This window comes from Verrucomicrobiia bacterium (assembly GCA_036405135.1).
Taxonomy (GTDB): domain Bacteria; phylum Verrucomicrobiota; class Verrucomicrobiia; order Limisphaerales; family JAEYXS01; genus JAEYXS01.
This window is the reverse complement of sequence record DASWYF010000047.1, coordinates 1-57,671: the sequence shown is the minus strand read 5'-3', so window position 1 is coordinate 57,671 and position 57,671 is coordinate 1. Positions and strand designations below refer to the sequence as shown.

The following is a 57,671-nucleotide window of genomic DNA, read 5'->3' as shown; positions in this document are numbered from 1 at the left end:
TATTTTCTGTTCACCTACCACGGACGCGGAAATTCACCTGGAGAAACAGCCGCAGACCACGACAACATGCGCGCATAAGTCCATCCCGAAAGCAGCAGCTCAAACCGCAGACAACGCGGTTCCTGTTCCTACTGCCACGCCATCTCGCTCAGATCCAGATGCCAGTTCGCGCCATCCGTCACGCGCGTCACCTTGTTCTCCACCTTATAGTGGACCTTGGCGATGTCCACCTCTGCTGGAATGACGTTCACCAGCAGATCCCCGCTCATCAAAGAGATGATCCGGGTGCGCGTCTCCGGACGCCGCACAAAAGCATACTTGGACCGGTCCACCGCAAAAACATTACCCGTCACCCTCGCCACGCCATTCTCGTATGCCTCCACGATACCCACAAAATGACGCCTCGCTTCGCTCTCAAAATTCCGCCGGTGAATGACGTGAATTTTTTCGCCTTTTTTGAGAATCATAATGCTAAACTAACAACCGCCACCCACACTGAGAAGGGGAAATTGATGGCCGAAACAGACTGTCCAGAACCCATTTCCCAGATGGCCGCTCCCTAGCCATTTTTGCCTATTCCACCTTCCCTTGACGCACTCGTTTAAGCAAGGCTACCCTCTACATAATACATAACCCGCTATTGAAGCAGGAAAACTTATCCAATGGCGCGGTTGTGTTATTCGTACTTATGAAGAAAGCAGTGTTTGCAGCGACCTTGATTGCTATTTCATCCGGCCTCGTCGGCTGCGGTGGAGATTCCGATTCCGGTACCCCGGCGCCTTCCGCTCCCCCCACCGCCGCCGATGTGCAAGTGAATCAACCGCAAAACACTGCGGCCGTCACCCCGCCACCTGCTGGTGCTACAGCTCCTGAAGCACCCGTGGCACCTCCCCCCGGCACTCCGGCTACATCGGCTCCTACCGGCCCCGGCCTGCTGAACAATGTGGAAGCCGAGTTTTTGCCCCACTTGGTCAACCTGAATAACGCCTACCAGTCCTTCCGCAGCATCGAGATGCGCAGCCCCAAAGATTTGAACGAACTGGTCACCGCCAAACGCCTCGATCAGCTTCCACCCACGCCTCCGGGAAAAAAGTATAAGATTGATGAGCCGAACTTGCGCATCATCATCGTCAACGAATGATTCACCAGCCCCTTACTCACAATCCAATCGTATGAAAACTCCGATCTCACGCTTGCGTGCGTTTACTTTGATCGAATTGTTGGTGGTCATCGCCATCATCGCCATCCTTGCCGGCATGCTCCTGCCCGCCTTGTCCAAGGCCAAAGCCCGTGCCCAAGGCGCTGGTTGCATGAACAATCTCAAGCAGGTGGCTACCGCTGCCTCCATGTATCTCGGCGATAACAAAGACAAGATCACCTACGGCCTGGTCCGCATGGATTCCGGCCACGACATCTCGTGGGATGATTTGCTCAGCAACTACGCCAATGGAAGTTTGGTCTTGTCCGGTGATTTCGCCGCCTCTCAAGATTACTGGCGCCTGACCCTGCCCGCTGAGAAAGCCTCCAAGGTTTTCAAATGCCCGGCAGACAAGCTCGTTGTCACCGCCTCTTGGGCGAATACCGCCTGGTATAACGCCACCTACACAGATGTCGCCAAAACCTCCCGGCGCAGCTACGCCATCTCCCGTCACAGCATGGTGGCCACCAATACCGTCTGGCCTCCGAGTCCTACGGCGGAATCTGGCGTTGGTCTCTGGTGGGATTGGTTCTCCCCTGCCGGTGGCGCTGCCAATTTGCTCCAGACTTGGAATACTAAGGATCCGAACACCTATGTCAGCACCCGTTGGGCATATCGTCAGGCGGCTTTTTTCAGCACCTCGATCCAAGCGCCCGTCGAAACGCTCTATATCACCGAGCATATCGATGACAATAACATCTTGGGCGCTGTCACCGGTGGTGACATCAGCAACCCCAACAGTCATTTCACCGGCTCTGCGTCTGGCCAGGGTCCTCAATACCACAATGGTAACGTGAACTACCTCTTCCTCGATGGTCACGTGGAAACCCTCGCTCCGAACGCCACGGTCAGCCGCGCCACCTTGACGCCTGCGACCAGCATGACCAACCCGCGTGGTGTCTGGACGGTCTCTCCTCGCGACTGATCAACTCGTCCTTTCTCAAAAACCCGGAAACATCATTGTTTCCGGGTTTTTTATTTCCGGTTGAACTCCGCCACCCGCCGCATCGCCTCCGCTTGCTCAGTGGCGCTCAAACTGCTCCGCATCTGGTCACGCGTTGTCGCTGCGGCTGCCTGCCCATTATTCACCGCCAGTTCCACCCACTTCAATGCTTCCACCATGTCTTTACTTACCCCGTCACCATTTGCATAAGCCACACCCAGATTGAACTGCGCCGGCCCATAACGCTGGTCTGCTGCCTGGCGGTACCAGCCCGCTGCTGCCGCCATATCTTTGCTTGCACCCTCGCCTGTGGCATGCAGCACACCCATATTGAACTGCGCTTGCGCATGCCCTTTCTCCGCCGCTTGGCGATATAGCTTCAAGGCGGCGGCGGCATCCTGCCGCACCCCATCACCCTTGGTATAGAGAAGCCCTAAATTATAAGCCGCCCCCGCATGCCCTTGGGCTGCCGCGAGCTGATAATACTTAGCCGCTAGTTTGAAATCCTGTGAACCGGCGTAAGTCTGCGCCAGATTATATTGCGCACCCAGATTCCCCTGGTCCGCCGCCTTCAGCCAAAGATCTTTCGCCTTCACGTCACTCTTCGCCACACCTTTTCCTTCGGCGTAGAGCGTGCCCAAGGCTGCTTGCGCTGCCGCATGATTTTGTGCCGCCGCCTTCTCATACCACTTCACCGCTTCTTTAGTATCTTGGAAAACGCCTTCACCCGTCGCATAGCGTACGCCCAGATTGTATTGTGCCGCCGCATACCCCTTCTCCGCAGCTTCTTTCCAATAGCGAACGGCCTCGCGCGGATTCCTTGGCACACCTGCACCTTCATTATGCAGACTTCCGAGATTGTAAAGTGCCGGTCCGTAACCTTGCTCTGCCGCGCGTTTCATCCATTTCGCCGCTTCCGCTGGGTCGCGTTTCACGCCCTCACCATTCGTGTAGAGCAGTCCCAGATTGAAAAGCGCAGAAGCATCCTCCTGTTCCGCCGCCTTGCGCCACCACTTCGCCGCCTCCACCGCATCCCGCGTCGCGCCTTCACCAGAATAATAGAAATAACCCATGCTCGATTGCGCGCTCGCCAATCCCGCCTCTGCCGCCCGGCGATACCACTTCACCGCTTCCGTCAAACTCTTGGCTACGCCTTCACCCTGAAAATACAGATACGCGATCGCTGCCATCGCCGGAGCATACTTCTGCTCGGCCGCCTTCTGATACCACTTCAGCGCCTCAGCTGGACTTTTCTTCACCCCTTCCCCCTGCTGGTAGCAATGCCCCAAAGCATGCTGTGCCGCGAGCAGGTTCAAATCCGCCGCTTGCCGGTAATGTTCCGCCGCCTTGGCCGCATCCGCTTTCACGCCTTCCCCATTCGCGTAAAGAATCCCCAGATTATACAACGCCTCCGGGTGCTTCTGTTGCGCCGCCTTTTGATACCACTCAAGTGCCCGCTCGATGTTCGGGGAAACCCCGAGTCCCATCGCATAAATCGCTCCGAGCTGATATTGTGCCCCGGCGTGGCCAAGCTCCGCAGCCAGCCGGTAATACTTCACCGATTCCGCTACATCCTTCTCCACGATGCCGCCACTCGCATATAATACCGCGAGATTGTAATAGGCCGCCACCACGCCCTTTTCACCAGCGCGTTCATACCATGTAACCGCTTCTGTTTTGTCCTTGGCCTCTGCTTCGCCATTTGCGATCAGCACCGCGTAATTGAACTGCGCCGCCTCCAGCCCTTGCTCCGCCGCCTTGCGCCACCAATCCGCCGCCAGCTTCGCATTCTTCGTCACACCCCTGCCCGAATAATACGCCAGCGCCAGCGAATGTTGCGCCGGTGCATACCCCTGCACTGCCGCCTTCTCCAGCCACCGCGCTCCCTCGCCCGCATCCACGCTCACGCCATCCCCATTCTGATACGCCATGCCCAAGGCATACTGTGCCAGAGCCACATTCTGGTTCGCCGCCTCCCGATACCACTTAGCCGCCTCCGCCAGATCACGCTTCACACCCTGGCCGCTCGCATAAAGATAAGCTGTGTATTGCTGCGCATCCGCATTCCCTTGCTTCGCCGCCAGCAGATACCACTTCGCCGCCTCCGTCAGATCCTTCGTAACACCTTCACCATTTGCATAGATGTAGCCGAGATAATGCTGTGATTGCAGATCCCCTTGCTCCGCCGCCCGCTTCCAACCTGCTACCTGCTCCGATGTCGCCCCCATGACAGCGACCGGCGCCACCGCCAACGAAAACGCCAGCACACCCACCGTTCGGACCACTTCCGCTCGTCGCAAAATCACAGGCAAACGCATCCCAAAATTTTCGCGCAGCTTCGCCAGTGCCGCAAGGCCAATCCCTTAAAAGTAACCATTTCATCATCTGTATTTCTCGGCTCTTGGCGATCTGTGATCGGCCGCCTTCCCCGCTCGTGTATTTCGCACAGTTCGCGGTTGATCTCCCCACCCAAGATTTCCCTCAACCGTGTTTCTTCTGTGTTCCATCAGTGGCTTAAAAACTTTTCCCGCTGTTCATTCTTAGTTGTCGCTTCTAAACTCCCACCCATGATCCATCGCCTCATCGCCCTGTTTGCCGTCGGCGTCTTCGCCCTCGCCACCACAAACCTTTCCTCCGCCCAACAATCCCCCGATGTCAAAGGCAAGAAACCGCTCCGCGCCCTCCTTGTCACCGGCGGCTGCTGCCACAACTACACCTTCCAAAGCGCCCAGCTAACCAATGCGCTGAACAAAATGGTCAAGGTCGATTGGACCGTCGTGATGGAAGGCGGCACCGGCACCAAAGCCCAGATCCCGCTCTACGACGATCCCAAGTGGTCCAAGAAATTCGACGTCGTCATCCACAACGAATGCTTCGCCGACACCACGGATACCAATTACATCCATAAGATCACCAAAGCCCATCACGCCGGCACACCGGCTGTCGTCATCCACTGCGCCATGCACACCTATCGTGCGGCGACCGTCGATGACTGGCGCGAATTGCTGGGCGTCACCAGCCGCCGCCACGATCACCAGAGCAATTACCCTGTGAAGCTCGTCGAAGCCAACCACCCCGCGCTCAAGGGCATGCCCGCCAACTGGGTCACTCCGAAAGACGAACTCTACATCATCGAAAAACTCTGGCCGAACGCCAAAGCCCTTGCCACCTCCAAGAGCGAGAAAGACGGCAAAGACCACCCCGTCATCTGGACGAACCAATACGGCAAAGCCCGCGTCTTCGGCACCACCTACGGCCACTCCGACGACACCTTCCGCGACGAAGTCTTCCTGAACTACGTCTCCCGCGGCATCCTCTGGTCCGCCGGCCGCTTGAAGGAGTAACGAATATCGATCACCTCGGCTTTAGCCCAAAGGGCTAAAAGATTTCAGCCCAAGGCAGCTAAGCTGCCTTGGGCATTTTTGTGGTTAGATGACGCGGCCTGAAGGCCGCCAGAGACTTATTGGCCCGCCGGTGCAACCGGCCTCGGATTCCTCAGATAATACAACCGCCCATCCTCCGCCCCGATCAATAGATCCGGCACCCCATCCTTGTTCCAATCAACCGCCGTCGGATGCGTGTCGTGCCCTTCGATGTTGCGCGTATCCACATTGCCCTTGTTCTCGAAAAGATACTTGCCGTCTTTCTGCGCGACCTGCCGCAGCCATTGAGCATTCTGGCTGTTCACCAGCACATCCAATTTCTCATCTCCATCCCAATCGAGAACCGTCAGCTTGCGACGTCCACTTCCGCCCGCAATCTTCGCGTTCAACTGCAACGGCGCGCCCTTGTCATCACACAAGATGCGTTGCGGCGGCAGCAACACCAGTTTGCTGCCCTCCTTCTTCCGCCCGAAGAATGAGAGGTAACCCTCATGATCCAACATCACGAGGTCCACCAGCCCATCCTTGTTGAAATCCACCGTCACCGGCGTCGTGCGCCATTGCGTGAGCAAGCCTTTGCCTTCCGGGCGGAGCCAGCCGTAGGAGAGCGTCGGTTGCGCGCCTTTCCATTCCACCTCGATCGGTTTCGCCGCTGCCAGCTTCGGCTTCGTGCGCGTACCAACATTTTTATACCACACCACTTTACCGAGAATGGAATTCACGATGAGATCGGGCAAACCATCGCCATCCCAGTCCGAAACCGATTGCGTCGTGTAACCCCATTTCGCTTCTGCCGGTCCTTGGATGGAACCGTTCGGTCCCGCCATGATACGCAGCGTTTTCCCATCTGCCTCAAGCCGCTTCGGTGCCGCCCACTTCGGTTGCTCCACACCCGGCCCGCTGAGGTTTTCAAAGAACGCCACATATCCCGCCGTATCGCCGCATATGATGTCCGTATCGCCATCGCCATCCCAATCAAAGCCGACGGGTGTAGCGAGCGCGCCGAACTTCACCTCATCCGCCTCCTGCTGAAAATATTTCGGCTGGAGGAATTGCGGCGTGCGATCTTTGCTCAGCTTACCCGTGTTCTCGATGAACGCTACGCGCCCATCCTCATCACCCACGATCAAGTCGTAGTCGCCATCCTTATCCCAATCAAACGCCACCGGAACAATCATCTCCAGATCCATCACCAACGGCTTGCCATCCGCCGCCTTCAGCTTGATGCCCGCCGCATACTTCGGAGCCGTGCGCGAGCCGATGTTCTCGAAATACGTGAACCCATCCAAAAACTCACCGCACAAGATGTCCAGATCACCGTCGTTATCGAAATCAACGAAGTTCGGCGAAGGGCAACCAAAGGTATCCAATCGCTTGCCACCTGCTTCGATTAGAAACGGCTTAGCATACTTCGGTTCCTTTGTGCTGCCCTCATTCTTCAGCACATACACAATCCCGTGCAACGGCCCATTCGTCCACTTACCCTGCATATCCCATGCGTTATCCCAGCCGTAATGCGCCCAATCCTCGATACCCACCGTGAGATCCAGCTTCCCATCACCATCATAATCTACATAACGCCATTGATTGTGGCGGATCTTGTAGAAGTCCGGCTTGCTGCCCACTGCGACCGTATGCACGCCCTTCGTCGTCACTTGCAGCTTCACCGCGTTATCTAAACCGGTCTTGAGAAAATCCGGATACTCTTTCTCCGGCGTCAGCACGCGCAATCTACCATCAACATATGAAGGTGTCACATAATGCACCGTCTTGCTGATGCGGCGCGGTGCTTTGAACACCGGCATCTTGTTCTTCGCCGTATCTCCAGTGACATTCTCGAAGATATACACGCCGTTATACGGCTTGTCCGGACAGGATACGACGAGATCGAAATCCCCATCCCCATCTACATCACATGGCACCGGCCATGCCCAGAGGCCGACACCCAAATCTACCGCCAGCCCGGGATTGTTGTATTTGATGCGATCCAGATTCTGCCCAAAGGCAGGAGATGCAACTGCGATCAGAGTTGTCGCAGCGGCCAGTAACGAAAACGCTTTCATGGTCATCGAGTTTGGTTCCGCGAAGGCGTTGAACACATCGCGAATTGACATTGGATATTCCACTGGTATACCAGCAGCACATCTCAAGTAAAGCGAAACCGAACATGCGCGCTCCGTCTCTTCGCAAACAGGCCTACGACCATCTGCAACGGAAGATCCTTGCCGGTGAACTGACCTCCGGCACCGTTGTCTCCGAGCAGTCCATCGCCAGCGAGATCGGCATGAGCCGCACTCCCGTGCGCGAAGCCATCCGCGATCTGGAGCAGGAAGGCGTGCTGGAACAGGTGCCCCGTTACGGCACCATTGTGAAAGAGTTGCAACGCCGCGACCTCAGCGAACTCTACGAACTGCGCGAAGCCCTTGAGCCCTTCGCTGTCGCGCAAGCTGCTGGCAAGTTACCCGTTGAAGAACTCGCGAAACTAAAACGCTTTTGCGATGAAATCGCTGTCCTCATCAAAGAGCTGGCAGATACAAAGCGCCCCGCGCTAGACGCCGCTCAGATGCGCCGCCTGCTTTCCGCCGATCTAGGCTTTCACTTGGTTCTCTTGCGCGCAGCAGGCAATCGCCGCCTCATGAAGATTGTCACCGATTCACGCCTCCTCACTGGCGTCTTCGGCACCCCCCGTCAGGAACACACGGCCGCCGTATTGAAAGAAACCCTCGATTACCACACACAGATTTTGAAAGCCGTGGAGTCTGGTAACCAAGATCGCGCCCGCAAGCTGATGGCTGAGCACATCCGCGTGAGCCGCCAGCAAACACTGGAACATTACGACCAGCTTCACAACGCCAGTGACACCCGCACCATTTCACTCGGCCTGCCCGGTGATTTGCTCGATGAACTCAACCGCATCGAAAGCGGCGAGCCTGAAAAATCAACCACTCGCAAACCCCGCCGCCGCGCCGCTTAATCTTCAAACCCGTAGCCGCCGTCGTCAGACGAAGCTAACCAATTTAATGCCTCCCAATTTCATGACAGCTCCCTTACGCGGCATCGTCCCGCCTATGGTCACGCCATTGCTTGACCGCGATACATTGGACATTCCCGGCCTCGAACGCTTGGTCGAACACCTCATCACCGGTGGTGTTGCGGGCTTGTTCGTCCTCGGCACCACGGGTGAAGCTCCCAGCCTGAGTTACCGTCTACGCCGTGAACTCGTTGAGCGCACTATCAAGCTCGTGAATGGTCGTGTGCCGGTTCTAGTCGGTATCACAGATACTGCATTCGTGGAATCCCTTGCCCTCGCCAAGTTCTCCGCCAGTTGCGGTGCGCAAGCCGTCGTGACCTCCGCGCCGTTCTACTTCGCCGCCGGTCAACCGGAGCTTTCCGAATACATCGAGCATCTCGTCACGGAACTCCCCTTGCCACTCTTTCTCTACAACATGCCTGCGCTCACAAAGGTGAGCTTCGAACTGGATACCGTTAAACGCGCGATGGATCACCAGCGTATCATCGGCATGAAAGACAGCTCTGGTGACATGATTTATTTCCACCGCTTGCTGGAGCTTTCCAAGCAACGCTCCGACTGGACTGTTCTCATCGGCCCTGAAGAACTCACGCCTGAAGCCGTCTTGCTTGGTGGTCACGGCGGAGTGAATGGTGGAGCGAATCTCCACCCGCGTCTCTACGTGGATCTCTATCAAGCCGCTGCCGCACAAGATCTGCCTTGCGTGCGCAAACTTCACGCGGAAGTCATGGCGCTCTCTGGAAGTATTTACACCGTGGGCAGACATCGCTCCGCACTGATCAAAGGTTTGAAATGTGCGCTGTCGCTTATGGGCATCTGCAATGACGCTGTGGCCGAGCCGTTTCAAAGCTTTCGTGAACCCGAACGCGAGCGCATCCGTGCACGCATGATTGCCCTGGGCCTGAAACCCGTGAGATGATCCATCCATTCGCACCCATGAAAACCTCGTTTACCTTGGTGGCTATGCTGTCCCTGGCCACCCAGCTTATCGCCGCCGATCTGTCGCAACAACCCGGCTATCTGAAAGGCGAACTTATCTACGAAACCGCACCGTTCCCTTCGTGCCATGCCTCGACGATCGTGGAATCGAAAGGCGGCTTGGTCGCCGCATGGTTCGGTGGCACAGCGGAGAAAGATCCCGATGTGGGCATCTGGCTCTCCCGTCAAGAAGGCGGCAAATGGACGACGCCCGTGGAAGTGGTGAACGGCGTGCAGAAGAATCCCGAAGAAGGCAAACCGAAGCGCTACGCCTGCTGGAATCCGGTGTTATTCCAGCCGAAGACCGGCCCGCTCATGCTCTTCTACAAAGTCGGTCCCACACCCAGCACATGGTGGGGCATGCTGACGACTAGCGAGGATGGCGGAAAGACTTGGGCTGAGCCGTGGTATCTCCCGAATGGTTTGCTCGGCCCCATCAAGAACAAACCGGAACAACTCGCGAATGGTGACATCCTGTGTCCGACCAGTAGCGAGCACGATGGTTGGCGTGTCCACTTCGAGCGCAGCAGTGATCTCGGTAAGACATGGACGAAGTCTTGGCCTGTGAATGACGGCAAAGCCATTGGTGCGATCCAGCCAAGCCTGCTGTTCCTTGGTGGCGACAAGCTAATGGCGATTGGTCGCACGAAGCAAAAGCACGTTTTTCAAATCTCTTCTGATGATAACGGCAAGACATGGGGTGAGATGACTTTGACCTCTTTGCCCAATCCCAATTCCGGCACCGATGCGGTGACTTTGAAAGATGGCCGCCATCTCCTCGTTTACAATCATACCGAGCGCGGTCGCTCTCCTTTGAATCTCGCTGTCTCCAAAAATGGCAAGACCTGGCAAGCAGCGCTGACGTTGGAAGACGAACCGAAAGCGGAGTTCAGTTACCCCTCCATCATCCAGACCAGCGACGGGCTGGTGCACATCACTTACACCTGGAAACGCCTGCGCGTAAAGCACGTGGTGATTGATCCAAAGAAGCTGGAAGCGCAAGAGATGGTAAATGGCGAGTGGCCGAAATAGTCGAGTATCGTAAGCGCTATGTTTCGACTCACCCCTTACCCCAGCCCTCTCCCCGTTGAGGGGGGAGGGAGAAGAGAGCCGCAATGTCTTTTAGATGCTCTGTTTTTATTATGGCCATCAAAGGCTACCTCTCCTCTCAATGAGGAGAGGTCGATTCCGTCTCTGCGGAACCGGGTGAGGAGTGAGACGAAGCCCATGGTATTCAGAGCTCTCACGAAACGCGATCAGCAGAAATGAACACCCCCCTGCCATTCCTCGACATCGGCGTCATCATCGCCTATCTGGCGCTGGTCGTTGGCATGGGGTTATGGCTCGCGCGGGATACGACGCAGAGTGAGGACTATATGGCCGCGCAGCGCTCGCTGCCCGGTTGGGCCGTCGGTCTCTCCATCTTCGGCTCTTACATCAGCAGCATCAGTTTTCTCGCGAATCCCGGCAGCAGTTTCAAAAGTGATTGGGGTCCGTTCGTCTTTTCTTTGACCACACCCATCGCGGCATGGATCGCGGTCAAATGGTTTGTGCCGTTCTATCGGAACAGCGGCCACGTCTCTGCTTATGAGCATCTGGAAGAACGTTTCGGAGCGTGGGCCCGCACTTATGCCGTCGTGTGCTTCCTGCTCACGCAGATGGCGCGCATGGGCACGATCGTGTATCTGCTGGCGCTGGCGTTATCTCCGGTGGCCGGTGTGAAGGTGGAATATATCATCCTCATCGTTGGTGGGGTGATGACGATTTATACCGTGTTCGGTGGAATCAAAGCGGCGATCTGGACAGGCGTGCTGCAAGCGCTCGTGCTTCTGCTGGGCCCGATCATATGCGTGGTTCTCATCGCGGATAAAACGCCAGATGGTTTTGCCGGCATCGTGAAAACCGGAGCGGAAGCGGGAAAGTTCAGCTTGGGCGGATTCGATCTGAGCTGGAGCAAACCCACATTCTGGGTGGTGCTCTTCTACGGCTTCGTGGTGAATCTGCAAAACTTCGCTGTCGATCAAAGTTATGTGCAGCGTTACGTGACGGCGAAGAGCGATGCCGATGCGCGCCGCAGTGTGTGGATCGGTGCGTGGCTGTATGTGCCCGTGGCCGCGCTGTTCTTCTTCATTGGCACCGCTTTGTTCGCGCTGAAAACCGGTGATCCAACATTCTTTCCCGAAGGCTTGAAAGCAGATGCCGTCTTCCCATGGTTCATCAACAACGCCTTGCCCGCAGGTATTCGCGGTCTCGTGATCGCCGCGTTGCTGGCGGCAGCGATGGATCCGAACCTCAGTAGCATGGCCACGCTCACATACGGCGATATCTACAAGCGCTACATCAACCCCAAGGCTGGTGAAAAAGAATCCATGCTGGTGCTGCGCCTCGCAACGCTCGGTTGGGGCATCATTGGCACCGCCATGGCGCTCTTCATGATCCAGTCGGCGAGCGTGCTGGACCTATGGTGGAAGTTAGCGGGTGTTTTTGGCGGAGGGATGCTGGGATTGTTTCTGCTGGGTTTCATATCGAAGAAAGCGACCAAGGTGGCTGCCCTCGCTGGTACGGTGGTAGGAGTATTGGTCATCATGTGGATGACATTTACTCCTTTATTTCCAGAGAGATTCGGCAAGATGACCAGCCTTTATCATAACTATCTTGTGATTGTGTTTGGCACGTTCGCGATTTTGTACGTCGGCCTGCTGACTGCTTCGTTTCGAGATAATCCTTTTGAAGAAAAGCAAAAACCGTGATGTCATAGTGCCATGGCCATGGCTTTCGCTGTTCTACGAGTTTTCACATTTGCCGCTGTTTTTCTCATCAATTTAAGTGTGGTCGCCACTGATCTGGACGAACGGTTGTCACGGGAAAACCTCCTGCAGTATCGAGATGCCCAGGGTGAAGTGAAACCCGTGAAATCCACACGCGATTGGCAGAAGCGTCGCGCTGAGATCGTGCGTGGTATGGAAACCGTGATGGGCAAGCTGCCGGGCAAAGAGAAGCGCTGCCCGCTGGATGCCAAGGTGGAGGAAGAAACTGATTGCGGGAGCTACGTGCGGCAATTGATCACTTACACATCGGAGCCCGGTTCACGGGCGCCTGCGTATCTGCTCATTCCGAAAACGGCTCTCTACGAAAAGAAGAAAACTGCTGCCGTCCTGTGCCTGCATCCCACGGATAATGTGAACGGCCACAAAGTCGTTGCAGCACTTGGTGGGAAAGCGAATCGTCAATATGCAGCCGAGCTTGCGGAACGCGGTTTCATCACGATTGCACCTGCGTACCCGCAACTCGCCAATTATCAGCCTGACCTGAAAGCGCTTGGCTGGGAGAGCGGCACGTTGAAAGCTGTGTGGGACAACATGCGCGGCTTGGATCTGCTGGAGTCATTGCCTTACGTGAAGAAAGGGAGATTCGGCGCCATCGGTCATTCACTCGGTGGGCACAATTCCGTTTACACCGCTGTCTTCGATGAACGCATCAAGGTCATCGTGAGCAGTTGCGGATTGGATTCGTATCTCGATTACTACAACGGCAACCCAAAAGTTTGGCAACCGGGAGGAGGATGGACACAGGAACGCTACATGCCGAAGCTGGCGCACTATGCAGGCAAGTTAGAGACAATACCGTATGACTTCCACGAACTCATCGGTGCGCTGGCTCCGCGCGTTTGCTTCATCAGCGCACCGTTGAAGGATGGGAATTTCAAATGGGACAGTGTGGATAAAGTGGCGGCTGCCGCGAAACCCATCTATCAGCTTTACGGCAAGCCGCAGAATCTCTTGGTCGAACATCCTGATTGTGACCACGATTTCCCTGACGCGATGCGCGAGAAGGCGTATCGTCTGATGGAACAGCACCTGCGCTGAAGTCTCTACTTCTTCGCTTCTGTGAGCTTGTTGAGCGCAAAGCGCAGTCCAGCCCAGTGTGAATCATCCTTCCGCATGCTCTTCGCCAATTTACGTGAGCGTTTCTGTGCGCCCTCATGAACCGCCTCGTGCAGTTTCAACCACTCACGTGCCATAGGCCGCGGGCGCGCATTGAATTCCGGTTCCAATTCATGCAGCAAACGCGTCGCCGTCTGCCATTGATCGGCCTTCTTCAGCTTCTCACGGCATTCATCGAGCAGTCGCGCATCGAAAGGTAGTGAGTTCTCGAACAACTGTCCGCTTAGTTCCAGCAAGAAACGGCAACGTCGCAGCAGCTCCCGCAATTCCGCCAGTTGTTCCGCCGTCACGCCATCTTTGTCCACATGATCGAGCTGCCGGGCGAGTTCGCGCGTCATCCGTTTCAGTTGCTGTTGGTGCTGCTTGCGCAAGGGCGCATCTGTGAGCAGCTCCAGCGATTCATGATGTGATGTGGGTGAGAAATCCTTGAGCGCCTTCGCTGCGCGTTCGGCGAGGTTCTCCAGATGCTTCTGGTTGCGTTGCGTTAACCGCTCGTTCGCCCACGCGATGGCCGGTTGGTTTTCTTCCGTCTCCAGCTTTTGCAACAGCTTGATCGCCGTTTTTGGTTGCTGCGCTTGCTCCAGGATGAAGCGCAGTTCCGTCAGGAGCGGTTGTGCCTTTGCTTTGATGCGGGATGGCAATGATTTGTCCCCGCACTCGCGCAATTGCTGATACGCACGGATGAGTTTCAGGCAATCGCCGATTCTTCGATAGCGTCCTCGGGCCAGAGTTTCGAGTGATTGCTGCAAGCTGTTCGCCTTGCCGTCCAGCAATTGCCGGAGCTGCACCACATGGAATTTATTTTTAGCGGACATCGGATCAGATTGAGGAATCCATGGTGGAGGCTTGCGCGCGACGGATGAGATTCGTCACGCAGGCCACGAGATCTTGCGGACGGAACGGCTTGAAGATGATCGCTTCCGCGCAAAGTTTTTCGCGGATGGTCGCCACGATCTCCGGTGAAACGGCTGTGAGGATGATCACTGGAGGCATGGGATTCTGGCGCGCCTGCAATTGCCGGGAAATCTCCAGCCCGCTCAGCGAAGGGAGCATCAGGTCGAGGATGATGACATCGAACCGGTTCCGGGTGGCCAGCATGAGGCCGATCTCGCCATCCGCTGCCGTGGTGGTCTTGATTCCGTGCCGTTCCAAGTGGTAGGCGATGAGCGTGGTGAGATCACGCTCATCCTCTACCACCAAGGCTTTGGGTGCTTCTTTCGTCACTATCAATGCTTCGTCCATAAATCTGTATAAAACAGACCATAGAGAAGCCTCTGGAATGCATCGAAACCGTGGCTGGAAGGTTACAAATGGGTGAAATACGGGAATTCTAACGATAACGCATTGGGAAAGGGCGTTATGGGTAAAAATAAACCGGGCGTGGGGATCTGGGGAAGATCCTCCACGCCCGGGGAGTTTTCGGAATTAGTACAACAGTGGGACTATGTAGATTTCCGACCCGAGTGTGTACTCACCCAAGTCGAAACTTGTTGGGCATTCAAAGAACAATCTAACAACTAACCGCTTAGCATCTTTGCCCTAAATTTGTGCTAGTCCGAGGAAGAGCATGCCAGATATTCCAAAAAGGTCAAGTCAGTGGTTTACGGTATTTTTTGAGGCCCCATCCATATGGGCCACTTCACCGTAATTTTCCCCTGAGTCACCACTATAAGTAGCGTGTCGGTGCAGTTTAATCCCCGAACAGCTTCTTCAACTTCTCCCGCGCCTCCTGCTCCCGCTTATCTGCGGCGCTGGCTCCGGCGAAAATGCGGCGGACGAATTCGAAGTATTCGCAGAAGTTCGCCGTATCCTTGTATTGCACCGGTTCGGCCCGGCGCTCTTTGCACTGCTGCGCCACCCGCGCGTCGTAATGCACGCAGTTCAGGCACACTTTCATGTCCAGACCGCATCGGTGGCAGGAATCATTGCGGCCAGGCTGGCCGGAGATCTTCCATTCCCATCCGCATTTATGGCAGTGCCGTGTCATACGGTGACTATAAAGAAGGTTCGCTGGAGGCTCAATTTTTTCGTGAACTCAGCGTCCGGTATCTTACCATGTCCCCAACATGCCGGGTGAATACGACCAACTGCTCGAAGCGACCATCGAGCACCTGCAGCAACTGAAAGCGCGCGGAACACGTTTTGTGACGGTGGATAATGCCGCTCTCAAGGCGCTCACCGCACCTGCGACTGCATCGGCCTCTGCTGCTGCGCCAGCTCGAGCGGCATCACCCGCCTCCGAGGCTGCTCGTCCGGCGCAAAGATTGTCCTCAGCTTTCGCTGTTACTCAGGCACCCGCAGCACCGGCTGTTTCCAGGCCTCCTGTTCCGGCTAGAGAAATCGCAACTCCAGTGGGTGCTGCTGCGCCTGCTCCGACCAAAGCGCCCTTGTCTCCCGAGGCGAAGGAAGCGGCGATGGCCGATCTGCGTGCACGCGCTTTGGCTTGTGTGAAATGCGCGAACCTCGTCGCTGCACGCACTCAAGTCGTCTTCGGCGTGGGCAATATCAATGCGGACATCATGTTCGTAGGGGAAGCACCGGGAGCAGATGAAGATGCGCAAGGCGAACCGTTCGTGGGGGCAGCGGGGCAATTGCTCACGAAGATCATCCAGGCGATGGGGCAATCTCGCAGCACCGTTTACATCGGGAACATTTTGAAATGCCGTCCTGACATGCCGCCGGGTGCGCCAGGAAATCGCAAGCCCACGCCGGATGAGATGAAAACCTGCATCCCGTATCTGCTCGAGCAGATCGACATCATCCGGCCCAAGGTGTTGGTGGCGTTGGGAGCCACAGCGGTGGAAGGCCTTTTCGGCAAGGCGATACCGATCACTAAGCAGCGCGGCAACTGGATGAGTTTTCAGGGCATTCCCGTGATGCCGACATTTCACCCAGCATATCTTCTGCGTAATCAGGCGCCCAGCGAGAAGCGCAAGGTGTGGGAAGACATGCTGGCCGTGATGGAGCACGTGAGCCTGCCGATCAGCGAGAAGCAACGCGGTTACTTCCTGCGCAGCTAAGTAGCTGCTGACGTGAGGAGGCAGAGCTTGCAGTTCTGACTGTGTGATTCTGTGTTTCATCCGTGGCTAAACCATTTTACTCCTGTCCTATCCATAGTTAGAATCCTCCCATGCGGACGCCGTATGCGGTTTGCGGACATTGGGCGGGGGAGTATGACGAGGCCGGGCTGGAAACCTGGGCCGCGAACCTTCGTAACCAGTTGGAGACGCCCCAAGTCAGCTTGGGCCTCGTCTTCATGACGCCGCATTTCTTCCCTCACGCGGCTCAAGTGCTGGAGACCTTGCGCCTGCACGCGCGCATCCCGTTGCTCGTCGGTTGTTCCAGTGAAAGCCTGGTGTGCGGTCGCCATGAGATCGAGGAAAAGCCCGGCCTCGTGCTGGGGCTCTACTATCTTCCGGGAGCCAAACTCACGGCTAAGCGTTTTACGCAAGAACAGGTGGATAGCTGCACGGATCGCTCCTACTGGCCGGAGGAGATGGGCGTGCAACGTGAAGACACGAACGGCTGGCTCGTCTTCGCCGATCCTTTCAATCTGGATGCGGAGAACTGGCTAAAGCAATGGAACGCGGCTTACGCGCCTCTGCCGATCGTAGGCGGTCTGGCGAGCGGGGTGTATCAGGAGCGCAACACTCAGATCTATCTGAATGGTGATGTGTTTGAAGAAGGTGGCGTGGCGTTATCCGTCGCCGGAGATGTGGAGATCACCAGTGTCATTTCCCAAGGCTGCACGCCCATCGGCGAGACATGGACCATCACGCGCACGGATGGCAACCTGATCTTCGAGATCGGCAACAAGCCCGCCTATTCCATCCTCACGGAAACCTTCGAGAAACTTCCGGACAATGAGAAGTCGAAGTTGCGCGGCAATCTCTTCGTGGGTCTGGTCGTGAATGAATACCTTGAGGAATTTCATCGCGGCGATTTCCTTATCCGCAATCTCGTGGGTGGCGATCCGGGGAAAGGCGTGCTCGTCGTGGGTGCATTTCCGCGTGCGGGGCAGACCATTCAATTTCAACGTCGCGATGCCTCTGCTGCTACAGAGGACATGCATGCCTTGCTGGAACGAGCGAAGAAAACTCTTGCTGGTCGCACCATCTTTGGCGGGTCATTACATTGCTGCAATGGTCGCGGCACGGGCCTTTTCGGCGAGCCGAATCATGATGCCGATATGATCCAGCGCGAGCTCGGCACCACCGCTCTCACCGGTTTCTTCTGCAATGGCGAGATCGGTCCCATCGGTGATAAAAATTTCCTGCACGGTTACACAGCGTCCCTCGCGCTCTTTGTCAGCCGCGCCCAGAAAGAAACGCAATCGTGAGCCAGTCTCCTTCATCTACAGCCGCACCGGCGCCTACGCTGGTCCATCGTCCTCAATCGTTCTTCGAGCCGTTGAACATTGGCTCGATGTTCTCCAAAGCGCAGCCACTTCAGGTGGAGATCGGGGCTGGGGATGGCTCCTTCCTCATCCAATACACGTCACAGCATCCCGAGTATAATTTTCTCGGCGTGGAAAGATTGTTGGGCCGTTTGCGCAAGATTGATCGCAAGGGGCAACGACAAGGTTTGCAGAACTTGCGCGGCATGCGCATTGAGGCTGCTTACTTCGTGGAGTATCTTTTGCCGGCGGATTCCACGGACATCATGCACATCTACTTCCCCGATCCGTGGCCCAAGAAGAAGCATCGTAAGAACCGCCTCGTGAACGAACGCTTCACCGATCTGGTTCATCGCGTGCTGAAAGATCGCGGCATCATTTACCTGCGCACGGATGATGCGGATTATCACGAGCAGATGGTGACAGTGTTTGATGCGAACCCGAAGTTCGAACGCATCGAAACACCGGAAGAATTGAGCGCCGTGAAAACGGATTTTGAGCGCGGCTTCAATGCTGAAGGGATTCCGACGCGATATGCTGCTTACCGCAGGCTCTGAGGGGCGCGACTCTGTAAGTCGTAGCGACTAAGATTGAATGATGCAGACGGAAGAATTTTGAAGTGGCCTTAGCCGCCTCTCTTTACACATCGATGATCGGCCCGCCGCCCTTGTCATCATCGCGGCGTTTCTCCTGCTCACGGCTGGAACTGCTCTTCACCTTCACATTGCCCTTGCCTGTGCCGGTCAGGGCATTGAGGAACATGCTCGCGATGCTGATGACCAGTGCGCCGAAGAAGGCTGCCCAGAATCCACCGACGTGAAAGCCTTTCACCATCCATCCTACGAGGTAGAGCAGGCCGGCATTGATCACCAAGAGGAACAATCCCAGCGTCAGCAGCAAAAGCGGCAGGGAAAGCAGCATCAAGATGGGGCGGGCAATGGCGTTTAGTATGCCCAACAGCAATGACGCCACTATCAGATCGGCAAAGCGATCATAGCCGATGCCCGGGATGATGTGCGCCGCGATGAGCACGGCCACCGTCGTATTGATCCAGCGTATGAAAAACTCTTTCACAGTTCGTTCCGCCTAGCGTAGCACAGGAAGCCCAGGCTTGCCGAAGGAAAATTCACACGGTTTTCTGAGGCGAGATTTCGATTGCCAGAAATGCCTGAGAGTGGCTGGCTGGAGATATGGGACTGGACAGCGTAGAACTGGTCATGGCCTTTGAGGAAGAATTTGGCATTGAGATATCGGATGCGGATGCCGCAGGCATGAGGACTCCGAGGGATGTGATCGACCATATCATGCGCACGGTCTATGGCGGTCAGAAACGATGCACTTCACGGGCGGGCTTCTATCAATTTCGTCGGGCGTGCATCAGTGCACTGGGAGTGAACAGAAATCAGATCCGGCCTGATACACAACTGACACAGATCTTGCCGACTACCGGAATTCAACCAGCTTGGATAAGATTGCGTGAAGCCATGGCTCTTGAGGCAGATTTTTGGCCACATTTGGAATATCCTAAACCGGTTAACCGGCTTCGCACTGCTGTATTTTTAACCACGATGGCTGTGTGTATCGTGATCGCAGGCTATTTCCACATTCTCCTCGGCGTTTTGATGCTCATTTTCTCAATACCTATCGCTATACGCGTGGAGAGCTGGGTTGCTGGTATGTTTGAGCATCGTCGAGTGATCTTGCCGGAGAGACTGGTGACCATCAGCGATCTAATCAATGCAGTGGTGCCGCAGGAATGGACGAAAGCCGAAGGGATGATCAATGAGTGGGATAGTGCGCGGGTGGCCAAGAGAGTGAAGGAGATCGTCATTGAGCAGTTGGGCATCGGTGCCGAGCAGTATCATGTAGATGCCCGGTTCATTGAGGACTTGGGTGTGGATTGAGGCAAAAGAAAACCGGGCGGAGATTTCTCTCACGCCCGGTTTGAAACTTCCCAATGTAGCTGCGGGAACAGGAGGCGTAACTAACTACGCCTTACCCGACAAGGAAACCTTCACTGCCACCACGCAACGTCCGCATAAGGTCGGATGCTCGGTGTTTTGGCCGATGTCGTTTTCCCAGTGCCAGCAGCGTTCGCACTTTTGGCCGGAGGCTTTGTTCACGGTGAACATCACGATGTCATTCTCGCCAACGGTGAAAGTGACTTGCGAGACGTTCAGCAACTCGCGCAAATCCGCTTCGTTCGCTTGTGCGGCCTTCAGCGTTTCCGCTTTGCCGGTGATGGCCAGGCTGGCTTCGAGCGCCTTGCCGATGAGCTTGGATTGACGCGCCTTTTCCAATTCTGGCAACGCCGCTTCGCGCAGAGCGAACAACGTTTTCCACGCGTCTTGTTCCGCTTCCGTGCGGGCAAAACTCGTCGGCTTCCAATCGGACGCATGCACCGAAGTGCCTTTCTTGCCGGGGATGAATTCCCACGCTTCATCCGCCGTGTAAGCGAGGAGCGGGGCAAGTATCTGGCACAGGCTGCTCACCAAACGATACATGACCGTCTGGCTGGAGCGGCGACGCGCTGAATTCGCCGCATCCGTATAGAGGCGGTCTTTCAGCACATCGTGGTAGATGGAGGAAAGCTCCACCGCCACGAACTGGCTGATCTTCTGATACACGACGTGGAACTCATACGCGTTGTAAGCGGCCAGCACGGCCTCTTCCAATTTCGCGAACTCGCCCAACACCCAGCGGTCAATGCCCGTCAGCTTTTCATCCGCCACACTGTCCGTTGCGGGATTGAAGTCATAGAGATTCGAGAGCTGGTAGCGCAGGCAGTTGCGGATGCCGCGATAGGTCTCCGCGACTTTCTTGATGCGCTCTTCGCTCACCACGATATCGCTGCGGTAATCTTGTGAGGACACCCACAGGCGCACCACATCCGCGCCCCATTGCTTCACGTAAGCTTCAGCAGTCTGCGGTTTCTCGTAGCCGCCTTGCTTGCTCTTCGAGATCTTCTCGCGATCCGCATCCACCATGAAACCATGCGTCAGCACGGTCTTGTATGGCGCGGCCCCATTACCCGCGAGCGAGAGCAGTAATGAAGACTGGAACCAGCCACGATGCTGATCGGAGCCTTCCAGATAGACATCCGCCTGGAACGGCTTGTCACCCTTGCCGCGCAATTCACTACGCTGCGCGATAACGGCGCGTGAGGACGAACCGGAATCGATCCACACATCGAGCGTGTCGTTCGATTTGGCCACGGCATCCGCACCTTTCCAATCAGCGGGCTTCACGAGCGCCCACAGTTCCGTGGCGGATTTCTCGAACCACACGTTGGAACCATGCTTCTCGACGAGCGCGGCGACATTGCGGATCACGGCGGCATCAAGGATCGCATTCTTCTGCGCATCGTAGAATGCCGGGATCGGTACGCCCCACGTGCGTTGACGCGAGATGCACCAGTCCGGACGCGATTGCACCGCGCCCTTGATACGATTGACACCCCAATCCGGCACCCACGCCACGCGATCGATCTCAGCGAGCGCGTTTTGGCGGAAGGTCTTGCCATCTTTGCCAGCAACATGGTCGATTCGGATGAACCACTGATCCATCGCGCGGAAGATGATGGGCGTCTTGCTGCGCCAGCAATGCGGATAGCTGTGCGAATATGCTTCCTGATGCGCGAGGTAATTGCCCGCTTTCAGGATATTCAACACGCCCTCATTCGCCGCGCTCGCTCCATTCTTCTCCAGCGTGGAGAGGCCGATGAGTTCCGCGGGCATCTGTTGCTCGACCGGCAGATCATTCGTATGTGCAAGGCAGCCGTTGTCATCCACTGGTGAATACACCGGCAGACCGAGGCTGCGGCCGAGGTTATAATCTTCAGTACCGTGACCGGGGGCGATGTGCACGAAGCCGGTACCGGCGGTGTCTTCGACGAAATCCGCCGGATACAACTTGCCCGTGCGATTGCAGAACGGATGCTGATACTCAAGAGCTGCGAAATCATCTGCGCCGACCGAGCGAACGATGTTCCAATTGCTCCAGTTGCACTTCTCCGCGACTTTGCCCAGCAGGGCATCGCACACGATGTAAGCGGCGTCATCCGCTTGCACGATGGAGTAATACAGCTTCGGATTGAACGCCACCGCGAGGTTCGCGGGCAAGGTCCAAGGCGTCGTCGTCCAGATCAGCAGATTCAAGCCCTTATGACCGACCACAGGGAACTTCACATATACGGACTGGCTCACGTGGTCGTTATATTCCACTTCCGCTTCCGCTAGCGCGGTCTTGTAAGGGATGCTCCAATACACCGGCTTCTTGCCGCGATACACGAAACCTTGCGCGACGATGTCGGCAAAGAGGCACAGCTCCGCGGCCTCGTATTCCTTGTTCAAGGTGAGATACGGATTCTCCCAATCACCGAACACGCCCAAGCGTTTGAACTGTGAGCGTTGCAGATCAATGTATTTGCGCGCGTAGGCATCGCACGCGGTGCGGATGGTGGCGGCATCGGCGGTTTCGTTACCGGCCTTGCGCAGTTCTTGCGAGACCTTGGCCTCGATGGGCAGGCCATGGCAGTCCCAACCGGGCACATACGGGGCGTCATTGCCGCGCAAGGTCTGATACTTGATGATGATGTCCTTCAGGATTTTGTTGAGCGCGGTGCCGATATGCACATCGCCATTGGCGAAGGGCGGTCCATCATGCAGCACGAATTTCGGCGCACCAGCGCGGCGGGCCTGAATCTGGCCGTAGAGCCCGGCTTGTTGCCAGGTTTTCAGGCGTTCAGGTTCGCGCGTCACCAGATCGGCCTTCATGGAGAAGTCCGTCTGCGGCAAGTTCAACGTATTCTTGTAGTCCATCGCAGCCCTAATAAAAAGGAACGGAGACGCTAGCACTCAGTCAGAGCGGGGGCAAGTATCCGGTGAGACCGATGCCGAACCGGAGGTGAAGTGAAATTCCGTGAAGAACGGAAGCGCTTAATGGACGAGTTCCATTCCAAGCAATTCGGCCATCGGCTTGCGCAGATCGGACGGCATGAATGGCTTGCGAACGAAACGATCCGGCTTGATGCCCGAAGATTCCATATCCTCAGTGGTCATGGTGCCGCTGATGGAAATCGTCTTAAGACTTGGATGCAGGTTGCGACAGGCGGCGATGAGTTCCAATCCGCTCATTTCCGGCATCTGGAAATCAGTCAGCAGTAACGAAGGCTTGGGGTTTGCAGCTTGAAAAGCGGCCAAGGCCACTTTGGGCTGGGAAAACACCTCAACGTCCATGCCCTCCATCCGCAAAAACGACCCGACGAGTTCCCCGATCATGGGTTCATCATCCACGATGTATACCAAGGGTCGTATGGCATTGTTGCTCTCTGCCTGCATGGACGTAATAACAAGCTTTAACTACAAATTGGGTACGCCTTAGGACTTGAGAAGACCAGCGAGGCCCAAAAGCGTCAACAGGATTCGCTAACTTTAACGAAAATTCTCGGTTAAAGGGTGTGTTTTTGGCAAGAAATGACCGGTTAGAGGCCAAGTCGGCCAGCTTAAAGAGTCTTTTTCATTCCGGATTGCACTTGTCTGAGGGCGACATTCAGCTTTTCCCAAGCTTCTATCGGTGTCTCCCAACCGGAACTAAAGCGCAAAACGCGGCTAGAGTCAGATGGACCATAGCCCATGGCCGTCAAAACATGCGATGCCACTTCTTTTCCGCTGGAACAGGCCGAACCGGTAGACACCGCGAATCCCGCCTTGTCGAGTTTCACCACCCAGCGTTGCTGGCAATCCGCCTCCGGCATCAGCACGGAAACGGTGTTCCACAAACGTGGCTGGCCAGCACCCACAATATCGCTGCCAGATAAGTTCTCACGCAAAGTTTTTTCGAAATCATCCCTGGCCTTTTGCAAGCCAAGATGCGCGCCATTTGCCAACGCTCCTTCACGCTCGCGCAATGCCGTAAGCATCGATAGCACACCGGCGACATTCTCAGTGCCAGCACGGCGTCCTTCCTCTTGTGGTCCACCTACGAGTAACGGATGCACCTTGCCTTTGCTGGGGCATTTCAAGAAACCAACTCCCCTGGGACCACCAAACTTGTGCGCCGATCCGCTGACGAAATCGCAACGTCCCAAACCTTTGCCCGGCAACTTGCCGATCCACTGTGCCGCATCACAAAAGAACGGCACGCTTGCTTCGCGACAGAGCGCCAGCACTTCGCTCCAAGGCTGGAGAATGCCCGTCTCATTATTCGCTGCCATACTGACAACGAGAGCGGGGCGATTCTTTTTCATCTCCTGCTCCAGCCACGCCAGATCAATCAACCCTGCCCGTGTCACGGGTAACAGCCGATGACGATTCGGCAGCCACTTCTTCGCTGCCTCCAGCACACAAGGGTGCTCGATCGCTGAGATCCACACCTCACCAGCCGGCGGCAAATCTTGCGCAATGTGATGGAGGACGAGGTTGTTGGATTCCGTGGCGCCTGAAGTCCACACGATGTCGAGCGCATCGCAACCGAGCAACGCGGCGAGCTCTTCACGCGCTTCATTCAGAGCGCGATCTGCGCGGCTGCCCAGGCGATGCGGACTGGAGGGATTGCCAATGAACTCTTCTGACGCACGCAACCATGCTTCCCGAGAGGCAGCGCTTAGCAGGGCCGTGGCATTATGGTCGAAGTAGATCATCAATTCGGCGGCCAGATACTAACCCACCGCTCTCAGCAAGTCAGTCAACGATCTGGCCAGCGGGTAGATATTGTTCTCCGCCGTCGATTTTTCAAACCAGAACGAGTGGTCCCAATAGTAAATGCCGCTCCATTTGGCGTTTGTACTTAGGAGCACGAGTCCGCCGCCTGGATCGGTGCCGATAAGGAGGCATCCTGGGGGAATGTCTTTGTGATACTCTTCGCTCACGAACTCCAAGTTGAGGCGTGGTTCCAGGTCTAATCCCAGAAAACTGTCTAGCGCCACCTTTTCATTCAAGCCGGTCACCAGCACGGTCGCACCCTGGAATTTGCCGCCATTACTTTGCAGTAAAAAATCATGATAATCTGGAGGCAAAGGAAAACCCAGTGTCGCTTCAAATTTTTCCAGACGGCTGGCCGTCAGGCGTCCATAAGGATGCAAGCTCATGCGTGTGAACGGAACGGCGCATACCATTGAAAATTCAGGGCGAGATGTAAATCACGAAGCGTGAGTATCTGCGTTCGCCGGTTGCAGATCACTTGCGCCAGTAGTCTGGAAGGTCTGTTTTCGTCTCCCGCAATATTTCGAGGATCGTCTGACGATTCTCTTTGGTCACGCGTGCATAGGCTTCTCCTGCTTCCCTGCCGGTAAGCACATCATGCAAACGTTGATAGACCATCTCCTTTGCTTCATTCGGCAACTGATTGAACGGCTCCGAATAGATGAGGTAGCTGCAAGGATACTTGAGCAGGCGAGTTTGCAGATCGAGATCGCGGAACGAGCGTCCTTTGCTGTCACGCGGACCTTGCTTCTGGAATTCTTCTGTAAACGCACCCATCCCCTTCACCGCATCTGGTAACGGCACCTCGTCTGCGAAGAGCAGATAGCGTACAAAGCCATCCACGATCTGGTGCAGATGCCGCGTGTGCTGGTACATAGTGAGGTGGATACGTGTCTCGTAATTCAGCCGCGTGATGAAGTTATGCAGATGCGCCTGATGCTCGAACGTCATGAGCGCCACAATGTCGCTGCCTGCTTCAGGATATTTCGATGTGTCGAAGAAGTTCCTCAGATCCTTCTGGTTGCCAAGATGGCCGGGTTCGCTCTCCTGCTTCTTGAACGCGGCTTCACCCATCAGGTTGCCGTTATGCACCATTTTACCGGCTTCACCGGTCACATACCAACCCGCCCAGCGTTTCTCGAAGGGTGTCTTATGGTTCACCATCATCGAACCGTTGAACATGTCCACCTTGCCTTCTTCATCGGGGATGAATGAACGCGCCAGATGTCCCGGCACACCCATGTTGCGCGTGGAGGCATGGCATTCGAGGCATTGGTTGTCACGACGCAAACGCGGGTTCTTCAGATCGCTCTGATCCAAGGTGTAGAAGACTCCGCCGAGTTTTGGATCCGAGGATGCGATCTCGATGACGGGTGAACCCGGTATCCAGCCCACATACACATCGTCATTGAAGAACAAGGCGCGCGGATTTTTCGGCCCGATGAGATGGCGTTGCAAGGAGGTTTTGGAGAAGACCAGCATCTGCGAGGACTGCGGGATTTTCAGTTCTTTCAACAACGCGGGCAGCAGACCGAATTTTTCATCTGCCTGGAGTTTGATCTCTTCGTAATCCAATTTGCGTTTCAGAATCGCCACGGGATCGGTCGCTCGCGTGTGTGGATAGTTGATTATCTCCTCATCGAAGGGAGTCATCTGTGCCGCCCCCTGAAAATCCACTGGTTCCGCTGCAACGAGTCCGGCTGAAATGAACGTGACGCTGCAGAACATGATCAAGGCCTGCATCCAGTTATTTGCCCGCAATGGATTCCTGTGTTTCAGAGGCATCAATAAATACCTCCCCCCGTCGTACGGCAAATCTTCTGTTGCCTAATTGTCACCCTGGATGGCGGACGATCATGGGCGTGGTGGAGAAAAAGGCTGTCAAGTGTGAGCCGCTGTGCTCTAAATCATAACGTATGCAAGTGGAGAACCCTGTCATCGCCGGTCGGAGTTACACGCTTAAAGAAGGTTCCAAAGACCATCCATTGCGCGGCGGGTTAACGCCGGGCGTGATGGTGAAGGTGCTGCGGTCGCTGGGAGGCAACCTGTTCGAGGCGCAAATTACCGAAGGTAAAACCGTCACTGTTTACGGCGATAATCTGGACCGGGGTACTTATCATGAGGTTTCCGTGCAGTTCGTGACCGAAGCTCCGAAGGACCGGGCGTATGCACTCGTGGAGGTGAGGCCGGGCGAAGACGCGGAAGCAGATGTCAGGCAACTCCTGTCACTGCAGCAAGATGTACAAGCAGAGTGTTCCAATACCATGGTGCAACGTCTGGGTGCGTTGTTGCAGCCGTATGAAGTCCTGGCTGTTGCCCATCCTGGCGGTAAAGCACATTATTTCTTCCGCTACCGCCGGTCCTAGAAGTGTGTTACGTCAGACTTTAAGCGTTTCCGTGTTCCGCGTCTTCGCTACGAGTCCATTCAGGACTTTACCCTTGCTGCTTTCGGGTTCGGAAACCTTTACGGTGTATTTGCCGGCAACAAAGACATGCGGCTGGAATTTTTTATCACGCAGGCGTAACGCATAGACAAGTTCCCCTGTTTTTTCCTCGATGACTTCGATCAAAGGTTGTTTCAAGCTGCTGATCTCCAGGGCGGGCAGGTAAGCGGTGGCCTCGCGTGCATAGTTGTCGCGTGTGCTCAATGTCACCGGCCAGCCAGGAAACTGTGTGCCCGGTTTAGTCGGGTCAGCCAGATATGGCCAGCATTCCACGACCACTTGTCCCTTCGCCTTGTTAAATCGGATCATGCCCAGGCCAGAAGCTTTGTTCTCCATGAATTTCAATACATCCGGGTCTTGCGGTGTTTCCAGACCGTTCTTGAAAGCGATCACGGTCATAGGATTGCCGAAATGATCTGTGAAATCGCCGGTCAATTCCTTGCCGCCGCCTTTGCGCACGCGTTGGGTTGTCTCCGGCTTCCACCAGCGTGGGTAGCCGACATTCACCGCCGGACCGGCAAAGCCCACACCCGCATCGCGATGCGTATCCACACCGTAATGGACAAGCGCCGGCAAGTGCTGGTCTCCGGCGATATGGAAGGCGAACGCCTTGCGGATAATCTTCAATGCTTCATTGCGTGGTGTCTGCGGCCATGCGTTGGAATCATAATCCGCGCGCAACAGTCCATCTGGTGAACCATGCGTCGTGGCCATGGCTGTGAAAACAGTTTGCGAGATGACGGCCTTCATCTCCGCTCCGCGCCAGTCGGTCACCCACTCGCGCAAGAACTGCATCTGCTTTTCGCCCAGCAATTGCAAGCCCGGCACATCCGCCGTCTTCGGATCGAAGTTCAGATCCTTCACATGATCGCCACGCGGCGTGTCCGTCTTCGGTACTTTACCTTCCGGGCCGGACTTGTACTGCCGGTCGGCCAGCAAGGCGAAGCTGATGCCGCCGTAGGTCACTGGCCCGTAGTAATTCGTGGTGCCGCGCTTGCACGGCGTGGCATCATACGGATCTGGGTGATGCGAAGTCTGCGTACGGTGCACCACATTCACCCATTCCACCGGCATGTCGTAACCGCCGGCTTCCTGAGTCGTTTTCTTGCCTTCGCCCGCTTCGCCCCAGAGATTGCCTTGATAGACATCGTGATCATCCGGGAGAGAGATGCTGGGCCGGTCCTTCGTCAGTTCGCGCCAGGTCCAGCCGTGGATGTACCACTTGCGCAAGTAATCGATCATCGCCTTGTCCAGCGGCGCTCTTTGAACACCGAAACCGCCGCTGGATTCGTAGAACTGATCTCCAGTGAACGCGATGAAGTCGGGGTTCAGTTTGGCGGCATTGGCCACATAGCCGTGATTGGGAAAAGCGGCATGGATATTACACGAGACATCCAGCACACCGATCGTGGCCTGATCCACCGGATCGTGGCGAATGGTCCCGTTCCAATATGCTTCCTGCGATTTTCCGTCCTTGAACTTCTGAGTGAAAGCCACGCGATAGTCTTTTGCAGATCTTCCATCCCATTTTTCAGAAGTGAAGGTGACTGTCCGCGCTTCGGGATGAATCTTTTCCTCTGAAAGTTTCATCCAAGCATTTCCAGAGCGCACTTCCAGCCGGGCAGTTTGTGATTCTTTTTCGCCAACGGGAGGCATCTGTGCCGACAGCCTCAGGATGCCGCGGCTCAAGGTGTATTGAGTGAAAAGGACCGGCCCGAAGGCCTGTTCTTCATGGGCCACCACTTTCGTGCCGCTGACTTTCCAATCGGCAAACCAGAAAGTTCCAGTTCCGGCAGGGTTCGCTTCACCCGCTTTGCCTTTCGCTTTTCCCTTGGCATTGGCACCGCCGCCACCTTGTGCGGTGCCATAGTTGACAGCCAGCACCAGATTGCCCGCCAACTGTTCGGGTTTGATGTCATTGCGTAAGGTTTCCCCCAGTGACTTTCCAGTTGTATCAAATACGGAAAGCGTCACCCGATAACCGTCGCCAGCGGGCTCTGCCATTAAACGCAATTCCACCTCTTTCACGTCCAGCTTCATTGCTCCAGCAGTAGCGGAACGAACTTCGCCGATGAACAAACCGCCTTCACCGGTGATGCCCGCATCCAGCCCTTTGCCGTAGAGCAGACTGTTCCGGTATTCCTTGAGCGGCCCTTGCACACCGATGGAAAACCCCGCCGATCCCCGGCCCTGATTGAGATTTCCGCCTACCCGGCCGAGCCGCACGCTCATCTGCAATGATCCCGTTTGCCTGCCTAGCTGCCGGGTGAGCAGGTGAACATTGCGCCCCAAGGCGGCGTTCACGCATTCTACACGTCCGTCCTTGATCTGCCAGTCCTGCAGAGGGTTCGCCCAGTATTCCGGTCCAAGCCACACACGGTCAAAACACTGGTCCCATTGGCTGCGAAAACCATCCACCTTTACCGCTGCCACAGCCGTCTGTGAAGCAACTCCCGCCACCGCGATGGTTCCGGCGGTGACGGCGACGGACGTGGAAATAAATTTCCTGCGGCTGACTTTCCGTGGGGTTTTCATCCCGCGATTTAAGCGGGAAAAAAGGATTTCTCAAGCGTGCATCAAAAAATTATGCGCGCTGGATCAACCGTCTCAAAGCGACAGAAACTTGTAGACCTGGACATTGTCGCCCGAGGTGATGGCCAGGCGGTTCAGGAAGACAGTGAGTTCATCCACATCGCCTTTGTGCTCCAACTCCCATTCGATCTTTCCGTTGCGCGGATTTACGCGGTGGATGTATGTGCGGCCCGCAGAGTCATCCCCGCCCATCAGGCCAAGAGTGCTTCCGGCCGGACGTGTGGTGTAGAGGAATTTGCCGGTAAGATAAACATCCTTGGCACCTTCCTTGCCTTCCCAGTCTTTCTTGCCCGTGCGTGCGTCCAGCTTGAAGAACTGTGCACGGGGGCGGTCTTCTATGTTGATGTCCTCGGAGAACTGGATGCTTTCAGGCTTCGCCGTAGTGCCGCAGACGTAGAGACCGCCGTCATCATCGGCGACCACACTCGTGATGCCGACATTCTGGAAATCCCAGCGCTTGTTCCCCGAGGGCAGGTCAAAGGCGGTGATCGTCCCCTTGTCCCAGAAATACAAAGTGTCCGCCGTCTCCAGAAAAGGCGGGTTTTCCCGCCTGCGGAAAGCGAGTCCACCCATGGCACCGGTGGGAAAATTGAGGCCCCGTCTGGCGATCACCTTGTTCGCCTTGGAGAGGATGATGATTTCCTGATGGCCGACGATGAGATCAACCGTCTTTCCTGAGTAGAAGGCCGGCTCCCCGCTCACCTCACCTTCCCAAGTGCCTTCTCCACCGCTTTTCAAGATGCGATTGACCGTCACCTGATAGGTGCTCAGGTCAACACTCTCGAACTGTCCGCCCTCCGACCGTTTGATGTCGTTGAACACATCCTCCGCGATGGCCCCAGGGTTGCTCATGATGGAGGTGTTCGCGTTCAATTTCGATTTCTTGGGAGCGTCGCGCATCACCTGCACCCGCGTCACATTGGTCTTGGTGATCTTCACATCCACACGCACGGCGTGATCACCCGCGCCGGCGAAAAGGGTGTTCTTGGAAAAGATGCCGAACTCATCATCTCCTTCGAGTTCCTGCTTCAACAGATTTCCAGAAGTAGGCGGGCGGTCCATTTTGCCTTTTACCTGGGCTACGACTTTTTCCTTCGGCGGTGAACCGATGGTTTCCGTCTTAGTTTCACCCGTCGCCAGGTTGACGACCATCATGTGGAGCTGCGTCCGCTTCTGGCTGATGACCACCAGGTTTTTGTCCTCTGCTGTGAACTCGGAGATGCTGCCATTGACTGGGATCTCTTTGTTCGCTTTGCCGGAGACGGGATCGATCTGCTGGAGCTTTCCGCCTTGCACCGCCCAGATGTCTTTATCAGTGACATGCAGGTAGGAGGAGGAACCGCCAAAGCCCCAACGGTCCTCATCTTCGCCAGTTTCTTTTTTGGCATCCAAAGTCCAGCGGATCTGCCCGGTCTTCAGATCGTGCATAGCCACACTTTTGCCATCGGCCACCACCAGCTCTTCTGGGCTGAACAACCTTGCTGCCATGCCATAGCTTCCAGCGCGGGAAGGAACTTCATAGTAGAGTGCCGGGGCAGAACCAACGAATGAATACCAGCCCCAAAAACCGGCGAACGCAATGAGCAAAACTGCGGCGATGCGGATGACTTTCAGAGTCTTGCCCCATTCTGCATGGCTGGCTGCCTGTTTGCCATGAGCCTCGGCCAGACGTTTCGCACGTCGTGCCTCAAATGAATCTTCCTCAGCCGGGGTATCACCAGGCTTGGCCGGGGAGATGGGGGTTGGCCCTGCCTCTGGTTTTGCCGGTTCGCTGGCTTTACGGGTGACAGACAGGCCGGCGGTTGTGGGGGCACTTGGCGCGGCCGACTGGCTGGTGACCAGTGAAGCCGAAGGGGGTGGCGGTGGGGTATGAGCGGACTTGGACACCTTCAGGCCCGAACTTTTCACTGGTGCTTCAGGTGTCGGAGCAGGCGCAGAAGATGATGGCGGCGGTGGGGCTGCCGGTGCATGTGTTGATACGGAAAGTTTGATCGAAGGAGGCGGTGCAGCCGCTACCACAGGCGGCACACTGCCTGCCCGGGCGGCGAGCACCTGGGCGATGTAGGCATCTGCCACTTCGGTGCAATCCACCTGGCATTTAGGGCAAAGTGCGAGTGTAGGCATCCGACCGTCCACCGGCTCCACATCGAATGTGAACTTGGTCCCGCAGTTGCATAGCAGTTTGATCCGCATGGTTGTCGTTGGGTTATTACTCCTTTTTCCGAGTTTCTCTGGTCACGACATCAAGGGCCGGCACCCTTCGTCTCCGAGGACTTCTGGAAAACGGCCTAAGGATACCCTGTCAGCACAAAATGACAACTGTGGAAGAGGGGAACTTTTTTGAGGGGGCGACTATTTCTTCCGCACACGGTCGCGGATGCCTTGTACAAAGCGATGAACATCTACCGTGGTGTTTCCGTGGTTGCGCAATGGAGAGAGCTTTAGATGTTCCGGGGGATAGCTAGCCGGATTCTCGCGTTGTGGTGGAGTGAGCAGCTTGCGTGCGGCGAGATTCGGGTTCGTGTAAGGATATTCGTTGCTGATAAGCACGCTTGCTTTGGGCTCCAGACAATGATTGATGAACTCTTCAGCCAGTGCTTTGGCCGGAGCGCCTTTCGGAATAGCGAGGCTGTCGAGGAACATGTGGGCGCCTTCTTTCGGCAGCACATAGCGATACTTCCGATCTTTCAACCACAGCGCGGCTGCTTCGCCGCTCCACACGATGCCAATGTCTGCTTTGCTGTTCAGTAATGCATCCTTCGGGCTGTCGGAATCGAACACGGCGATCTGTGGCAGCCATTTCTCCAGAACCGGCACGGTCTTCTGCAACGCCTCATTGCTCACATTGGTAATCGGCATTCCCAGAGAGGCCAGCGCCCATGCGGCCATCTCACGATGATCATCCACTACTGCGATGCGACCAGAATGTTTGCCGCTGAACACATCTGCCCACGTGGTGATGGGTTCTTTGACGCGTTCCGTGTTCACGACGATTCCAACCGTGCCCGCCAGCCATGGCACGCTATAGCGATTCTCCGGGTCGTGCATCAGCCCGCGATATTTCGGGTCCAGATGTTTGGCATTGGGGATGTTTGAGTAATCGAGAATTTCAAGACCGCCTTGCTTGGCTAAAGTCTCCACGTAGAAGCCACTCGGTTGGACCAAGTCGTAATAAGCGGGCTTGGCCTTCAACATAGCGAGCAACTGCTCGTTGGAGTTGTAGTGCTCCAACAGGACTTTCGCGCCGGTCTTGCGCTCAAATCCTTCAATCACCGTTTTCGGTACGTATTCCGTCCAGCAGAGCAGATGTAATTCTGCGGCCTGACTAGCGCGCGGGATAAAAATAGCGAACAGCCAAAGGAAGGCAAACGCCCGTAGCGGCGAAGAGAGGATTGACCGGATGGAAATATCGCTCCGCATCGTGATGTGCTTCAGCATCATCAAAAGAAAACACAACCTGCAACTGTTTCCTACGCCATGATCTGCGGGATCACATGTCCGTGCACATCCGTGAGGCGGCGATCAATGCCGTTGTGGCGGAACGTCAACTTCGTGTGATCCATGCCCAGCAACTTCAACACGGTGGCATGGATGTCATACACCAGCGTGGGATTATCGCGGTCCAAGGGCTTGTAACCCCACTGATCGCTCTCGCCATGCGTCACGCCGCCTTTGATGCCACCACCGCACAGCCAGTTCGTGAAGCAGTAGGGATTGTGATCGCGCCCCAGGCCGCCCTGCGTGGAGGGCATGCGGCCAAACTCTGTTGTCCACAGAATGATGGTGTCTTCCAGCAGGCCGCGTTGCTTCAGATCTTGGATGAGCGCCGCCGTCCCTTTCGCCATACCCATGGCGAGCGGGCCGTGATCGCGCTCCACGTCCTCATGTGAATCCCAATTGCGGCGCGGGAAGCCATTGTCATTACCCGACCAGATCTGCACGAAACGCACGCCGCGCTCCAAGAGCCTTCGGGCCACGAGACATTTGCGCCCGAAGTAATCCGCCTCTTCCGCCGCATTGATCTCCTTCGGCCACTCTTTCGTGGAGCGGTCGATGCCATACATATCGAGGATGTAATCCGGCTCCTTCGAGACATCGAGGGCCTCCGGCGCACTGAGTTGCATGCGCGCGGCGAGTTCATAGCTGCGGATGCGTGATTCCAGTCGCCCATCGCCTTCACGTTGATCGGCATGCTGCTGGTTGAGTGAAGCCATCAAGCGTTGCGCCGCCGCTTCACTGCCGGGGGTGATGTAGTTCCCATTCTTATGTGGATACAGGTCCGCGATGGGCGTTTCGTTTCCTGGATAAATCACCGTGCCGCTATGCTGCGAAGGGAGAAATGCCGCATCCCAGTTTTTCACGCCATTCGAAGCCATGCCGCGATGATCCGGCAGCACCACAAACGTCGGCAGATTTTCATTCTCGCTGCCCAAACCGTAACTCACCCAACTGCCCATGCCGGGAAAACCGGGTAACTGAAAGCCCGTCGCCTGTAACAACGTAGCCGCACTGTGCACACCGGATTTGCCGACGAGATTGTGAATGAACGCGATATCATCCACACACGGACCCAAAGCGGAAACTACTTCGCTGATCGGCTTGCCGGATCGTCCATACGCCTTGAAATCCCAGACCGGCTTCTTCCACGGTCCCAACCCATTCTGAAACGCCTCCACTTTTTCACCGAAGTCGGAAGGTTTCCCATTCTGCTTGATGAGCTCCTGCTTGAAATCCCAAAGATCAATATGGCTCGCCGCCCCCGCCATGAAGAGCTGCACGACGCGCTTGGCCTTCGGCGGGAAATGTGGCAACGGCTGGGATGTGCTCTTGGTCGTCTCCTTTGCCAACAAACCTTGCTGCCCGAGTAATCCTGCCAATGCAATGCCGCCCAACCCGCCACCACTGGACCACAAGAACTCACGTCGGCTCATCGACGATTTAGCCTGCATCCGGTGCCATGGAGAGTTGTTATTCATAGGCTACTTCACGCCGGATTCTGAACAGGAGAAAACAGAGGGAACAGAGATGGATAAGCCATACCGGTTGAAGCTGTTTCTGTTTTCACGGGCGTGATTTATTGGTTAGCACCGGGGAGTATCATGCGATGGACACCTTCGGTCAGTTTGGTTTCATGGAGATTGATGACGAGGCCCAAGGGTACATCGAGCAGTTTCATATAGCTCATCAATTGAGCCTTATGAATGGGTAACACTTCCTGTACTGCTTTAAGCTCAACCAAAACACAGTCTTCGACCAAGACGTCAAAGCGAAGCGGCTCCTCAAACACCAAGCCCTTATATTTTACGAGAACCAGCTTTTGACTGAGCGTCTTTAAGTTGCGAAGAGACATTTCGTGGAGAAAACACTTTTCGTAGATGCTTTCAATCAACCCGGCACCTTTATCGCGATGCACCTCTATGGCGCCGCCGATGATCTCAGCCGTCAGACCGCATGCTCTTTCGTAATGTGTATGCATAGTGTTATTTCCTTCTTTCTCTCTGTTCCCTCTGTTTGCTCCTGTTCAATCCACAAAACTGAATTCGTTGAGGTTTAACAGAACGCGACACATGTTCGTCATCCCAAACTCTTTCGCATAAGCCGCCAGCTTCTGCGCCTCGTCTTTGGTGGGTTTGCGGCCGGTCACTTCATAAAAGCCACGTTCAATCTGTGCCATCACGTCACCACCACCGGCCTCCAGTTTCGCAGCGAAATGTTTCGACATCGTCACCATCAGGCCGTTGTTCATGAGCGCAAGGGCTTGCAGGGGTGACAGGCTTTCGTTGCGTTTGCCCACTTGCATGGAGGGGTCCGCACAATCCAGCGTGGTCATGAAGGGCTGCATCTGCGAGCGCACGATGAAGCGATAGATGGAACGCCGATGCGTCTGCGGATCATCCGGGTTATGCAGATGATACTGGTAATGCGGCGAATGCTCCGGCTTCTCGATGACGAAATCCTGAAACGCCGGGCCGCCCATCTTCAGGTTCAACTTGCCACTCACAAACAGCACGCTGTCCCGCACACCTTCCGCGTCCAGCTTGCGCCGGTTCATCCGCCAGAGATAGCGGTTATCGGCATCAATCGCCCGTGCTTCGTTAAAAGGTTGAATCGTTGAATCGTTCAAGCGATTGCCCTTTTTAGCGTTTGAACCTTTTAACGATTGAACGTCCGATGCCTGCCGATACGTCGCGCTCGTCACCATCAGCTTGTGCAACTGCTTGAGCGATTGTCCGCCATCGCGGAACTCCATCGCCAACCAGTCGATCAGTTCCGGATGCATTGGTTGGATGCCCATGCGGCCGAAATCATTCGGTGTTTCGGCCAAGCCTTTGCCGAAGTGATATTGCCACACGCGGTTAACGATGCTGCGCCACGTCAGCGGATTTTTCTCATCTGTCAGCCACTTGGCCAACTCCACGCGCCGTTCTCCTTCCGCACTTTGCGCCACTTGCTCAAAACGTCCCGGCAACCACGTGATGGCTTGCAATGCGCCCGGCAGCACTTCCTTCCCCGGTGCCAGCACACTGCCGCGATTCAGCAGATGGATGGGGCGGGGCTTGCCGCCATTCGCGCCCGTGCCGGCGAAGTTCCCCGAGCCATGAAGCACCGTGCCTGCATAGACGACATCCGGCTTCGGAAACGCCGCCAGCTCGATCTTCGTTTGATTCAAGTCTTTCTCCACCTGCGCCTGCTCCGTCTTGGCATTCGCATCCAGCAGACCTTCCAGCAACTTCGCCCGTTTGCTTTCTAGATCGGCGACTTGCCCGGAGATGTCGGGATCGGGCAAGGGCGCGACTGAATCGACCAAGTTCGCCTTCCGCCAGCGCGGCGGTGCCTCAATGGAATCCAGTGCACTTACGGGCGCGCTCGCCGCGAGGTTATGGCCCGTGCTGTCATAGACCTCCAACTCCGCGAGCGAGAAAATGTAATCATCCTTGCGCAAGGCCAGCTTCGTCGCCGTGATGCGCACGTAGCGGCCCGTGGCTCCTGAGGAAGTGTAGTTCTGCGGTCTCGTGCCGGGATTGCGCACATCCGCTTTCTCCTGCGAGGTGATGATGACGCGACCGGTCTTGAACTCCGCATCATCGCTCGCCTCGATCTTGAAGCGTAGAGGGAAACCGAAACCTGAACCGATACCGTTGAAATCATCATAGCACGGTTGCAGTACCACCTTGTCGATCACCACGCTCTTGCCCAGATCCACCTGCACCCATTTCTGCGTGTTCTGCTCTTTGGCGATGGCACTGTGATAACCAAATTCAGAACGCGTATTGCCCAAGCTCTTTTTCGAAGTCGCCGCGATCTGCTCATCCAGCGCGACGAGTTCTTTCCCGCCCAGTTGCTTGATCTTCGCCTCGTTGGCTTTCTTTTTCGCCGAAAGCGCTTGCTGCTGATTCTCCAGCTCATTGAAACGCTTCGTCAGCGCGGCATCGGTGAAGTATTTTTTATCCGAGCGATCCAGCGCGGCGAACACGGCTTGCAGCGAGTAGTAATCTTCCTGCGAGATGGGATCGAACTTGTGGTTGTGACACTGCGCGCAGCCCACGGTGAGGCTGTTAAAAGTTTGCATCGTGTTCGCCACCATATCATCGCGATCCAGGTGCCGCGCGATCTTGCCATCGGTCTTGCTCTCGGGCACTTCCGCGTGACCGATGAAATCCCACGGCCCGGCCGCGATGAAGCCCAACGCCTCGATGCCATCGCGGGTGCCGGGATACATGACATCGCCCGCGATCTGTTCCTGCACGAAGCGCGCGTAGGGCTTGTCTTCATTGAAGGCGCGGATGACGTAATCCCTATACGGCCACGCGTTCGGGCGTGGCTTGTCCTTATCGTAACCGTGCGTGTCACCGTAGTGCACCACGTCCAGCCAATGCCGCGCCCAACGCTCGCCGTATCGCGGTGAAGCGAGCAAACGATCCACCAGCTTCTCGTAAGCCTGCGGATCTTTATCTGCGATGAATGACTCGATCTCTTCCGGCTTCGGCGGCAAGCCGATGAGATCGAAATAGAGCCGACGGATCAATGTGCGTCGATCGGCTTCCGGTGATTGCGGCAGACCCTTCTTCTGTAGCTTCGCGACGATAAAAGCATCGATCGGATTCTGAACCTTAAACTTTGAACCCTGAACCTTAGGAACTGCGGGCTTCGTGAGCGGCTTGAGCGACCACCAATCTAGTTTATCCTCCAGCTTCACACTGGCGCTCTCGGGCCACTCCGCGCCTTGATCGATCCACGCACGCACGAGCGCGATCTGTTTCTCGTTCAGCCGCTCGCCTTTCGGCGGCATGACGAGTTTTTCATCCTGACCGGTGATGAAACGGACGAGCGGGCTTTCGCTGCTTTTGCCGGGGATGATGTTCGGTGCGTGATAATCACCGCCGTGCAACGCGCTGGCTTTGGCATCCAGACGATAATTACTCTTATGAGTTTCGGGCCCGTGACATTTCAGGCAGCTCTGCTGGAAGATAGGTTGGATATCACGGACGAAATCAATTTTCTCAGCGGCGACTAAGGGTGAGCTGACCAGTACAGTTCCCAGCAACGCGAGGAATAGCGATGAGCGACGTCTTGGTTGATTGGAACTGCTGGTGCTCACGTCATGTTGAAGAATTAAGTTAGAATCTTTTCGATCACATGCCCATGCACATCGGTGAGACGACGTTCGGCACCGTTGTGATAGTAGGTTAATTTCTCGTGGTTGAGGCCGAGCAATTGCAGCACGGTCGCGTAGAAGTCATACACATAGGTGACGTTCTCCACGGAGCGACGACCAAACTCATCGGTGGCGCCGTAGCTGGTGCCGCCCTTGATGCCTGCGCCCATCATCCAGGTGGTGAAGGCGTCGGGATTGTGATCGCGACCATCGGTGCCGTCCTGGCGTGTGGGCATGCGACCGAACTCAGTGGTCCAGAGCACGAGCGTGTCTTCCAACATGCCGCGCTGTTTCATGTCTGTGAGCAGGGCAGCGGTAGGTTGATCGAAGATCGGGCAGTGACGTTCGTAATCGGCCTTCAAGGTTTTGTGCGCGTCCCAGTTCAGCAGGCCATCGACGGCGGAGGCGCGGGAGGCGCAGTAGAGGCTCACGTAGCGCACACCTTGTTCGAGGAAGCGGCGGGTGAGCAGGCAATTCCGCGCATAAGCGGCGAGCAAGGGATTCTTGCTGTCTGTGCCGTACATCTGCTGGAGATGCGCGGGTTCTTTCGAGATGTCGGACACTTCCGGGGCGGTGAGTTGCATGCGGGCGGCGAGCTCGTAGGAGGCCATGCGCGCTTTCAATTCGCTCTCGCCGGGATGACGCATTGAATGCTCGCGATTCATCGTTTGCAGGAAATCGCGCGTGGCCTTTTCTTCTTTCTCAGAGACCGAAGAGGGGCGGGCGAGATTGCGAAGCGGTTGCTGGGCAGCCATCGCCACGGCTTGGTAATCGGCGGGCAGAAAACCGTTCGACCAATTCGCTTTGCCATTCGGCGGTTCACCGCGCACGTCCTGGATGGCGACATACGTGGGCAGGTTTTGATTCAAGCTGCCGAGGGCGTAACTGGTCCACGCACCGGCACTGGGAAAACCTTCACGCACGAAGCCGCTGTTCATGAAGATGCAGCCGGGGCCGTGCGTGTTCGTGCGGGAAGCCATGCCGTGCAGGAACGCGATGTCGTCCACATGCTTGCTCATGTGCGGGAGCATGGAGGAGATCATCTTGCCGCTCTTGCCAGCGGGCGTGAAGGCCCACGGCGATTTCATCAACGGGCCATTCTTGCCTTGGAAGCTCACCATGTTTTCTTCACCGGGCAAGGGCTTACCATCGTATTTCTCCAGCGATGGTTTGTGATCCCAGAGGTCCACGTGCGAGGCCGCGCCGGGGCAAAAGATGTGCAGGACTTGCTTGGCCTTGGGCTTGAACTGCGGCTGGCCGGGCTTCCACGCATCGGTCCCATTCGCGATGGTCGCACCGAGCAAATCATCCGCAAGCAGGCTCGTGAGCGCGACACCGGTGAGGCCGCCGGTCATGCGGCCGAGGAAATTGCGGCGGGTGAGATTGAAGAGATCGGAGTTCATACGGTTATGATTTTTCCCAAGGGGCGCGTAAGGCGGGTTTCTGCGTCAGGAAATCCAAGCCGCCGCGCAGCTTGCCTTCCTTCGTGAAGAAAGGATGAAAACCTTCTTTGTTGATGCCATTAGCATCGTAGCGATCGCGGCGCGTGGAGATGGCTTTGCCCTCGCGTAAGGCCCAACCCATCCAGCCGAAGCCCGCTTTCGAGAGCAGTTCGTCGTAATACTTGGCTGTGTCCGCACGAACTTGATCGTTCAGTGAGCCGGGGATGCATTCGTTCACCAGCATGGGCTTGGTGAATTTTTGTTTGAGCCGGTTCAAGTCGGCGATCTGGTTTACCAAGGCAGGCTGGGTGTGCCCATACGGATGACCACAGAGGACATCGCAAATATCCGCGAACGCCTCGATGTTCGCGCCAAACATCGTGCCGACAGTGATGGGCTGTTGCACACCGCATTTGCGGACGGTGTCAGCGATGGCGGCGAGCCAGTCCTGTTCCTTCTTCGGACCTTCGGACGGCATCTCTTTCGCCCAAGTCGCACCGGTTTGTGGTTCGTTGCACAAGTCCCAGATCAGAATGCGATTGTCCTTCGCGAGCGGCGTGACGAGCGCGCGCACATAGTCGAGTTGTGGGCCCCAATTTTTAAAGAGGTTGTCCACATACGTCCCGCCGTAGTCGAAATGATTGTCGTGCCAGCGATTGAAGAGGCAGGGCATCGTTTTCATGCCCGCTTCGTCGATTGCTTTCACGGCATCGAGGAAATGCGCGGTGACTTTTTCGGGATCAGCCATCCACGCGGTGAACTCGATCCAGAGGCGGATGCAGTTCGCGTGGACTTGCTTCGCGAGCATCACCTCTTCACGCATGCGCGCGCCGTCATAGAGCCACCACGCGTCTTCAATCCGTGCGCCCCAAGAAGGCACCATGCTGAAGCCGCGCAGCCAGCCGTAGTCGGAATAATTATGCAGTATCGGTTTGGCCCACGTCACTTTCGGGGCGGGTTCTTTGGGACCATCGGCAGCATGAGCGGCTTGGCTCAAGGCGAAGGCAATAGTTCCCGCCTTGGCGATGAACGAGCGGCGGGTGGTGGTGGATGACATGCGATTATTCGAGATAGATCAGTTCATTGGCATTCAGCAGCGCGCGGCAGAAGGCGGGCAGGCCGTTTGCGGTGATGAAGTCCGTGGCGGCTTTGAGTTCGGTCTTGGTGGGTTGCCGTTGGAAGGCGTAGGCGTAGGCGTTCGTCACGGCCTTCTCCGGGTTATCTTTGCCACCGGCTTGCTCTAGGCGAGTGGTCAGAGCGGCGGCCATATCGAGCGTGAAGCTGTGGTTCAGCATCGTAAGCGCTTGCAGGGGCGTGGTGGTGTTCGCGCGGCGCGGGACGCTGAAACCATTTTCCGGCAGATCAAAATCACTGAGGACATCGACGACGGAGGCGCGGGCACCTTGATGATAGACGGCGCGGCGATAAGTCTCCGGGCCGACCTTATCGAGCGGCGTGTAGGTGGAGACATTGTCCGACTTGTAATCGTAGAGGCGGAAACCGGGACCGCCCATGCGGGCATCGAGCTTGCCTGCGACGCGCAGGACGGTATCGCGCACTTCCTCAGCGTTCAGACGACGCGGCGGGAAGCGCCAGAGAAAGCGGGCATCCTTATCCACACGGGCGGCGGATTCGCGGAAGTCGCCGGATTGTTGATAGGTCTGCGAGAGGAGGATTTCGCGGTGCAAGGCTTTGAGCTTCCAGCCGTTCGAGTGGAGGCGTTGCGCAAGGTGATCGAGCAGTTCGGGATGAGTCGGTTGGCCGCCGAGGAAACCGAAATCGCCGGGCGTATCCACAATGCCGGTGCCGAAGTGATAGTGCCACAGACGGTTCACCAGCACGCGGGCAGTGAGCGGGTTCTCGTCACTGGCGATCCACTTGGCGAGGGCGAGGCGGCGTTCGTTCTCGGGTGCTTTCGCGTCCAGCTCATAGGACTTAGTGACGCGCTCCAGCACGTTGAGACTGGAAGGTTTTACGATGTCGCCGGGCTTCATGGGATCGCCGCCGCGTTGCACGACGGTGGCATCCTTAGGCTGCGTGATGGTGCCGACCCAGACTTGAGGCAGCGCGGGGATGGCGCGGAGTTTACCATCCACTTGTGCGATGACGGTGTTCAATTCACGCAGGCGTTTATGATCGTCTTCGGTGGTGGCACGGCGGCGGATGCGTTCGCTCGCAAGCGCAGGGGTGAAGGCTTTGCGGTCGAAGGAATCGGCGACGCGTTTCCATTCCTTGCCATCGAGCGAGGTGAACACTTCGTATTCAATGACGGCAGGAGCGGCTCCGGCGATGACGCGGTCATCCGGTCCGGTGTAATTATTGAAGAGCGTGACGCGATCGATGGTTTCTGTTTGCGCGAGTGTGATGGTGAGTTGCGCAGGATTGCCGACGAACCAGCGCGCGCCGAACTTGCCGTCGTTCACCAAGGTCACATCGTAGGCGTTATCGAAATCTTTTGCTTCACGCCCCTTCGCGCCTTCGGCTTTGGCGCCGGTGCTGGCGAGGGCGACGTTGCGATCGCCGGACCAGACTTGCACTTCTTCCAGCTTGGCGCCACCGGCGCTGAGCGGGGAGGAGCTGCTGGCGAGGAAGTTGAAGCGGACATGACGCGCGGGCAACGGCGCAAAGGATTCATCCGTCTGGCGCGGACTGGGGGCGGGACGCGGCGTCTCGATGACGACCAGCGTTTTGCCGCGTTCGACGATCTCTTTCTCGATCTTCGCCTTCTCGGATAGCAGACGTTCGCGCTCTTCATTCAAGGGCTTCGTAGCGTCGGCGTTCTCCTTGAGCTTCGCCGAAGTTGTCAGCACGCGCGCGCCGTGTTTCACGCCTTCGAAGACGGTTTTGATGCGGTAGTAATCTTCCGTGGGGATGGGGTCGAACTTGTGATTGTGGCAACGGGCGCAATTGATCGTGAGACCGAGGAACGCGGAGCCGGTGGCGGTGACCATGTCATCGAGCGTAGCGGCGCGGATGTTCGCAGCGGCGACAGCGTCTTGATTGCCCACGTCGTCGTATGGCCCGATGGTCATGAAGGCGGTGCCGATCTCGATGTCCGGCTGGTCTTTACCCACGACATCACCGGCGAGGTGTTCGATGATGAACTGATTGAAGGGTTTGTCCTCATTGAAAGAACGGATGACGTAATCGCGGAAGGGCCAGGCGTTATCGATGATGAAATTGCGTTCGAAGCCGTTGCTCTCGCCGAAGCGCACGATGTCCAGCCAATGACGGCCCCAGCGCTCGCCGTATTGCGGCGAAGCGAGCAGGCGATCCACGAGCTTCGCGTAAGCATCCGGTGATTTGTCCGCGAGGAAGGCGTCCACTTCTTCGGGCGAGGGCGGCAGGCCGGTGAGATCGTAGGTGAGACGGCGGATGAGGGCGCGGCGTTCGGCGGGAGGATTCGGTTGCAGGTCTTTGTCCGCAAGTTTGGCGAGGATGTAGCGGTCGATGGGGCTGGTCTGCCAGGCTTTGAAATCGAATTTCGTGCGTTGGGGTTTGGTGACTTTGCCGGTTTGAGATTTCAGGTCTTTGGTTTCGGGCGGTGGTGTTTGGGCGAGGGCTTGGAGGGACCACCATGTTTTATCGGCGCGCTTCACTTCGGCGGTGACGCCGGTGCGGGGATCGGGAGCGCCGAGTTTCACCCAGCGTGTCAGATCAGCGATCTGCTCAGGAGTAAGCTTTTTCTTCGGTGGCATCTCCATATCTTCGATTTCGTGCCGGATGACTTTCAGGAAGAAGCTGGCCTCGGGCGCGCTGGTATCGAGGAGCGGTTTCCCGGAATCGCCGCCTTTTTTAAACCCTGCTTGGGAATCGAGCAGCAGATTACCTTTGAGTTTCTTGGCTTGGGCACTGTGGCAATCGTAGCATTCGGCGACCAAGAGGGGGCGGATCTTTTGTTCGAAGAAAGTGATGTGTTCGGTGGGGATGGGAGCGGCGAAAAGGGAAGCGCTTGGGATGAGTATGGTTGCGGCGAGCAATAAGATCATCGCGCCGGACCGGAGGTCGGCGCTCCGAGATGGTGATGTCGGGCGCTGCTTTACTGCCGGCAAGATGCCGGCAGCACGGGGCGGCGGAGTCTGGCGCAGACTGGCTTTGAAGATGTTCACGCGGTGGCCTTTCCTTTGCGCAGTTTCAGGCCTTTGGTGATGTCTTGGGCGGCGGCTTCGAGATGCATCTTCATCGCAGCGAACGCTTTTTCCGGTTGCCGGGTTTCGATGGCGGTGAAGATTTGAGTGTGATGATCGACGGCGACGGCATTGCCGACGGCGGAGAGCGTGGTCTTGCGGCTTTCGCGACCCAAGTCTGCGAGGGAATCCAGCAAGAGGGTGCAAATCTCGTTGCCAGCGGCCATGGTCACGAGGCGGTGAAACTCGAGGTCGGCTTCGACGGATTCGCTGTTCGTATCGGCGGCGGCTTGGCGGGCGAGGTTGCGGCGTAAGCTTTTCAGCAGGGAAGCGGAGGCTTTTTCGGCGGCGATGCGGGCGAGGCCCGGTTCGAGGAGGAGTCGCGCTTCGGTCAACTGCCGCAGTCGCTCGGCGGTATCGGGAATGAGCAGGGCGACGGAGCCGTTGAGCGGTTTGTGCAGTTTATCGACGACTTTGATACCGACGCCGTGGCGGATCTCAAGCAAGCCTTGGAGTTCTAGGCGTTTGGTGGCCTCACGCACCACGGGGCGGCTGACGCCGAGGCGTTCGGCTAATTCGCGTTCGGCAGGAAGCCAGCCGTCCTTGGAAAAGGCGTCATCATGGATCTGGCCAGAGATTTGGCGACACACCTCTTCTACAAGAGACGCGGGGCGCTCGATGGTTTGCAGGGACATGGTAAGAGGTCTTACCACTTGGGATTGGGACGTCAAGTCTTTGAGGGCGGAAAGTGAGGGGAAAAGTTCAACATCGAACTTCCAACGTTCAACTTTGAAAGGGAGAAGGGGCCGAAGAAAAGATAATGGGAAAGCCCGGCACCCCTCACCCCGGCCCTCTCCCCTCCGAGGGGCGAGGGTGGTGGAGCGTTGCCGTGTTTTCCAATGCCATTGGCATTTCGAGGGTAGTGCGCGGATACGTCCAAGATGAAGCGCGGTTGGAAGCGTGAGTTGATTATTGGGGACGATAGGAGCAGAGTGGAGAAACTGTGAATGAGGTGTAGCTATGAATGAGGAAGAGCGAACGCCAAAAACGGAATCATCTGGGAGTTTGAAGCCGCCACGGGCTCCTCGTCCACCGGTGGTTGGAATGGCTGAGCCAGCGGATGACAATGGTCCGATAACAATCAGTCTCCCTCCTAAGGCGATGGAGACGGTAGTTTTCGCGGTTAAGCGTGAGGATTTGGAATAGCGTTGGATAAACCAAGCGTATGCAAAAAGTGAATTTAGCGGCTATCCCCGAGAATGAGGATAGTTCACCGAAGGGGAAGTATCGCTCGTATTACAAGGGCATCTCGGAGGCGTTGGGGCGGGAGATCGCTTCCACGGATATGTTGAAGCGGCATCCGTTTGATCTGGAGTGGAATCGCATACCGCCGGGGGCATCGCAGTGTCCGTATCATTTTCACACGCAGCAGTGGGAGTTGTATCTGGTGATCTCCGGGGTGGGGACGATCCGCGATGAGGGCGGGCTCACGGAGGTGGTGGCGGGGGATTCGTTTCTGTTCAAGCCGGGTGAGGCGCATCAGATCAGCAATCGCGGGACGGAGGATTTTGTCTATCTGATCGTGGCGGATAATCCGATGGGTGAGGGGTGTTATTATCCGGATAGCGGTAAGTGGCTGGTGGCGGCGGGGACGCCAAACCGCAAGGTCGTGCAGGTGCAGAAGGCGGAGTATTATGATGGAGAGGAGTGAGCAGTGAATATTGAGTATTTTCATGAAGGCTCACCGGATTGCCCACTGCTTTTGCTTTATGCAGGGAGTCCGGAAACAGTGAGCGAGCTGTCGAAGGCAGTAGACGATTTGGCTTCTGGTCGCAGAGTCGGCTTTGCCGTGCATGAGCTAAGCGGAATTGAGAGTATAAACGGATGTGAGCTCTACTTCTGTGTAAACAAGCAAGACAGGGGAGTGACCAGAACTCCCATCACCAATGAATTCAGATGGCGACTACGTAGAGAATCGTGGGCGGATGTGGCAGCTTACTTAGAACCATTTTGTAACCTTGGCGCACCAGTGGGTTTTCAGTGGTTGAGTACGGAGGGGGAAATCAACTTGCTGATTTCGAAAACTCGTTGCTGGTAATCCTCGAGCCGGGTCGGAGACCGGCGCTCCATTCGCTACTTGATCTCGGAATCTTTTTGTTTCTCCAAGATTTTATCGATTGTTTTGTCGAGCAGGTCGCGGTAGGTCTTTACGTCGAGGCAGCGGGTGTCGGGGGTGCCTTGCACTTCGTAGAGCCAGCCGGTGCCGAAGGAGTCTTTGTGGATGAGGTTGATCTTTTCCTTCAGTACAGGGTTCACGCCGAGGAATTCGCCCTGCGCGATGCAGTAGATGTCGGAGATGGCTTTGAAGCCTTCCACCCAGCCGACGATCTGACCGGGTTTCACGCTGCCGCCGGGCTGGATTTCCCAGCCGTGATCGACCATCTCGCCGAGCATGCGGGTGGCGAATTTGGTGAGGCCGATGCGCCAGACGCCCTCGCGATCCGTCTTGGCGATCCAGCAATGTGACGGGCTGTAGAGATAGTCCACCGGCATGTGCGTCACGAAATGTGAGCGCTTGTAGTAGAGCTTGTCTGTGCCGGTGTTCATGTTCGCGGAAGAGAATGGGAAGGAACGGGCGCTTGGCAAGCCCTGTATGCGTCAATCCTTCCTGACATGCCAGGTGAAACGCCGGTTCATGTAGAGATCATCTGCGGATTGGTATATGGCTGTGGCATCGTCCTCGAGTTCTTTCATTTTCTCATCGGGAGTGGGAACGGGTTTCATCTGCCCGCATTTGGGGTTGCCGGCGAAATATTCCACTTTGCGATTAAGGTTGAAGACTACAAGGCGTTCGTCCTGATAGATGCCGACGGAACGATTGTGGTTTAACAGAACCCTTTCGGTGCCGGGAAGGGTCTTCAACAAATCGTGTCCAAAGAATGTGGTGTCATAGGGGCGACCGATCATGCCCAGGACGGTAGGCATAACATCCATCTGGCAACCGAGTGTGGAGATGCGTTGGGGACTGTCTGCCACGGCAGGGCCCAAAACTAAAAAGGGGATTTCGTAGGAACGAATGGGGATGGTTTGGCTGCCGTAAACGCGGGCTCCATGATCTCCCACAACGACGAAGATCGTATCCTTCCAGAAAGGTTCGCGCTTTGCTTTCTCGAAGAATTTCGCCAGCGCATAATCTGTGTATTTCACGACGTTGGTGCGTGTCCGGTTCGGCGCTTCGGGAATGCGTCCGGCCGGATAAGAATATGGTTTGTGATTCGAGACGGACATGCTCGTCATGAGAAAAGGTTTTCCGGCGTCGTGATATTGACGCATCTCTATGAGCAGACGGTCATATAGGTCTTCATTGCAAACACCCCAGACGGTCGTGAAGGCTGGGTCCTTGAAATCTTTGAGTTCGAGAAAATGTTTCCAGCCGTTATCTTGCGCGAATTTCCCAGTGCCGTCGAAGACGCCGCGTCCGGCGTAAACGAACATGGTCTCGTAGCCATCGCGGTCCAAAACTTGAGCGATGGTCTCGACATCTTTCGTGCGGTCACGGGCCACGATCGAGTCACCGGGTAACGGCGGAAAGCTGCTGAAGACACCTTCATAGCCGCGGATGGTGCGATTGCCATCAGCATAGATGTTATCGAACAGCCATCCTTCCTTGGTGGCGATTTCATCCATCTGCGGCATGAGAGATGGTTCTTTGCGACCCAGGGCGCCCCAGAATTCGGAGCCAAGACTTTCTTCCAGCAAGAGGCAGACGTTGAGCTTGGGGCGGCTGGGATCGCCTGCTACATGACGCCAGAGGTCGTCCGAATTGCCGGTGTATTCCTCTCCCGGCTCGACCAAGAGACGCTTGGTGCGCCGGAAGGCAGCACATCTATCCATGGTCGGATAGAATGCGGCGTAATCGAGATTGCGAGTGGAGGCAGCGTAGAGAAGAGAGGAGAAGGTGTTACTGGCGAGTTCATTCACCGATCGTTCCTCGCAGACGTGGCTTTCCGAACGACCGACACTGAAGCCTAGTAGGATGGTGATGACGAACCACAAGGCTGCGGAGCGATAGTCTTTGGAAACTGACCAGCTAGTTTTGCTGGTGCGAAGGGTGATAGCGGCTGCGCCTGCTCCCAAAAGCAGGCACGATACTATGATCCAGACAACGTGGTAGCTTTCCCAAATGTTCACAAAAACTTCGTGCGGGTAGATAAGGTAATCGACAGCCACGGTGTTGAAGCGGGACTGAAATTCCTCGAAGAAGAAACCTTCCGTGATGAGCATAAACGTCAACAGGCTCCAGCCGATGGTAAACGCGCATGTCAGAAATTTCCCTCTCCAGCCTTCACTCCAGTTTTTCTTTGTGCCGATAGTGCTCCATAACATCAGTGGAAGGGTCACAATGGCCCCTATGGCCAGATCGATATGCAGGCCGACCAGAAAGGCCTGTAACCAATCAGCTTTTGAGATGGCGGTGGCCGGTGGAAACGAAAGAGCCAGGGAAGCGCGCAAAAAGGTGAAAAGAAGTATCAAGAGACCCGCATTGGTCAAAGGGAGAAGCAGCCGCGGATGCCGCGAAATAAAAGCATTTATCTTGTTCATAGCCGTCACATATCTGAATTGTTTCTATCATCGACGGGCTGACATCCCGGGTTAAGGAATGCCTTGCTGGTGAGGAATCCGGACGACATGGAGGCCCGTAAACGCCATTGCCATACCGGGGCGGAAACAACGGTTATCTCAGATGATCAGAACAGTGTGACGGATGAAGGTGCTATCGACGATCGAGGCAGGAGGAGGCCGAGTGAAAGGATGGAGATGGGGCCTGAGATTCATCGCCATCAAAGGTGCTGGCGTCTCCATGAAGAAGAATAAGGCTGATAATGGGATCTCAGGTGATGAGGCTTCTGCTGGTGCTTTTAGGTGTTTGCTATCTTCTGACTGGTCAAGGTTGTGAAATGAGAAGCTGTGATCTGCTTCCTTGCTGGAAGCGGGATTCGCAAAGGCGACCAGCAATTTGTCCATCAGACAATGTTGATGGTAGCACGAGTATTGGGAGCCGCGCGCGACATGCGCTTCATGGCTGAGAACCATCTGGTAGCCATCCGCCGACATCCCTAAATCCACATGATGTTCACCATCAATCCAAGCGAATCCGGCAAATGAAAGTGGTGCAAGCCATTGAAATTGGGCGAGGACCAGCCAAAACGCCAAGACTACAGACCAAGTAGCTGGTCTGCCTGAGCGGCGTTTTCTATTCACAGTCATCACCATGTGTGATGGCTATGACAAGAGAACGTTCACCAGCGTTCATGCAGAGTGCATGCAGCCAAGGAGTTGACAATTTTTGGTGAACTATGGGCAAGCCCTGTGGGCTTTGCCCATCACACTTCCACGCTTTCACCGGGACCGGGCTGGAGCACTTTGATCTTCGGGTGACGTTGCGCGATGGCTTGGGCGAACCAGGCGCGAGCGTCGTCATCGCCGTGACCCAGGATCACGGTGCGCGGTTCTACGCGGCCTACGAAGTCGAGGAGTTCATCACGATTCGCATGGGCGGTGAGGTCGAAGGCGTCCATCTCGCAGTTCAGCGTCACTTCACCGGCGCTGGGGCTGAACAGAAACGTTTCGCCTTTCTTCGCCACACGCATGCGGCCACCAGGTGTTTCGGGATCGGTGTAACCAACGAAGAAGATGGCGTGGTTCTCATCACCCGCCATGCGCGCGGCGAGATCATGGGCGGCAGTGTTTTCGCTCATCATGCCCGCCGTGACCACGTAGATGCGCCCACCGGTGTTCTTCATTTTATCGATCTGCTTGCGATCGAGCACGGTGAGATTCAACGCTTCACGCAGTTGCAGGTTGCTATGACTGCGATGCGTGCGGTGCGCTTCCAGGTCGTAGATCTCGGTGAAGACGCGGCCCAAGCCGCCGATGTAGATGGGCTGATTGCGCAAGCGGCCTTCCTTCATGAGCAAGGCGAGGAACGCGAGCATCTCTTGCGTGCGGCCGAGTGCGAAGGTGGGCAGCAGCACGGAACCTTTGCGTTCTTGCACGCGGATGATCGCCTCGGCGAGACGCGCCAATTCCGAGGCGCGTGTGAGACCGGCGGGGACTTCGCGATTACCGCGCGTCGTCTCCATGATGAGCACATCGGCCTTCACATCTTCGAAGCGCGCGCCTTTCAGAATCGTTTGATCTTGGAAGCAGACGTCACCGGTGAAGAAGAGCGTTTCCTTCGCACCACGGACCATCACACCAGCGGAGCCCAAGGTGTGACCGGCATCGTAAAATTCCAATGTGGGTGAGGTGAAGCCCGAGCGCGTTTTTTGAAAGGCGCCCCATTCCACTTCGCGATTGTATTTGAAGCCTTGGAAGAGGGAGGCGATCTCGTCCACGTAATCGTGCGAGAAGAGCGGATACTCGCGGATGCCGAGTTCCTCGCGCTGACGCATCATCACGTTGACGGAATTGTGGAGGACGCGTTCCACGAGGAAGTAGCTCAGCTCGGTCATGAGCACGTGCGCATTCGGGAAGTGCTGCAAGGCGACGGGCAGGGAGCCGACGTGGTCGTGGTGGCAATGGCTGAGGACGATGGCGTCCAGCTCCTTGTCCTGCACCAGATTGTAGAGCGGGAGGGAGGCGCGCCCCTCAAGTTTAGGGTGCGTACCGGCATCGAGCAGCAGGTTGTGGTTCTCAAACTCGACGAACCACGAACTGGCCCCAATGTTGCGGTCAGGATTCAGATTCTGAATGCGCATGGCAGATGACGCTAATCTAACCCCACTTCCAGATAAATGGAAAATCCTGCAAATGAGTAAATTGCAGAAATTGGATGGGAAAGTTTTAGGAAAAATTGTCCGCTGAGAACAATTTTTGAATGAAAATCGAGGATGCAGCGTCAACCTTACCGTTAGTTGGTTTGGTTGGAAATAGGTTGGTTGGTTGGGCGGGCACCGGTGGCGGTGCCCGTTCTTTTTTATTCCGATAACGTAAAAGGAGACTTACCGGAACCGATTGACTTAAATAGCACGCCCGCAACAAGTTCCTGAGCGCTGCCTGCTTTACGATACTCTTTTGGGACGGTGAAGAGGCGGGCGTCCGGCTTGCCCAGTTTTACTTGTCGCAATTGGAAATTATATACCTGCCCATCAGCCTTCACAAATAGCTTTATCGGTAATGTATTCAAATCCGTGGCTTCCCAAACGTAAGCTTCTTCGATTTCTTGACCCGCTTTGCCGGTGAGACGGTATTTACGGCAGGGGTGACCGTCTACGGATTCGATACCCAAGAGCTTTTTCTCCATGACACCGAGCTTTTGCGCGGCGTCATTTTCCATCTTGCTGGGGCCGTTGGTATCTTTGGGGAATTCCACATAGGCTTTCTCAGCGGGCACGACGAGCCGGGTGCTCGCTTTAGGATGGTAGAGCAACATCACGCGTTCCCACCCGGCTTGCTTCAAGGGGGTGAGAAATTCGGCGGGCATCAGATCCGAAGTGACCTCAGACAACTTCAGATCGAGACGCAGCTGGCCTTCATCCATGACGATGGTGAAGGGCAATTTAGCAGGCTTCTCACCGGCATCACCGGGGACTTGCACTTCCAGCCGGGCAACGAAGGCACGCGAATCACTCAGGAACTCCGACAACGCTGCGGCTACCCAAGGCACCTGCCGCCCGAGGGCATCGATGTTTTGGGCGCTGACCGGTCGGGTGACCAGCAGCGCCCAAAACAAAACCAAGTAGAATGAAAACGGACGGAGCATCATTCTTTTAGACCGTGTGGCGGTCATCGGCTCACGGAGCTTTGGGGAAGCCACCAGCGCCGCCACCCATGCGTTTCATCATCTCACCTTGCAGCAAGGCTTGGACATTATCATAACGGGTGTAACCCGCTGGTGCTTCGAAGAGCTTCGCATCGGGCTTTTCCAGTTTGATGTCCTTGTAATCCATCTGCACCTTGCCGTTGCCGTTATCGGGCACTTCCACGCGCACCGGGAAATCTTTCAGGTCCGTGGCGTTCCATGTGAACAGCGTCTGCGTTTTGCCGTTCTCAGTGATGGTGACTTTGTTCTTCTTGCACTTATGGCCGTTCACCGTTTCTTCGCCCACGGCCTCGGTCTTGATGTCGGCCTTGGAATCACCAGCAGCCTCGGCAGGCACCGGCATTTCGGCGTAGGCATTCATGCCAGGATAGACGAGCAACGCGGTCTTGGCCCCTGCCTTGCTGACCATGACCATCTCGGCCATGCCCATCTGCTTCATGCTGGCGGCGGCTTGCGGCGGGATCTGGGCGCTCTTCATCTGGCTCATGTCCATTCCCCAATAGGTGCTCCCCTCCAGAAACGCATACTTGATCTCGCCGCTCATCGTTTCCTTGCCCGCTGCGTCCGATACTTTCAGGTCTGCCTTCGCGGAGAATGCGGTGTTCTTGCCGAACACTTTGGCAAGCGCTGGATTGCTGCCGGGCATTGCGCCAGCACCACCACCACGGCCTCCCGCGAACTGCGCATGGGCCGAAGTGGCGACACTCAAGATCAAGGCCGAAGTCAAAGCCAGTAAGGGACGAAGTTTCATAGGTAGAATGGATTCAATTGATCGCAGTGAAGATAGCCGAAACCGTTCCATTCTCAACTTTATTGCAAAAATCTCCACCGTTCTCTCTGAAAACAAAAGGCCGGTCACACGATTGTGACCGGCCTTTCACAATAGTATGTTGGCTGCTTTTAGCCGATGAATGCCTTGTGCAACGCCTTCAACGCGCTCTCGCCCTTGTCCAGGCTGATGATCACGGACACCTTGATCTCGCTCGTGGAGATCATCTGGATGTTCACGCCTTCGGTCGCCAGCGTATCAAACATCCGCGCGGCGATACCCGAGTGGCTGCGCATGCCGACGCCTACGATCGACACCTTCGCCACGCTCTCATCGCTGATCACGTCGCCATAGCCCACATCGGCCTTCAACGCCGTGATAACCTTCTGCGCCTTCAAGAGATCCGCCTTCTCCACGGTGAAGGAAAGATCCGTGGCGGGCTTGCCTGCGCCGTGGCTGACGTTCTGCACGATCATGTCCACGTTCACGGCGGCATCGGCCAACGCCTTGAAGATCTTGGCGGCCACACCCGGTTTATCCGGGACGGCCACCAGCGTGACCTTGGCTTGATTCTTGTCGAGAGCGACGCCGCGCACGACGACGCCTTCCATGGCTGCTGTTTCCTCTTTCACAATCGTACCTGGGTTGTCGTTAAGACTGGAGCGAACTTCAAACACTACACCGAATTTCTTGGCAAATTCCACCGAGCGCAACTGCATCACCTTGGCCCCGGCACCCGCCAGTTCCAACATCTCATCGTAGGCAATCTCCTGCAGCTTGCTCGCATTCGGAACGATGCGCGGATCCGTCGTATAAACGCCGTCCACATCCGTATAAATCTGGCAAAGGTCGGCCTTCAACGCACCCGCCAGCGCGATCGCCGTAAGATCAGAACCGCCGCGACCCAGCGTCGTGATGTGACCATCCGAGGTTTGGCCTTGGAAACCGGCCACGATGACCACATTGCCCGCATCGAGCAGCGCATGCACCTGCTTCGGCGAGATGTTCTGGATCTTAGCCTTGCTATGCATGCCGTCCGTCACGATGCCCGCCTGCGCGCCCGTGAGGGACACGGCCGGGATATCGATCGCGTGGAGCGCCATAGCCGCGAGCGCGATGGTTGTCTGCTCGCCCGTCGCCAGGAGCATATCCATCTCCCGCTCACTCGGCAGCGGCATGATCTCTTTGGAGAGCTTGATGAGATTATCCGTCACCCCGCTCATCGCGGAGACGACGACGACGATCTGATCACCGCGTTTGCGATATTCCGCCACGCGCCGGGCGACGTTCTTGATCCGGTCGGTATTGCCGACCGAAGTGCCGCCATATTTTTGGACAATAAGTGCCATCGCTAACCCGTTGTTATTGGTCACATCGCGCCCGTTGAAAGCGCAATGAGCCGCAAACACTAACGATTCCCCGCCTTTTTGCAAGCGGCAGAAAACACCACATTTTCCAGCCCCGTAGCTGCCGAAGTGATGAGGCAGAACTAACCACCCTTAACTGTAGCCGTCCCCTGGCTGCGGGATAATGAGGCAGAACCAACGTGCTGCCGGAATCCTGCCGGCAGTCCCCACCTCAGCCGCCACCGCGGCTCTAACCAATCCGGTAAGAACCGGTATGGAAGTCGAACTTCGACCCCGGTCCCTAACTAAACCTCGCGGCTTTCACCAACCAACAGCCGGAACCTGGAAACAAGAGCGACTCGTAAATCGTCCTTCCCAAATCGTAAATTAATTCATTCCCCCGGAGCCGCCTTCCGCCCGATCCGTTCAGCGTGACACTCCGCGATAGCATCCTGTCCTGCGGCACTCTAGCTATCAGTCCACACCAATCCGAATCCGACCCTCGCCAGCCACTCCAACACCACCCAATCGTCCTTCGTCCTTCGTCCTCGTCCTCGACGCTTTGAATCTAGAGCAAAGGCAGAATCTTCGGCTTTCGTGTTCCTCTGAAAACTGAACACTGAAAACTTCCCACTCCATCCCTTGGATGGCTACGGAACTATGTCAAAGAGCAATGAAACCATCCGACCCCTGTTGATGTATCTGGCCTATGGCTCCTCCTCACAGGGAGGCCAGACTCTGATGCCGTCCTTGACCCGGCTGGTTCCGCAGTGAGTACTTTGGCTGGCTAGATTCGCAGTTTGATAGGAAGCCGACCTTCGGCCTTCGCCCTTCTCACCTCGAACCTTGCCCCGCCTAGGGATTCCCCGGTGAGACATAAATAATCCTACGCCCACCGACGTCCCGTTCCCCCTCCAGCTTACGAGCCCCGATCCAGCGCCCGATACACCCACAGATCCTACCCAGCTCGGTAGGGCGAGGCTCCTGACGAGCCCAAACTTTTTTCACAACTGCCCCACCGAACTTCAGATCAGAGACTCCAAACGAGAAAGTCGCTTTTCCTTTCGGACCTCGCCCTTCTCACTTCGGCCATCTCCTGATGCTTCCATAAGGAATTGCCAAAACGATTCCATCGAACCATTCAGCGGGGATTTCAGCCTTCCGTGTCCCTAACTCGAAACTCAAAACCAGAAACACGTAACCGGCTTGTCAGCCCTTCCTTTACCAGCAGCGAGCTGCCAGCACCTAAATTCATCCCACAAAACCCGCAAGAAAACCACCACTTTTCGCTAAAATTTGTGAAAGAAGCCCAACCTTTTCCGCAACAAGAACATCCAAAAACCTCATTCCACGTAACTCGCATTTCTCATCCCCCACTGCTCCTCTTCCTGTTCGCATGTTTCGCGGTCGCTCCCCTCTGCCTTTCCTCGTAAATCGTAAATCCAAAATCGTAATTCTGCTCCTCTTTTTGCGTCTTTTGCGCTTTCTTGCGGCCCTTCTTCTCTCTGAAAACTTGAAACTTCTTTCCCCCTTCCCCTGACCCCATTCGGTTGAAAATTTCACCTTTCGCGCATCATGCGCCGTTCACGGTTGCCGACCTGAAACCTGAGACATGCGACTTCCCCAACTGTAGCCCTACGCGCCACTTTCCCCGATAGGCTCGAGGGTACGACCCGCCCCATCCAGTGGACTCCTCACCCCCAAACCCGGCTTCACCATCACATGCGTATAAATCATCGTCGTCCTCACATCCTTGTGCCCCAAAAGCTCCTGCACCGTCCGGATGTCATAGCCGCTCTCCAGCAAGTGCGTGGCAAAGCAATGCCGCAACACATGCGGCGAGACCCGCTTCACCAACCCCGCCCGCTGCACATTCTCCTCCTGCAAATGATGCCGCCGCTCCACCCCCGATTCCGGATCACGCGCCCGCCGCTCTGCCGGAAACACCCACTGCCAACCCCACTCCCGCTCCGCCCCCGGATACTTCCGCGCCAACGCCCCCGGCAAAAACACCCGGCCAAAACCCGCCGCCACATCTCCGCCATGCACCACCCGCACCCGCGCCAAATGCTCCCGCAACTCACCCCGCAACGACTCCGGCAACACCGTCACCCGGTCCCGCGCCCCCTTGCCATCCCGCACCACGATCTGCCCCCGCTCAAAATCCACATCCTTTACCCGCAACCGCAACCCCTCCATCACCCGCATCCCCGTTCCATACAACAACCGCACCACCAACCCATACCTCATCCCCACCCCCGCCAACAACCGCTGCACCTCCCCCGCCGAAAGCACCACCGGCAACCGCGCCGGCCGCTGCGGCCGCTCGAACACCGCCAACTGCCCCAACGGCTGATGCAACACTTCCCCGTATAAAAACACCAACGCGTTCAAAGCTTGGTTCTGCGTCGCCACCGCCACCCGCCGCTCCACCGCCAGACACGTCAAAAACTCATGCACCTCCCCCGCCCCCATCTCTCGCGGATGCCGCTTCCCATGAAACACGATGAACTGCTTCATCCACCCCCAATAAGTCTCCTCTGTCCGCACCGCATAATGCTTGAACCGCATCACCTCCCGCACCTGCTCCCGCAGCCGCAACTTCGGATTCGGCACAAAACTCTGTCCGCCCACCTGCCGCGCGGTGTTTTTATTTGACAAAATACTCATACAAACTTCAACTTGCCCACATGTCCAAGGCATACACTGCTCCAACCAGTCAACCAAGCCAATATCCAATAGTACCGACACTTTGCGGTATAGTACAATGTTAGGCATTTCTCGCTCACTATCGTATGGAAAAGTATCAGACGTTTTGGCCTCGCTTCTGCGCCGGATTTATCGACGGCTTGGTGTTTCTTCCGCTGTCGTTCGTGGATTCGTTTCTGTCAGCGCCGGAGCGCCCCCCGGCCATAATCATTATTTGGAGCGGCATTATCTATTCGTCGTACTGGCTTTACAGCGTCCTTCTCCATTCTCGCTACGGGCAGACGCTCGGCAAAATGGCAATGAAGATTAAGGTGCTGGATGTCTCAGAAGAGCGGATACCGACATTTCGCCAAGCTTTTCTCCGCGACATCGGATACATAATCTTGAACACGCTCTCACTGGCCTATCTCATTTACTTGGTTCTCGCAGGTAAGTATGTCTCCGGTGCAGAGATCAGTTCGTTGCCCGGGCAGATACTCATGTGGGCCAGCATGGGTTGGTTTTTGTTGGAGATCATCACGATGGCGACGAACGAGAAACGGCGAGCTTTGCATGATTTTATTGCCGGCACAGTTGTTACCCGAAATGCCTAACCATGCGCTGCAGCGAACCCGGCGGGGGCGTCGCGGTTGCAATCATTGCGTCCCGTGCGCCGGGTCGCTGAGCTTGGGTCGTTAGGCCACTGCACACGCCATGCACCCTCCATCCCACATAGACAACGCGCTCGTTTTGGAGTGGGCATGGTCGGATGCACCATTCGGTAGCGTTCCATGCACCGACGGCAGCATCGCTGCGGTCATCCACGGTTTGGCTTTTTGTCGGTATGATGGTTCACCGGAGATTTATCGGTTCAGTTGCGACAGTCAGTGGGAGTGCCAACAAGATCAGGTTTATGATTCGATTGCGACCGCCAAGGCCGAGCTTCCTGAGCAGTATCGCCATGCACCGATTCACTGGAACGTGGCCTAACCAGGCGCTGCAGCGAACCCGGCATGACGCCACGGTTTGCAATCATTGCGTCCCGTGTGCCGGGTCGCTGAGCTTGGGTCGTTAGGCCACATCACACCACCGGTATGCTCGACCTCGCCATCGCATCCAAAGAACGACACGCCCGGTTTGTTGAGCGCGTTTTGGCCTCGCGGGAGGTTTGGGGTCTGAAGAGCACGGACGGTTGGGCTTGCACTGCT

46 protein-coding genes and 1 pseudogene (1 of these 47 running past the window's edge) are annotated in these 57,671 nt (G+C 56.3%); 17 read left to right on the top strand and 30 right to left on the bottom strand.

Annotated features, from left to right (window positions below):
* Nucleotides 1-78, top strand: the end of a protein-coding gene (locus VGH19_21265) for an MFS transporter (protein HEY1173908.1). 1,155 nt of this gene lie to the left of the window's left edge; 78 of the gene's 1,233 nt are visible here — the last part of the coding sequence; its start codon lies off the left edge, out of view; its stop codon occupies nucleotides 76-78.
* 50 nt (nucleotides 79-128) lie between these two features.
* On the opposite strand, the gene VGH19_21260 is transcribed toward VGH19_21265, so the two are convergent.
* Nucleotides 129-467, bottom strand: a complete 339-nt coding sequence (locus VGH19_21260) for a hypothetical protein (GenBank protein ID HEY1173907.1) — start codon at nucleotides 465-467, stop codon at nucleotides 129-131.
* Nucleotides 468-688: 221 nt separating this feature from the next.
* Here VGH19_21260 and VGH19_21255 point away from each other — a divergent pair, with 221 nt between their 5' ends.
* Both VGH19_21255 and VGH19_21250 read left to right on the top strand, forming a co-directional pair.
* Nucleotides 689-1,141 carry a hypothetical protein gene (locus tag VGH19_21255; GenBank protein ID HEY1173906.1) on the top strand — a complete coding sequence of 151 codons (453 nt, stop codon included), beginning with the start codon at nucleotides 689-691 and terminating at the stop codon, nucleotides 1,139-1,141.
* A 31-nt stretch (nucleotides 1,142-1,172) separates the two neighbouring features.
* Nucleotides 1,173-2,123 (top strand): prepilin-type N-terminal cleavage/methylation domain-containing protein, encoded by a 951-nt coding sequence (locus VGH19_21250; GenBank protein ID HEY1173905.1) that lies wholly within the window; start codon nucleotides 1,173-1,175, stop codon nucleotides 2,121-2,123.
* 50 nt (nucleotides 2,124-2,173) lie between these two features.
* Here the strand turns inward: VGH19_21250 and VGH19_21245 are convergent, their stop codons facing one another.
* On the bottom strand, nucleotides 2,174-4,459 hold the full coding sequence (locus tag VGH19_21245) for an SEL1-like repeat protein (GenBank protein HEY1173904.1): 2,286 nt from the start codon (nucleotides 4,457-4,459) through the stop codon (nucleotides 2,174-2,176).
* Between the two features lie 249 nt (nucleotides 4,460-4,708).
* Here VGH19_21245 and VGH19_21240 point away from each other — a divergent pair, with 249 nt between their 5' ends.
* Complete coding sequence (locus tag VGH19_21240) at nucleotides 4,709-5,485, top strand: ThuA domain-containing protein (protein HEY1173903.1); 777 nt, start codon at nucleotides 4,709-4,711, stop codon at nucleotides 5,483-5,485.
* 116 nt (nucleotides 5,486-5,601) lie between these two features.
* Here the strand turns inward: VGH19_21240 and VGH19_21235 are convergent, their stop codons facing one another.
* A complete protein-coding gene (locus VGH19_21235; protein HEY1173902.1) occupies nucleotides 5,602-7,638 on the bottom strand; it encodes a VCBS repeat-containing protein in 2,037 nt (678 codons plus the stop codon).
* 53 nt (nucleotides 7,639-7,691) lie between these two features.
* Between VGH19_21235 and VGH19_21230 the strand changes: the two genes are divergently transcribed.
* From VGH19_21230 to VGH19_21210, 5 genes are all read left to right on the top strand, one after another.
* Nucleotides 7,692-8,498, top strand: a complete 807-nt coding sequence (locus VGH19_21230; protein HEY1173901.1) for a GntR family transcriptional regulator — start codon at nucleotides 7,692-7,694, stop codon at nucleotides 8,496-8,498.
* A gap of 61 nt (nucleotides 8,499-8,559) precedes the next feature.
* Complete coding sequence (locus tag VGH19_21225; protein ID HEY1173900.1) at nucleotides 8,560-9,474, top strand: dihydrodipicolinate synthase family protein; 915 nt, start codon at nucleotides 8,560-8,562, stop codon at nucleotides 9,472-9,474.
* 17 nt (nucleotides 9,475-9,491) lie between these two features.
* Complete coding sequence (locus VGH19_21220) at nucleotides 9,492-10,565, top strand: sialidase family protein (protein HEY1173899.1); 1,074 nt, start codon at nucleotides 9,492-9,494, stop codon at nucleotides 10,563-10,565.
* Between the two features lie 233 nt (nucleotides 10,566-10,798).
* Nucleotides 10,799-12,283: a sodium:solute symporter gene (locus tag VGH19_21215; protein ID HEY1173898.1), complete on the top strand. Its 1,485-nt coding sequence runs from the start codon at nucleotides 10,799-10,801 to the stop codon at nucleotides 12,281-12,283.
* An 18-nt stretch (nucleotides 12,284-12,301) separates the two neighbouring features.
* Nucleotides 12,302-13,399 carry an alpha/beta hydrolase gene (locus VGH19_21210; GenBank protein ID HEY1173897.1) on the top strand — a complete coding sequence of 366 codons (1,098 nt, stop codon included), beginning with the start codon at nucleotides 12,302-12,304 and terminating at the stop codon, nucleotides 13,397-13,399.
* 5 nt (nucleotides 13,400-13,404) lie between these two features.
* Here VGH19_21210 and VGH19_21205 read toward each other — a convergent pair whose 3' ends face one another.
* From VGH19_21205 to VGH19_21195, 3 genes are all read right to left on the bottom strand, one after another.
* Nucleotides 13,405-14,292 (bottom strand): hypothetical protein, encoded by an 888-nt coding sequence (locus tag VGH19_21205; GenBank protein ID HEY1173896.1) that lies wholly within the window; start codon nucleotides 14,290-14,292, stop codon nucleotides 13,405-13,407.
* A 4-nt stretch (nucleotides 14,293-14,296) separates the two neighbouring features.
* Nucleotides 14,297-14,719 (bottom strand): response regulator transcription factor, encoded by a 423-nt coding sequence (locus tag VGH19_21200; GenBank protein ID HEY1173895.1) that lies wholly within the window; start codon nucleotides 14,717-14,719, stop codon nucleotides 14,297-14,299.
* A 448-nt stretch (nucleotides 14,720-15,167) separates the two neighbouring features.
* The gene (locus VGH19_21195; GenBank protein ID HEY1173894.1) at nucleotides 15,168-15,464 is read right to left on the bottom strand and encodes a hypothetical protein; all 297 of its coding nucleotides are present in this window, start codon (nucleotides 15,462-15,464) and stop codon (nucleotides 15,168-15,170) included.
* 79 nt (nucleotides 15,465-15,543) lie between these two features.
* Between VGH19_21195 and VGH19_21190 the strand changes: the two genes are divergently transcribed.
* The 3 genes from VGH19_21190 (at nucleotide 15,544) to trmB (ending at nucleotide 18,430) form a co-directional block, all read left to right on the top strand.
* Complete coding sequence (locus VGH19_21190) at nucleotides 15,544-16,497, top strand: uracil-DNA glycosylase (GenBank protein HEY1173893.1); 954 nt, start codon at nucleotides 15,544-15,546, stop codon at nucleotides 16,495-16,497.
* A 110-nt stretch (nucleotides 16,498-16,607) separates the two neighbouring features.
* Nucleotides 16,608-17,816, top strand: a complete 1,209-nt coding sequence (locus VGH19_21185; protein HEY1173892.1) for an FIST N-terminal domain-containing protein — start codon at nucleotides 16,608-16,610, stop codon at nucleotides 17,814-17,816.
* Entirely contained in the window at nucleotides 17,813-18,430 is a 618-nt protein-coding gene (gene trmB / locus VGH19_21180) for a tRNA (guanosine(46)-N7)-methyltransferase TrmB (protein HEY1173891.1), read from the top strand. The genes VGH19_21185 and trmB overlap by 4 nt, the downstream gene beginning before the upstream one ends.
* Before the next feature lie 82 nt (nucleotides 18,431-18,512).
* On the opposite strand, the gene VGH19_21175 is transcribed toward trmB, so the two are convergent.
* Nucleotides 18,513-18,947: a phage holin family protein gene (locus VGH19_21175; protein HEY1173890.1), complete on the bottom strand. Its 435-nt coding sequence runs from the start codon at nucleotides 18,945-18,947 to the stop codon at nucleotides 18,513-18,515.
* A 113-nt stretch (nucleotides 18,948-19,060) separates the two neighbouring features.
* On the opposite strand from VGH19_21175, the pseudogene VGH19_21170 reads away from it, so the two are divergent.
* A pseudogene (locus VGH19_21170) lies at nucleotides 19,061-19,177 on the top strand (phosphopantetheine-binding protein).
* 684 nt (nucleotides 19,178-19,861) lie between these two features.
* Here VGH19_21170 and ileS read toward each other — a convergent pair.
* From ileS to VGH19_21145, 5 genes are all read right to left on the bottom strand, one after another.
* Nucleotides 19,862-22,693 carry an isoleucine--tRNA ligase gene (ileS, locus tag VGH19_21165; protein ID HEY1173889.1) on the bottom strand — a complete coding sequence of 944 codons (2,832 nt, stop codon included), beginning with the start codon at nucleotides 22,691-22,693 and terminating at the stop codon, nucleotides 19,862-19,864.
* A gap of 117 nt (nucleotides 22,694-22,810) precedes the next feature.
* Nucleotides 22,811-23,212, bottom strand: coding sequence for a response regulator (locus VGH19_21160; GenBank protein ID HEY1173888.1), 402 nt, complete (start codon nucleotides 23,210-23,212; stop codon nucleotides 22,811-22,813).
* A 164-nt stretch (nucleotides 23,213-23,376) separates the two neighbouring features.
* The gene (locus VGH19_21155) at nucleotides 23,377-24,513 is read right to left on the bottom strand and encodes a cysteine desulfurase family protein (GenBank protein HEY1173887.1); all 1,137 of its coding nucleotides are present in this window, start codon (nucleotides 24,511-24,513) and stop codon (nucleotides 23,377-23,379) included.
* 18 nt (nucleotides 24,514-24,531) lie between these two features.
* Nucleotides 24,532-24,960, bottom strand: coding sequence for an SMI1/KNR4 family protein (locus tag VGH19_21150; protein HEY1173886.1), 429 nt, complete (start codon nucleotides 24,958-24,960; stop codon nucleotides 24,532-24,534).
* Nucleotides 24,961-25,048: 88 nt separating this feature from the next.
* Nucleotides 25,049-26,359, bottom strand: a complete 1,311-nt coding sequence (locus tag VGH19_21145) for a hypothetical protein (GenBank protein HEY1173885.1) — start codon at nucleotides 26,357-26,359, stop codon at nucleotides 25,049-25,051.
* A 131-nt stretch (nucleotides 26,360-26,490) separates the two neighbouring features.
* On the opposite strand from VGH19_21145, the gene VGH19_21140 reads away from it, so the two are divergent.
* Nucleotides 26,491-26,940, top strand: a complete 450-nt coding sequence (locus VGH19_21140) for a hypothetical protein (GenBank protein ID HEY1173884.1) — start codon at nucleotides 26,491-26,493, stop codon at nucleotides 26,938-26,940.
* Between the two features lie 12 nt (nucleotides 26,941-26,952).
* On the opposite strand, the gene VGH19_21135 is transcribed toward VGH19_21140, so the two are convergent.
* The 10 genes from VGH19_21135 to VGH19_21090 form a co-directional block, all read right to left on the bottom strand.
* Nucleotides 26,953-29,553, bottom strand: coding sequence for an alkaline phosphatase D family protein (locus VGH19_21135; GenBank protein ID HEY1173883.1), 2,601 nt, complete (start codon nucleotides 29,551-29,553; stop codon nucleotides 26,953-26,955).
* Nucleotides 29,554-29,625: 72 nt separating this feature from the next.
* Nucleotides 29,626-31,803 (bottom strand): hypothetical protein, encoded by a 2,178-nt coding sequence (locus tag VGH19_21130; protein ID HEY1173882.1) that lies wholly within the window; start codon nucleotides 31,801-31,803, stop codon nucleotides 29,626-29,628.
* A gap of 159 nt (nucleotides 31,804-31,962) precedes the next feature.
* Nucleotides 31,963-33,030 (bottom strand): spermidine/putrescine ABC transporter substrate-binding protein, encoded by a 1,068-nt coding sequence (locus tag VGH19_21125; GenBank protein ID HEY1173881.1) that lies wholly within the window; start codon nucleotides 33,028-33,030, stop codon nucleotides 31,963-31,965.
* Nucleotides 33,031-33,080: 50 nt separating this feature from the next.
* Nucleotides 33,081-34,586, bottom strand: a complete 1,506-nt coding sequence (locus VGH19_21120; GenBank protein HEY1173880.1) for a DUF1501 domain-containing protein — start codon at nucleotides 34,584-34,586, stop codon at nucleotides 33,081-33,083.
* 98 nt (nucleotides 34,587-34,684) lie between these two features.
* Nucleotides 34,685-35,086: a GxxExxY protein gene (locus VGH19_21115; protein HEY1173879.1), complete on the bottom strand. Its 402-nt coding sequence runs from the start codon at nucleotides 35,084-35,086 to the stop codon at nucleotides 34,685-34,687.
* Between the two features lie 45 nt (nucleotides 35,087-35,131).
* On the bottom strand, nucleotides 35,132-38,209 hold the full coding sequence (locus VGH19_21110; GenBank protein ID HEY1173878.1) for a DUF1549 domain-containing protein: 3,078 nt from the start codon (nucleotides 38,207-38,209) through the stop codon (nucleotides 35,132-35,134).
* 14 nt (nucleotides 38,210-38,223) lie between these two features.
* Complete coding sequence (locus tag VGH19_21105) at nucleotides 38,224-39,669, bottom strand: DUF1501 domain-containing protein (GenBank protein HEY1173877.1); 1,446 nt, start codon at nucleotides 39,667-39,669, stop codon at nucleotides 38,224-38,226.
* Between the two features lie 4 nt (nucleotides 39,670-39,673).
* A complete protein-coding gene (locus VGH19_21100) occupies nucleotides 39,674-40,765 on the bottom strand; it encodes a cellulase family glycosylhydrolase (protein ID HEY1173876.1) in 1,092 nt (363 codons plus the stop codon).
* Between the two features lie 4 nt (nucleotides 40,766-40,769).
* Nucleotides 40,770-43,817 carry a DUF1553 domain-containing protein gene (locus VGH19_21095; protein HEY1173875.1) on the bottom strand — a complete coding sequence of 1,016 codons (3,048 nt, stop codon included), beginning with the start codon at nucleotides 43,815-43,817 and terminating at the stop codon, nucleotides 40,770-40,772.
* On the bottom strand, nucleotides 43,814-44,530 hold the full coding sequence (locus VGH19_21090) for a FadR/GntR family transcriptional regulator (protein ID HEY1173874.1): 717 nt from the start codon (nucleotides 44,528-44,530) through the stop codon (nucleotides 43,814-43,816). The genes VGH19_21095 and VGH19_21090 overlap by 4 nt, the downstream gene beginning before the upstream one ends.
* Before the next feature lie 530 nt (nucleotides 44,531-45,060).
* On the opposite strand from VGH19_21090, the gene VGH19_21085 reads away from it, so the two are divergent.
* Nucleotides 45,061-45,546, top strand: coding sequence for a cupin domain-containing protein (locus VGH19_21085; protein ID HEY1173873.1), 486 nt, complete (start codon nucleotides 45,061-45,063; stop codon nucleotides 45,544-45,546).
* A gap of 422 nt (nucleotides 45,547-45,968) precedes the next feature.
* Here VGH19_21085 and VGH19_21080 read toward each other — a convergent pair whose 3' ends face one another.
* From VGH19_21080 to VGH19_21045, 8 genes are all read right to left on the bottom strand, one after another.
* Nucleotides 45,969-46,442, bottom strand: a complete 474-nt coding sequence (locus tag VGH19_21080) for a glycine cleavage system protein H (GenBank protein HEY1173872.1) — start codon at nucleotides 46,440-46,442, stop codon at nucleotides 45,969-45,971.
* A gap of 51 nt (nucleotides 46,443-46,493) precedes the next feature.
* Nucleotides 46,494-48,221 (bottom strand): LTA synthase family protein, encoded by a 1,728-nt coding sequence (locus VGH19_21075; GenBank protein HEY1173871.1) that lies wholly within the window; start codon nucleotides 48,219-48,221, stop codon nucleotides 46,494-46,496.
* 354 nt (nucleotides 48,222-48,575) lie between these two features.
* Nucleotides 48,576-49,049 carry a hypothetical protein gene (locus VGH19_21070; protein ID HEY1173870.1) on the bottom strand — a complete coding sequence of 158 codons (474 nt, stop codon included), beginning with the start codon at nucleotides 49,047-49,049 and terminating at the stop codon, nucleotides 48,576-48,578.
* Nucleotides 49,050-49,219: 170 nt separating this feature from the next.
* Nucleotides 49,220-50,596: an MBL fold metallo-hydrolase gene (locus tag VGH19_21065; GenBank protein ID HEY1173869.1), complete on the bottom strand. Its 1,377-nt coding sequence runs from the start codon at nucleotides 50,594-50,596 to the stop codon at nucleotides 49,220-49,222.
* A gap of 218 nt (nucleotides 50,597-50,814) precedes the next feature.
* Entirely contained in the window at nucleotides 50,815-51,603 is a 789-nt protein-coding gene (locus VGH19_21060; protein ID HEY1173868.1) for a hypothetical protein, read from the bottom strand.
* 28 nt (nucleotides 51,604-51,631) lie between these two features.
* Nucleotides 51,632-52,411, bottom strand: a complete 780-nt coding sequence (locus VGH19_21055) for a DUF4412 domain-containing protein (protein ID HEY1173867.1) — start codon at nucleotides 52,409-52,411, stop codon at nucleotides 51,632-51,634.
* Between the two features lie 149 nt (nucleotides 52,412-52,560).
* Nucleotides 52,561-53,778 carry an aspartate kinase gene (locus VGH19_21050; GenBank protein ID HEY1173866.1) on the bottom strand — a complete coding sequence of 406 codons (1,218 nt, stop codon included), beginning with the start codon at nucleotides 53,776-53,778 and terminating at the stop codon, nucleotides 52,561-52,563.
* 1,632 nt (nucleotides 53,779-55,410) lie between these two features.
* Complete coding sequence (locus VGH19_21045; protein HEY1173865.1) at nucleotides 55,411-56,445, bottom strand: integron integrase; 1,035 nt, start codon at nucleotides 56,443-56,445, stop codon at nucleotides 55,411-55,413.
* Nucleotides 56,446-56,570: 125 nt separating this feature from the next.
* Here VGH19_21045 and VGH19_21040 point away from each other — a divergent pair, with 125 nt between their 5' ends.
* On the top strand, nucleotides 56,571-57,077 hold the full coding sequence (locus VGH19_21040; GenBank protein HEY1173864.1) for an RDD family protein: 507 nt from the start codon (nucleotides 56,571-56,573) through the stop codon (nucleotides 57,075-57,077).
* A 100-nt stretch (nucleotides 57,078-57,177) separates the two neighbouring features.
* Entirely contained in the window at nucleotides 57,178-57,453 is a 276-nt protein-coding gene (locus tag VGH19_21035; protein ID HEY1173863.1) for a hypothetical protein, read from the top strand.
* Nucleotides 57,454-57,671: the final 218 nt, after the last annotated feature.

What these genes read in the sequence shown, in the direction of transcription:
- VGH19_21145 (HEY1173885.1), bottom strand. Translation starts at nt 26,359, where the DNA reads ATGCCTCTGAAACACAGGAATCCATTGCGGGCAAATAACTGGATGCAG.
- VGH19_21045 (HEY1173865.1), bottom strand. Translation starts at nt 56,445, where the DNA reads ATGAGTATTTTGTCAAATAAAAACACCGCGCGGCAGGTGGGCGGACAG.
- VGH19_21040 (HEY1173864.1), top strand. Translation starts at nt 56,571, where the DNA reads ATGGAAAAGTATCAGACGTTTTGGCCTCGCTTCTGCGCCGGATTTATC.
- VGH19_21055 (HEY1173867.1), bottom strand. Translation starts at nt 52,411, where the DNA reads ATGAAACTTCGTCCCTTACTGGCTTTGACTTCGGCCTTGATCTTGAGT.
- VGH19_21185 (HEY1173892.1), top strand. Translation starts at nt 16,608, where the DNA reads ATGCGGACGCCGTATGCGGTTTGCGGACATTGGGCGGGGGAGTATGAC.
- VGH19_21035 (HEY1173863.1), top strand. Translation starts at nt 57,178, where the DNA reads ATGCACCCTCCATCCCACATAGACAACGCGCTCGTTTTGGAGTGGGCA.
- VGH19_21060 (HEY1173868.1), bottom strand. Translation starts at nt 51,603, where the DNA reads ATGATGCTCCGTCCGTTTTCATTCTACTTGGTTTTGTTTTGGGCGCTG.
- VGH19_21130 (HEY1173882.1), bottom strand. Translation starts at nt 31,803, where the DNA reads ATGCGGATCAAACTGCTATGCAACTGCGGGACCAAGTTCACATTCGAT.
- VGH19_21135 (HEY1173883.1), bottom strand. Translation starts at nt 29,553, where the DNA reads ATGAAAACCCCACGGAAAGTCAGCCGCAGGAAATTTATTTCCACGTCC.
- VGH19_21150 (HEY1173886.1), bottom strand. Translation starts at nt 24,960, where the DNA reads ATGAGCTTGCATCCTTATGGACGCCTGACGGCCAGCCGTCTGGAAAAA.
- VGH19_21120 (HEY1173880.1), bottom strand. Translation starts at nt 34,586, where the DNA reads ATGAATAACAACTCTCCATGGCACCGGATGCAGGCTAAATCGTCGATG.
- VGH19_21235 (HEY1173902.1), bottom strand. Translation starts at nt 7,638, where the DNA reads ATGTCAATTCGCGATGTGTTCAACGCCTTCGCGGAACCAAACTCGATG.
- VGH19_21215 (HEY1173898.1), top strand. Translation starts at nt 10,799, where the DNA reads ATGAACACCCCCCTGCCATTCCTCGACATCGGCGTCATCATCGCCTAT.
- VGH19_21125 (HEY1173881.1), bottom strand. Translation starts at nt 33,030, where the DNA reads ATGCGGAGCGATATTTCCATCCGGTCAATCCTCTCTTCGCCGCTACGG.
- VGH19_21100 (HEY1173876.1), bottom strand. Translation starts at nt 40,765, where the DNA reads ATGTCATCCACCACCACCCGCCGCTCGTTCATCGCCAAGGCGGGAACT.
- VGH19_21255 (HEY1173906.1), top strand. Translation starts at nt 689, where the DNA reads ATGAAGAAAGCAGTGTTTGCAGCGACCTTGATTGCTATTTCATCCGGC.
- VGH19_21080 (HEY1173872.1), bottom strand. Translation starts at nt 46,442, where the DNA reads ATGAACACCGGCACAGACAAGCTCTACTACAAGCGCTCACATTTCGTG.
- ileS (HEY1173889.1), bottom strand. Translation starts at nt 22,693, where the DNA reads ATGGACTACAAGAATACGTTGAACTTGCCGCAGACGGACTTCTCCATG.
- VGH19_21210 (HEY1173897.1), top strand. Translation starts at nt 12,302, where the DNA reads ATGGCTTTCGCTGTTCTACGAGTTTTCACATTTGCCGCTGTTTTTCTC.
- VGH19_21200 (HEY1173895.1), bottom strand. Translation starts at nt 14,719, where the DNA reads ATGGACGAAGCATTGATAGTGACGAAAGAAGCACCCAAAGCCTTGGTG.
- VGH19_21160 (HEY1173888.1), bottom strand. Translation starts at nt 23,212, where the DNA reads ATGCAGGCAGAGAGCAACAATGCCATACGACCCTTGGTATACATCGTG.
- VGH19_21115 (HEY1173879.1), bottom strand. Translation starts at nt 35,086, where the DNA reads ATGCATACACATTACGAAAGAGCATGCGGTCTGACGGCTGAGATCATC.
- VGH19_21240 (HEY1173903.1), top strand. Translation starts at nt 4,709, where the DNA reads ATGATCCATCGCCTCATCGCCCTGTTTGCCGTCGGCGTCTTCGCCCTC.
- VGH19_21155 (HEY1173887.1), bottom strand. Translation starts at nt 24,513, where the DNA reads ATGATCTACTTCGACCATAATGCCACGGCCCTGCTAAGCGCTGCCTCT.
- VGH19_21075 (HEY1173871.1), bottom strand. Translation starts at nt 48,221, where the DNA reads ATGTTATGGAGCACTATCGGCACAAAGAAAAACTGGAGTGAAGGCTGG.
- VGH19_21195 (HEY1173894.1), bottom strand. Translation starts at nt 15,464, where the DNA reads ATGACACGGCACTGCCATAAATGCGGATGGGAATGGAAGATCTCCGGC.
- VGH19_21260 (HEY1173907.1), bottom strand. Translation starts at nt 467, where the DNA reads ATGATTCTCAAAAAAGGCGAAAAAATTCACGTCATTCACCGGCGGAAT.
- VGH19_21085 (HEY1173873.1), top strand. Translation starts at nt 45,061, where the DNA reads ATGCAAAAAGTGAATTTAGCGGCTATCCCCGAGAATGAGGATAGTTCA.
- VGH19_21190 (HEY1173893.1), top strand. Translation starts at nt 15,544, where the DNA reads ATGCCGGGTGAATACGACCAACTGCTCGAAGCGACCATCGAGCACCTG.
- VGH19_21250 (HEY1173905.1), top strand. Translation starts at nt 1,173, where the DNA reads ATGAAAACTCCGATCTCACGCTTGCGTGCGTTTACTTTGATCGAATTG.
- VGH19_21105 (HEY1173877.1), bottom strand. Translation starts at nt 39,669, where the DNA reads ATGAACTCCGATCTCTTCAATCTCACCCGCCGCAATTTCCTCGGCCGC.
- VGH19_21140 (HEY1173884.1), top strand. Translation starts at nt 26,491, where the DNA reads ATGCAAGTGGAGAACCCTGTCATCGCCGGTCGGAGTTACACGCTTAAA.
- VGH19_21065 (HEY1173869.1), bottom strand. Translation starts at nt 50,596, where the DNA reads ATGCGCATTCAGAATCTGAATCCTGACCGCAACATTGGGGCCAGTTCG.
- VGH19_21245 (HEY1173904.1), bottom strand. Translation starts at nt 4,459, where the DNA reads ATGCGTTTGCCTGTGATTTTGCGACGAGCGGAAGTGGTCCGAACGGTG.
- VGH19_21050 (HEY1173866.1), bottom strand. Translation starts at nt 53,778, where the DNA reads ATGGCACTTATTGTCCAAAAATATGGCGGCACTTCGGTCGGCAATACC.
- VGH19_21230 (HEY1173901.1), top strand. Translation starts at nt 7,692, where the DNA reads ATGCGCGCTCCGTCTCTTCGCAAACAGGCCTACGACCATCTGCAACGG.
- VGH19_21220 (HEY1173899.1), top strand. Translation starts at nt 9,492, where the DNA reads ATGAAAACCTCGTTTACCTTGGTGGCTATGCTGTCCCTGGCCACCCAG.
- VGH19_21205 (HEY1173896.1), bottom strand. Translation starts at nt 14,292, where the DNA reads ATGTCCGCTAAAAATAAATTCCATGTGGTGCAGCTCCGGCAATTGCTG.
- VGH19_21090 (HEY1173874.1), bottom strand. Translation starts at nt 44,530, where the DNA reads ATGTCCCTGCAAACCATCGAGCGCCCCGCGTCTCTTGTAGAAGAGGTG.
- VGH19_21225 (HEY1173900.1), top strand. Translation starts at nt 8,560, where the DNA reads ATGACAGCTCCCTTACGCGGCATCGTCCCGCCTATGGTCACGCCATTG.